Consider the following 55,950-nt stretch of genomic DNA (forward strand, 5'->3'; position numbering starts at 1 on the left):
CGAAGTCAGTTGCGCAAACATCATGCACAGCAACTGATCCCAATGCGAGAACTTCAGCGGCGCGTGCGAGCCCGAGTAACGCGCCACGCACCGATCAAAAACGGACCGCGGCAGATGCTCCTTCAATTGAGCAAATACCAGCTTGCCTTTGTGCATGGCCGCACCCCCGCAAATCCATACGAGTGTGCGGCTTCGGGAAGCTGAAATTCAAATCGACCCGGCCACGCCCGGCCGTTTAAATCAATCAAATCAACGACTTGCGATCCAAATGAGAACGCTTCTCCGGACAGTAGTGGGTCAGGCCCGCAATGACAGCCGCTTCACTGCTTGCGCAGCACGAACTGGAATTGCCGCGGATCGCCCTCGGCCTTCCAGCTGCCGCGGATTTCCCGGCCGCAGGAGCCCTCGACCACATCGCCTAGCCAGACGGCGCTGATGTTGGTGCCGTTCGCCGATTCTTCGAGGTTGAACTCGCCGCCGTCCACGTCGCCCGCGACCAACGCGCGCTCGCCGTCGCGGTTGATGGCGCCGCGCACGCTGTCGGTGAGCTCGGGGTGCCTCTCCAGCAGCAGGGTCGCGCCTTGCGCCAGGCCCTCGAACTCGGCGCGCCACAGGCCCAGCAGGTGCTGTAGGCCGACTTCGGCAGCTTTGGGGCAGATAGCGGCCTGCGCCCCGGCAGTGCCAGGCAAGGCGGAGATCGCCAATACCAACGCGAGCAGCAGCTTCATGGCGCGCTGGCGGCCGCTGCGGCCGCTGCCGTGTCGATGGCCTTCTTGGCGAACTCCGCGCGCAGGGCCTTGAGCTTTTCGCGCGGGTCTTCCTTGGTCGTTGCCGTTTCCAACGCCATCTCGGCGATGAAGCGGCTGGGTTGCGCGGCAATCATCTCGCGGCCCTTCTTGCGCCTCTTGGTCCAGCTCACGGCCAGCGAGCGCTGGGCCCGCGTGATGCCCACGTACATCAGGCGCCGCTCTTCCTGCAGGCGCTGCAGGATGCCTTCGGACATGGGGCCATCGGCCCGGCCGGTGGGGTTGTCGTCGTCGCCCAGCTTGAACGGCAAGAGGCCTTCGGTCACGCCCACCAGCATCACATGCGGCCACTCCAGGCCCTTGGCGGCATGCAGCGTGGAGAGCGTCACCACGTTCTGGTCTTGTTCGCGCTCGCTGATGGTGGACAAGAGGGCGATGGTCTGCGCCACTTCGAGCAGGCTTTTCTTCTCGCCGGCGATGCTCACGCCTGCGGCATCGTCGATCTCGCCGCCGCAGCGCTGCGACATCCAGTCGCAGAACTCCAGCACGTTGGTCCAGCGGCTGGCCGCGAGCTTCTCGCTGTCCTCGCCGTCGTACAGATGCTTCTCGTAGTCGATCTCCTTGAGCCACTCCAGCATGAAGGCGCGCGCGTCCTGGGCGCCAAGGGTGTGGCGGGCGCGGAATTCCAGGTCGTTCACGTAGCGGCCGAATTCGTGCAGGCTGCCGACGGCCTTGGCCGGCAGCACGGAAGCCAGCGAGGAGGAGAACAGCGCCTCGAACAGGCTCAGCTTGTACTTGCTGGCGAACGTGCCGAGGTTTTGCAGCGTGGTGTGGCCGATGCCGCGCTTGGGCGTGGTGATGGCGCGCAGGAAGGCCGGATCGTCGTCGTTGTTGATCCACAGCCGAAACCAGGCGCACAGGTCCTTGATCTCGGCGCGATCGAAAAAGCTCTGGCCGCCCGACACCTTGTACGGGATCTGGGCCTTGCGCAGCGCCTGCTCGAAGATCCGGGCCTGGTGGTTGGCGCGGTACAGCACCGCGAACTCCCTCCACTCCTGGCCCAGGCCGTTGGCCCGGGTGGACTGGATGCGGGCCACCACGCGCTCGGCCTCGTGTTCCTCGTTGTCCGCATCGACGACGCGCACCGGCTCGCCTTCGCCCAGTTCGGAGAACAGGGTCTTGGGAAAGAGCTTGGGATTGGGCCCGATCACGTTATTGGCCGCGCGCAGGATGGCGCTGGTGGAGCGGTAGTTCTGCTCCAGCTTCACCACTTTCAGCTGCGGGAAGTCCAGCGGCAGACGCTTCAGGTTGTCCAGTGTGGCGCCGCGCCAGCCGTAGATCGACTGGTCGTCGTCGCCCACGGCGGTAAAGCGGCCGCGCTCGCCCACCAGCAGCTTGAGCACCTCGTACTGCGTGGCGTTGGTGTCCTGGTATTCATCCACCAGCACGTGGCCCAGCTGCTGCTGCCATTTCTCGCGCACTTCGGCGTGCTGCTGCAGCAGCTTGAGCGGCAGGCCGATCAGGTCGTCGAAGTCCACGCTCTGGTAGGCCGCCAGGCGCTCTTCGTAGCGCGCCATGACGCGGGCCGTGACTTTCTCGTTGTCGTCCTTAGCCTGGGCCTCGGCCTGCGCCGCGTTCAGGCCCATGTTCTTCCACAGGCTGATGGCCCATTGCCACTGGCGCGCCGTCGCGGCGTCGGTGCTGCCGCCGGCGTCCTTCAGGATGCTGGTGACGTCGTCGCTGTCCAGGATGGAGAACTGGGGCTTGAGGCCCAGCGCGGCGCCGTCTTGCCGCAGCATCCGCACGCCCAGGGCGTGAAAAGTGCACACCAGCACGTTTTTCGCTTCGCGCCCGATCAGGCTCTTGGCCCGCTCGCGCATCTCGGCCGCCGCCTTGTTGGTGAAGGTGATGGCGGCGATGCGCTTGGCTTCCAGGCCGGTCTGTATCAGCCGCGCGATCTTGTGCGTGATCACGCGGGTCTTGCCCGAGCCGGCGCCGGCCAGCACGAGGCAGGGGCCGTGCATGTAGTTGACAGCTTCTTGCTGGGCGGAATTCAGGCCGGAGGACATCGGGAGGGAAGAAGCTGGGGGGGCGTACTGCGAAGGAAGCGGGGAATCATACCGGCGTGTGCAGTCAGCGCCCTGACACCCTGTCCTTGCAAGTTGCGCGGAAAATACGCCGGTGCTTGACATCCTCCTGGTCACCTTTCCCTTCTTCGCGCTGGTACTGTGTGGCTATGTGGCCGCCCGGCGCCGCATGCTGCCGCTGGACGCCATCCCCGGGCTCAACACCTTCGTGCTTTATTTCGCGCTGCCGTGCATGCTGTGGCGGTTCGGCGCCAGCACGCCGATCGCGCAGCTGCTGGATGCCGTCGCCGCTTCGGTCTATCTCCTGTGCGCGCTCGCCATGGTGATCTTCGTGGTCTGGTCCAGCCGCAACTCGCGCATCGGCTGGAACGACGCGTCGTTCGGGGCGCTGGTCGCCGCGTTTCCCAACACGGGCTTCATGGGCGTGCCGCTGCTGGTGGCCCTGCTCGGCGCGCAAGCAGCGGGGCCGGCCATCCTCACCATCATGATCGACCTGCTGATCACCAGTTCGCTGTGCATTGCGCTGTCGCGGCTGGACGGGGCGGATGAACATGGTGCGCGTAGGGCGGCGAAGAACGCGCTGCGAGGCGTTGCCATCAACCCCATGCCCTGGGCCATCGTGCTGGGCGGAGCTGCGTCGGCCTTGCAGTGGGTACCGATCAAGCCGGTGGCGCAGACCGTAGGCCTGCTTGCGGATTCAGCCTCGCCGGTGGCGCTGTTCACGATCGGCGCCGTGCTGGCGCGCTCGCAATACGTCGCCGCGCTGGGGGAACACGAACCCATGCCGTGGCGCGACTTCGTGCCCGTGGCCTTGTTCAAACTGCTGCTTCATCCGGGGCTGGTGTGGGTCGCAGGCAGCGCGGCGATCGCGCTGGGCTTGCCGCTCGACCGATTCGCGCTGACGGTGATGGTGCTGGTGGCGGCGCTGCCGTCTGCCAGCAACGTGGCATTGCTGGCAGAGCGGTTCGGCGCGGATACCGGGCGCATTGCCCGGATCATCCTGCTGACCACGGCAGCGGCGTTCCTCACTTTCTCGGCGGCGGTGGCGTTGGTGCGCTGAGTCGCGGATGAACAGGTCCGAAAACGGCCAGACGCGGACGGCGCCCGGGGCGACCATGGCGTTTCAACTTTCACTGGAGCAGCCATGGACTCATCCGACACCAAACAGATCGTCAAGAACGCATGGAAGGCGTTCGCCTCGCACGACGCCGAGCAGATAGCGGCGGTGTTCACCGAAGACGCGCAATGGCTGGCGCCCCCGGGCAATGCCACGGCCAAGGCCCTGGGCCACACCGGGCACGTGCTGGACCGCAAGACCATCGTGCACTTCATGGCCCATGAGTTCCCTACGCTTTTCGTGAGCAACGTGGAATTGACCTTTACCGGCCTGGTCGCCGAAGGATCGACGGCGGTGCTCGAGCATCGCCTGCAGGCGACGCTGGCCAACGGCAGGCATTACGACAACGACTACTGCTTCGTCATCGAGACCCGCGACGGCCGCATCCGCCGCATGCGCGAATACATGGACACGCAGCGCGGCTTCAAGTGCATCTTCGGGGACGCCGAACTCAGTCGAGCCGCTTGATCACGGCCAGCGTGCCGTCCTTGAAGTCGGCGACCGTGAGCGTCGGCTTGAGCGAGTTGCAGTTGCCGGGTATGTACTGGATCGGCGGCTGCCCGAAGCGTTCGTAGAGGCGCCGATGGCAGCCTTCGCGGGTGGCGACCAGATAGAGCGGCTTGCGCTTGAGCTCGTCGTCGGCAACCGATACCCCGATCGAGAAGGGGATGCGCGAGCTGTGGGCGAAGTCGTTCCTGAAGTCCGCCTGGGTGCCCAGGAAAGAGCCGTAGTCCCGCCATCGGATAAAGCGGTAGCGCACCTTGCCCACATGGGTCAGGGTTGCGCCATTCGCGACATAGGCGCCGATGCCAAAGAGCAGCGGGTCCTTGCTCTTGGAACTGACCGTCACGGTGGCGGTGACGAACTTCCTTCCCTTCTCGGCATCGAGGAATTTCCAGCCGTCGCCGTGCCAGTCGAAGATCCATCGCCGCACGACGCCGGTGGCGGTGAGGCCCATGCTGGTATCGCCATGGCTGAAATAGGGGCTGGTCCGCAGGGCCTTGAAGCCCAGTGCGGCGACCCGCTTTGCCTCTTCCTCGGCGGCGCGCTGTCTGGCAACGAGCATGTCGACCTGCCTTCCGGCAAGAGCTGCTTCCGCGCTGAGGGGGTACCTGTCGATCAGGCGCTTCAACGCCGCCTTGGCCTTCTCCGCATCCTGGGCCTTGACCGCAGCATCCACCTCGGCGGCAAGCACCGCGGGGGAAATGCGCAGCTGGGCGTTCTCGGCCCGCAGCCGCATCACCTCGGCCCGGAGCACCTCGAGCTCGCCCGGGTAATCGGTGGCGGCCACCGATGCGCACGCGCCGAATGCCACCAGCAACCCGAGCCACAGCGAAACCTTCCTGCGAGAACCAACGTGGGTTGTTTCACCTGTCACGAGGCTGGCTCCTTTCGCCTGCAAATGTTCTATGTGCATCAGAATGTTGCTTGATTGAACGCTGGGGCTTGTCGGACAAGAGCGACGACCCGCGTCAGTCGGCGCCACAGCAGGCGCTCCAGGCCATAAGCTCAACAGTAAGGCGCTTCGAAAGTAGACCTATGGCTTAGGCAATAATCCGGGCTCCAGTCTTAGCCAGCTTTTCAAGTGGAGCGACGTCGTGCCGGTCAAAGTATTCCTAGTGGAAGACATGAAGCATTTGCAGGAGGTCATCTCCGATCTGCTGGCCAGCATCGGCGACTTCCTGCTGATCGGCACGGCCACCACCGAGGCTGAAGCCAACCTGTGGCTGGCGGACAATCCCGACCGCTGGGACCTGGCGATCGTCGATCTCGTCCTGGAGCAGGGCAGCGGCATGAGCGTCGTCGCCAAGTGCAAGCGCCGCCCCAGCGCGAGCAAGGTCGTGGTCTTCAGCGACTACGTGACGCCGGGCATCCACAAGCACTGCCTGGGCCTGGGCGCGGACGCCGCCATCCCCAAGTCCGACATGCCCGCTTTCATCGAGTACTGCTCGGGCCTGACGCCGGCAACCGCTTAGGAACGCTTGGGGATCTCGATCCCGCGCGCCACCGCCGGGCGGGCAACGAAGGCGGCCAGCGCCCGCGTGACATGCGGGAAATCCGAGATACCCACCAGGTCGCCCGCTTCGTAGAACCCGATCAGGTTGCGCACCCAGGGGAAGGTCGCGATGTCGGCGAAGGTGTAGGCATCGCCCATGATCCATTTCCTGTTTGCGAGCCGCTGGTTCAGCACGCCCAGCAGCCGGCTGGATTCGGCCGTGTAGCGATCGCGCGGCCGCTTGTCCTCGAAGTCCTTGCCCGCGAACTTATGGAAGAAGCCCACCTGGCCGAACATCGGGCCGATGCCGCCCATCTGGAACATCAGCCACTGGACGGCTTCCCAGCGGCCGGCCGGATCCTGCGGCATGAACATCCCGGCCTTGTCGGCGAGGTAAAGCAGGATGGCGCCGGACTCGAAAAGGGCCAGCGGCTTGCCGCCCGGGCCGTGGGGATCGAGGATGGCCGGGATCTTGTTATTGGGGTTGAGCGACAGGAACTCCGGCGACATCTGGTCGCTGGTTTCGAAGCCCACCCGGTGTGGCTCGTAAGGCAGCCCGGTCTCCTCCAGCATCACTGAAACCTTGATGCCGTTGGGCGTCGGCAGCGAATAAAGCTGGATCCGGTCGGGGTGCTGGGCAGGCCACTTGCGGGTGATGGGGAAGGAGGAGATGTCGGTCATGGCCGTGAATCTAGCAGCAAGCCATCATCCCTGCAGCCGCGGAAAAAAGCCCGAATGGGGTATCGTCGCGCGCATGCAGCAAGCGATCATCTCCATCTCGGGCCTTTCCAAGACCTACGCCTCCGGGTTCAAGGCCCTCAGCAACGTGGACCTGGAAATCCGGCGCGGCGAGATCTTCGCCCTGCTGGGCCCCAATGGCGCCGGCAAGACCACGCTGATCAGCATCATCTGCGGCATCGTCAATCCGTCCGAGGGCCGCGTCAACGTGGATGGCTACGACATCGCCTCGCAGTACCGCGCGGCGCGTTCGCTGATCGGTCTGGTCCCCCAAGAGATCGCCACCGACTCCTTCGAGACCGTGTGGAACACGGTCTCGTTCAGCCGCGGCCTGTTCGGCAAGCCCGCCAATCCGGCGCACATCGAGAAGGTGCTCAAGGACCTGTCGCTGTGGGACAAGCGCAACAGCAAGATCATGACCTTGTCGGGCGGCATGAAGCGCCGCCTGATGATCGCCAAGGCCCTGTCGCACGAGCCGCAGGTGCTGTTCCTGGACGAACCCACGGCGGGCGTCGACGTGCAGCTGCGCCAGGGCATGTGGGAGCTGGTGCGCTCCTTGCGCGATACCGGCGTCACCATCATCCTGACGACGCACTACATCGACGAAGCCGAGGTGATGGCCGACCGCATCGGCGTCATCAGCAAGGGCGAGATCATCCTGGTGGAGAACAAGGACGAGCTGATGCGCAAGCTCGGCAAGAAGCAGCTGACGCTGCAATTGCAACATCCCATGCAAGGCATCCCGGACGCACTGTCGGCGCTGCCGCTGGAGTTGTCCGGCGCAGGCAACGAGCTGACCTATACCTACGACGCCCACAGCGAGCACTCGGGCATCGCCGGCCTGCTGGAAGACCTGGACCGCGCCGGCATCGCCTTCAAGGACCTGCAGACCAGCCAGAGTTCGCTGGAAGATATTTTCGTCAGCCTGGTGAGGGAAGAACAATGAACCTGCATGCCATCCGCGCGATTTACCGGTTCGAGATGGCGCGCACCTGGCGCACCATCCTGCAAAGCATCGTCTCGCCCGTAGTGTCCACTTCGCTGTATTTCGTGGTGTTCGGCGCGGCGATCGGTTCGCGCATTCCGGAGGCGGGCGGCGTGAGCTACGGCGCCTTCATCGTGCCCGGCCTGGTGATGCTCTCCATCCTGACTCAAAGCGTATCGAACGCCTCGTTCGGGATCTACTTTCCCAAGTTCACCGGCACCATCTATGAGCTGCTGTCGGCGCCGGTGTCCACCCTCGAGATCGTGGTGAGCTATGTGGGCGCGGCGGCGACCAAGTCCATCATCCTCGGCCTGATCATCCTGGCCACGGCCGCGCTGTTCGTGCCGCTGCGCATCCAGCATCCCGTCTGGATGCTGACGTTCCTGGTGCTCACCGCGCTGACTTTCAGCCTGCTGGGCTTCATCATCGGCATCTGGGCCGACGGCTTCGAGAAACTGCAGTTCGTCCCCACACTCATCATCACGCCGCTGGCCTTCCTCGGCGGCAGCTTCTACTCGATCGACATGCTGCCGCCGCTGTGGCAGAAGGTGACCTTGTTCAACCCCGTCGTGTACCTGATCAGCGGCTTTCGCTGGAGCTTCTATGGCACGGCCGACGTGGGCGTGGGCATCAGCCTGGCCATGACGCTGCTGTTCATGGCGATCTGCCTGGGCATCGTGGCCTGGATCTTCAAGACCGGCTATCGGCTGAAAATGTAAGACACTGCCTGCGGGAGCCAGGGCTCTTCGTCCGACAGGCCCAGCGCGAAGAAACGGCCAGCATGGGCCTTTTGGGCACATCGCCCGTTCTTCAAGAGGCATCCCATGAGCATTCTCGGAAAAATCTTCGGCCGTATCTTCCCGCAGGCCAAGGCCGCCCAGCCGCCGGCAACGCCTGCGCAGACTTCTCCTGGCGCTACCGGCACGGCACCTCAAGCCGGGCCCGGGCAAACAGCGCCCACCGCGGCGATGGACCGGGTCGATGTCGAGAAGGTGCTGGACCAGCTGGCGGCGACGAAGGGGCAGAAGCTGAACTGGCGCACCTCCATCGTCGACCTGATGAAGTTGGTGGATCTCGACAGCAGCCTGCAGGAGCGCAAGGAGCTGGCCGACGAGCTGAAGTACACCGGCGACAAGAACGACTCGGCGACCATGAACATCTGGCTGCACAAGCAGGTCATGAAGAAGCTGGAAGAGAACGGCGGCAAGGTGCCGGCCGATCTGAAGGACTAGGGCTGGACTGTCATCCCGGGCCTGACCCGGGATCCATGTCACAAGTGCGGGAACTTCGCGAACAGGTCCGCCGCCCAATCGACGAACGCCCTGACCTTGGCACTCAAGTGCCGGTTGGGCGGATACACCACATGGATGGGAAGGGGTGGCCGTGACCAATCCGGGAGCACCTTCACCAGCTCACCGCTGGCCAGGTAGGGCGCGGCCTGGAACATCGCCGTCTGGGAAACGCCCAGGCCCGCCAGCACGGCCGCCATGTGGGCGTTGCTGTCGTTGACGGACACCTTGTGGCGCCCGACCAGTTCGATGGTCTCACCATCCTTGACAAAGATGTCGGGGTAGGAGCGCCCGGTGACCGCCGAAAAGAAGTTCACCATGATGTGCCCGTCCTCCAGCTCGTTGGGGTGAGCCGGCTCGCCGTGGCGCTTCAGGTACTCAGGGGAGGCGACCGTCACCAGCGAAAGATTGGCGATGCGTCGCGCCACCAGCGACTGATCCAACAGATCGCCGCCGCGGATGACGCAATCGACGTTGTCGCTGATCAGGTTGACCGGCCGGTCGCCCACGCCCAGGTCGAGCTGGATGTCGGGATAGCGCTCGTAGAAACTGGGCAGCGCCGGAATGACGATGAGCCGGGCCACCGAGGCGCCCACATCGATGCGCAGGCGCCCGCTGGGATTGGCCTGGGCATTGGTCATGCTCGCTTCGATGTCGTCCAGGTCGTTCAAGAGGCGCGCCGTGCGCTCGTAGTAGGCGGCGCCATCGGGCGTCACCGTCACGCGGCGGGTGGTGCGATTGAGCAGTTTCACCTTGAGCCGGCCCTCCAGGTGCTGCACCAGCTTGGTGACTGTGCCTTTGGGCAAATCCAGCGAGGCCGCCGCCTTGGTGAAGGTGCCGGCCTCCACCACACGGGCAAATACGCGCATCGACTGAATCTGATCCATCTTGTTATCCCTCGAAAGTGTTCGCATTGTTCCCGGTTTGGAAACGCAGAACTGGCAGGAGGCCCCTTTATCCGCATCAGGTACATGCCTATAGTCCAACCATGCCCTCCAGCCGTACCGCGCCCGCTGCCCCAACGACCATCGTGGAGTCCGACACCACGATCGCCGTGACGGGGCACCCGCCTCTGCTTGCCCGCATCTACGGCCGGCGCGGGGCGCAGCCGGCAGCGCCCCTGGTGCTTCACTTCCATGGCGGCACCTTCGTCAGCGGCGACCTCGACAGCGGTGCCTGCATGGCGCGGATGCTGGCCGAGGTGGATGCGGTGGTGGTGTCGCTGGCGTACCCGCTGGCGCCGGCCCATCCTTTCCCCGAGGCCGTCGAGTCGGCCTATGCCGCGCTGGAGTGGACCTACAAGCAGCGCAACAAGCTGGCCGGCGCCGGCGCGCGCGTGTACCTGGCCGGCGATGAAGCGGGCGGCAATCTCGCAGCCGCCGTGGCACTGGTGGCGCGCGACCGGGCCCATCCGCCGTTGGCGGGGCAGATCCTGGTGGCGCCCATGCTCGATCCCTGCGTCGGTACCGCGTCGCTGCGCGAGTCGATGGACTGCGGCTCAGTGAGCTGCAAGTGGGCCGATGGCTGGCAACAATACCTGCGCAGCCCCATGGATGCCGAACACCCGTATGCGGTGCCGAGCCGCGCGCGGCGGCTGGTGGATTTGCCGCCGGCCCTGGTGTTGACCGGCGCCGACGATCCGATGCGTGACGAGGCCCTGGCCTACGCGCAGCGCTTGCGCGACGCCGGGATCGCGGTGACCAGCGGCTTGCTGCCCGTGGAAACCGGCTGGCCCGATTCGCTGAGCGAGCCACCGGCGCAGGAGTGCCCCTGTGCGACCAGCGTGAAGCAGCATCTGCGCGCGTTCTTCTACCCAGCGACGCCACCGCCGCCCTCGTAGCGCCGGCCAAGCCACCACCTCACCGATTGCCGCGAAACCTGGCGTACCCCGCCGGGCTGGACCGACTCACCCTCAAAAAGGAAGAAACCATGACCAACGACACCACCAAATCCACTCGTGACCGCCGGCTCTGGACCGCCATCGGCTCGCTCACCGCGCTGGCCGCCATCGTTTCCGCGCTGTTCGGGCTGGGCGGGCCCAAGGCGCAGGCCAGCGCCAATGCCTCCGCCGTGCAGGCCACGCCGGTGTCGGTCGCTGCCGTGAGCGAAAGCGAAGTCACGGCCTGGGACGAGTTTTCGGGGCGGCTCGAAGCCGTGGAGCGGGTGGACGTGCGCTCGCGTGTGGCAGGCGCCGTGCAGGCAGTGCATTTCCGTGAGGGCGCCCTGGTCAAGAAGGGCGACCTGCTCATCACCATCGATCCGGCGCCCTACGCCGCCGATGCCGAGCGCGCCGAAGCGCAGGTCGCCGCCGCCCAGGCCCGCCTGAGCCGTGCCCAGGGCGACCACGTCCGGGCGCAGCGGCTGTGGGAAGAGAAGGCTATCTCCCAGCGCGAATACGAAGAGCGGCTGAACGCCCAGCGCGAGGCCGATGCCAATCTGCGGGCGGCCCAGGCCCAGCGCGAGTCGGCTCGCCTGAGCCTGAGCTACACCCAGGTGCGCGCCCCCGTGTCGGGCCGCATCGGCCGCCTCGAAGTCACCGCCGGCAACCTGGTGGCGGCCGGCCCCGGCGCCCCGGTGCTCACCACGCTGGTCTCGGTCAGCCCCATCTATGCCAGCTTCGACACCGACGAGCAGATCATCGCCCGCGCGCTCCAGGACATGCCCGGCGGCTCCAGCGCCCGCGCCCTGATCGAACGCATCCCGGTGCAGATGGGCACGGCGGCGATGACCGACACGCCCTACCAGGGCCGCCTGCAACTGATCGACAACCAGGTCGATGCCAAGAGCGGCACCGTGCGCGTGCGTGCCGCCTTCGACAACAAGGACGGGGCACTGATGCCCGGGCAGTTCGCCCGCGTGCGCATGGGCCAGGCCCAGAGTACCCGCGCCTTGCTGGTCAATGAGCGGGCCGTCGGCACCGACCAGAACAAGAAGTTCGTGCTGGTGGTGGGCGAGGGCAACAAGGCCGAGTACCGCGAAGTCACGCTGGGCGGTTCGGTCAATGGCTTGCGCGTGGTCAAGGGCGGCCTCAAGGCCGGCGAGCGCATCGTGGTCAATGGCCTGCAGCGCGTGCGGCCCGGCTCGCTGGTGCAGCCGCAGCCCGTGAACATGGACGCCAAGCCCGAGGTGCAAGCCAAGTCCGAAGCCGGCGCCAAGTCCTGAGCCGCTCCCGAAAGACTCCCATGAATCTGTCGAAATTTTTCATCGACCGGCCGATCTTCGCCGGCGTGCTGTCGCTGCTGATCTTCCTGTCCGGCCTGATCGCGCTGCGCGGGTTGCCGATCTCCGAATACCCGGAGGTGGTGCCGCCTTCCGTCGTGGTGCGGGCCAACTATCCCGGCGCCAATCCCAAGGTGATCGCCGAAACCGTGGCGACGCCGCTGGAGGAAGCCATCAACGGCGTCGAAGGCATGCTCTATATGAGCAGCCAGGCGACCACCGACGGCCTGATGACGCTGAACGTCACCTTCAAGCTGGGTACCGATCCCGACAAGGCCCAGCAGCTGGTGCAAAACCGGGTGGCCCAGGCCGAGCCGCGCCTGCCCGAGGAAGTGCGGCGCCTGGGCATCACCACCATCAAGAGCTCGCCCGACCTCACGATGGTGGTGCACCTGCTGTCGCCCAACAACCGCTACGACATGACCTACCTGCGCAACTACGCGCTGCTCAACGTCAAGGACCGGCTGGCCCGGGTGCAGGGCGTGGGCGACGTGCAGCTGTTCGGCTCGGGCGACTATTCGATGCGGGTCTGGCTCGATCCGCAGAAAGTCGCGCAGCGCGGTCTTTCGGCCAGCGACGTGGTGCGAGCCATCCGCGAGCAGAACGTGCAGGCCGCCGCCGGCGTCGTGGGTGCCTCGCCCGGCCTCAAGGGCGTGGACCTGCAGCTGTCCATCAACGCCCAGGGCCGGCTGCAAAGCGAAGAGGAATTCGGCGACATCATCGTCAAGAGCAGCGCCGACGGCGCCGTGACCCGGCTGCGCGATATCGCCCGGCTGGAGCTGGGCGCATCGAGCTATTCGTTGCGCTCGCTCCTGGACAACAAGGACGCGGTGGCGGTGCCGGTGTTCGCCGCGCCGGGCTCCAACGCCATCCAGATCTCCGATGGCGTGCGCGCCACCATGGCCGAGCTCAAGAAGACCATGCCCGAAGGCGTGGAGTACGAGATCGTCTACGACCCCACGCAGTTCGTCCGCGCCTCCATCGAATCGGTGGTCCACACGCTGCTGGAAGCCATCCTGCTGGTGGTGCTGGTCGTCATCCTGTTCCTGCAGACCTGGCGCGCCTCCATCATCCCGCTGCTGGCCGTCCCCATCTCCGTGGTGGGCACCTTCGCCGTGATGCACCTGTTCGGCTTCTCGATCAACGCGCTCAGCCTGTTCGGCCTGGTGCTGGCGATCGGCATCGTGGTGGACGACGCCATCGTGGTGGTGGAGAACGTGGAGCGCAACATCGAAGCGGGCCTGACGCCACGGGAAGCAACGTACCGGGCCATGCGCGAGGTGTCGGGGCCCATCATCGCCATTGCGCTGGTGCTGATCGCCGTGTTCGTGCCGCTGGCCTTCATCAGCGGCCTGACGGGCCAGTTCTATAAACAGTTCGCCTTGACCATCGCCATCTCCACGGTGATCTCCGCGGTCAATTCGCTGACGCTGTCGCCGGCCCTGGCCGCGCTGCTGCTTAAGAGCCATGACGCGCCCAAGGATGCGCTCACCCGCGGCATGGACCGTGTCTTCGGCCGCTTCTTCGCCGCCTTCAATCGTGCCTTTGGCCGCGGCGCCGGTGCCTACACCCAGGGTGTGAAGACGGTGATCTCGCGCAAGGCGCTGATGCTGAGCATCTACCTGGCGCTGGCAGCGGCGACCGTCGGGCTGTTCAAGCTGGTGCCGAACGGCTTCGTGCCGGCGCAGGACAAGCAGTACCTGATCGGCTTCGCGCAACTGCCCGATGGCGCCACGCTGGACCGCACCGAGGACGTCATCCGCCGCATGAGCGAGATCACGCTCAAGCAGCCCGGCGTGGAACATGCGGTGTCGTTTCCCGGCCTGTCGATCAACGGCTTCACCAACAGCTCCAACTCCGGCATCGTGTTCGCCACGCTCAAGCCTTTCTCCGAGCGGCGCGGCGCCGACCAGAGCGCCGGCGCCATCGCCGGCCAGCTCAACGCCCAGTTCGGCCAGCTGCAGGATGCCTTCGTCATGATGTTCCCGCCGCCGCCGGTGCAGGGCCTGGGCACGACGGGCGGATTCAAGCTGCAACTGGAAGACCGCGGCTCGCTCGGCTACGAGGCGCTGGACGGCGCGCTCAAGGCCTTCATGGCCAAGGCCTACCAGGCGCCGGAACTGGCCGGCATGTTCTCCAGTTTCCAGCTCAACGTGCCGCAGCTGTGGGCCGACATCGACCGCACCAAGGCGCGCCAGCTCGGCGTGCCGGTGACCGACGTGTTCGACACCATGCAGATCTACCTGGGCAGCCTGTACGCCAACGACTTCAACAAGTTCGGCCGCACCTACTCGGTCCGCGTCCAGGCCGATGCGCCTTATCGTGCCCGGGCCGAGGACATCGGCTTGCTGAAGGTGCGCTCGGCCACCGGCGAGATGGTGCCGCTGTCGGCTCTGATGAACATCAAGCCGAGCTTCGGCCCGGAACGCGCGATGCGCTACAACGGCTACCTCTCGGCCGACATCAACGGCGGCCCGGCTCCCGGCTATTCGTCGGGCCAGGCGCAGGACGCCGTCAAGCGCATCGCCGCCGAGACCCTGCCGGCCGGCATCAGCTTCGAATGGACCGAGTTGACCTACCAGGAAATCCTGGCCGGCAATTCAGCAGCCTGGGTGTTCCCGCTGGCCATCCTGCTGGTGTTCCTGGTGCTGGCCGCGCAGTACGAGAGCCTGACGCTGCCGCTGTCGATCATCATGATCGTGCCCATGGGCCTGCTGGCGGCGATGACCGGCGTGTGGCTGTCCGATGGCGACAACAACGTCTTCACCCAGATCGGCCTGATGGTGCTGGTCGGGCTGTCGGCCAAGAACGCCATCCTGATCGTGGAGTTCGCGCGCGAGTTGGAGTTCGCCGGGCGAACGCCGGTGCAGGCCGCCATCGAAGCCAGCCGGCTGCGGCTGCGTCCCATCCTGATGACCTCGCTGGCCTTCGTCATGGGCGTGCTGCCACTGGTACTGACCACGGGCGCCGGCGCCGAGATGCGCCAGGCCATGGGCATCGCGGTGTTCGCCGGGATGATCGGTGTCACCGCCTTCGGCCTGTTCCTCACCCCAGTGTTCTACGTGACGCTGCGTGCGCTGGCCGGCAATCGGCCGCTGAAACTGCACGGCGAGGTCCCGCACCTGGAAGCGTTTGCCGCCCCGGCGGCATTTGGCGGCGGCGCGTCGGCACGGCCCGTCCCCGCTGCCCCATTGAAAGCCCATGAATCATGAACCTGTCCTTTTCGTTTCCGCGCCACGCCATGGCGCCCTTGCTGGCCGCGCTGGTGCTTGCCGGTTGCGCCACTGCACCGGCGAAGCTTCCCGTTCAGCCCGAGCCGCCCGCGAGCTTCAAGGAAACCCGCGAGCGCTGGACCATCGCGGCCCCGGCCGAGACGCAGGACCGCGGCGCCTGGTGGAAGGTGTTCGCCGATCCGGTGCTCGACGGTCTGGTCGAGCGTGCCGGCATCAACAACACCAGCATCCATCAAGCCGCAGCCCGGCTGGCCCAGGCGCGCGCCCTGGCGCGCGACGCCGAGGCCGATCGCTCGCCGCAAATCGGCATCGGCGCCGGAGCGAGCCGCCAGGCCGGAGCAGGGAGCCCCGGCGGACCGGCGCCAGCCACCTTGACGTCGGCCGGCGCCAGCCTGTCCTACGAGCTCGACCTGTTCGGCCGGCTGGCGCGCGCCCGCGATGCCGCCTCGCTCGACGCCCAGTCACGCGAAGCGCTGCTGCAGAGCACCCGCTTGCTGGTGCAAGCCGAAGTCGCGCAGACCTACCTGGCGGTGCGGGCTATGGACAGCGAACGGCAGCTGGTGCGCGAGACCGTTGCGGCCTACCAGGACACCTTGCGCCTGACGCAGCGGCGGCACCAGGCCGGCGACATTGCCGAGCTGGACGTCGTGCGGGTAGAGAGCGAGCTGGCCGCCACCGAGTCGCAAGCATTGGCCTTGGACCGGCAGAGAGCCCAGCTCGAGCATGCATTGGCCGTGCTCATAGGCGACGCGGCATCCAGCTTCACCCTGGGCGTGGAAGAGTGGCGCACAGCGCTCCCGCAAATTCCCGCAGGCGTTCCGGCCACGGTGCTGGCCCGCCGGCCCGATGTCTCGGCGGCGCAGAGCAGCATCCTGGCAGCGCAGGCGCTCCTGGGGGTGGCCCGCGCGGCCTGGTTCCCCAATGTTTCGCTCACCGCAGCGGGGGGCTTCGCCTCGCCGGAACTGGGCGACTTGTTCAAGTGGTCGGCGCGCGCCTGGGGCGTGGGCGCCTTGCTGTCCTTGCCGCTGTTCGACGGCGGTCGCCGTGAAGCCGGCGTGCAGGGTGCGCAGGCCCAACTTGACGAGGCGTTGGCCGGCTACCGCGGCCAGGTGCTGGTCGCGTTCAAGGAGGTGGAAGACCAGCTGTCGTCGCTGCGGTTGCTGCATGAGCAAGCACAGGCACAGGCTCGCGCCGTGACATCGGCAAGCCGCGCCACCGTCCTGTCCGAGTCTCGCTATCGCCATGGGCTGGACAGCCAGCTGGAGCTGCTCGACGCGCGCCGCAGCGAATTGGGCAATCGCCGGCAGGCTCTGCAGGTGCGCTCCGGCCAATACCAGGCAACGGTGGCGCTGATCCGGGCATTGGGTGGCGGCTGGGAAACGCCGACTGCTGCGCGCGAGCTTGCGGCTGCAAGTCCAACCTTGGCGCATTGATTTTCACAATCACTACACAACGTTGCGTACTCGGCAATTTTTGGAATTCGGGTCCGGGGGCGCAGAATTTGCGCAAGACTTCACGGACGAACTTCACGATCGAAGTTCCCTGGAGCCAGAACGGAGCCATTCAGTCATGCGCGAATACGGCAGCCGGGGGGGCACCCGCGGCGTTAGCCATTACGAGATAGGGCCGAATTTCATTCGCCTGCGTTTTCGCCACGATCCGCGGGTGTTCGTTTACACCGACAAGCGGCCCGGGCTGGCGAAGGTGATGCTCATGCAGCACCTCGCCGTCGAGGGCGAGGGCCTCACCTCGTTCGTCCATCAGCAGGCAGCGGGAGATTACGAGTTCTGGTTCGTGCCGCCGCGCCCGGATGCGCGCAGCCCCGCCGCCAAGTCGAGGAAGGCAACGGCGCGATAGGGGCCTGATCCACTTGGCGGATTGACAGGGTTCCAACGATCCCGGGTTGCGCGCTGCTGCCGCACGGCGGCTTGTGCGCGACCACCTATTTCTATCGATTGCTCGGCAACTGAGCGCCAGCCCGGTGTCGATGTGCATAGAATGTGCGCTGACACTACCGGGCCCCTATGGCGAATTCCGTGGACAAGGCAGCTCAGGACTGGCGCGAGGCCACCGCAGCGCTTGTCGCGGCACAGCTTGCTTTCAGCGAGAGGAAGGGGCCGGCACCCGAACCCGCGCTCATCACCGAGGCCAAGTTGCTGCGCAAGATCGCCGACCAGAGCCTTTCCAAGCTGATCGCCTCCATCAAGAAGTGACGGCCGGCTACCAGGTATCGACGTAGCGCGTTCCGGGCGGCTCCTTGTGCGTCGCCGAAGCCAGCCCGTTCACCAGCCAATCGCGGGTTTGCGCCGGGTCGATCACGGCGTCGATCTCCAGCGTGGCCGCCATGTTCATCGCCTGGCCGTTCTCGTACTGCTGGGCCACCAGCTTCTGGTACAGCGCATCGCGCTCGGCGCCCGGCGTGGCGGCCTCCAACTCCTTGCGAAAGCCCAGCTTCACCGCGCCCTCCAAGCCCATGGCGCCGAACTCGCCGGTGGGCCATGACACCGTGAACACGGGGGCATCGAATCCGCCCGCCGTCATGGCCTGGGCACCGAGCCCGTAGCCCTTGCGCAGCACCACGGCGAAGAAAGGCACCGACAGATGGGCCGCCATCACGAACATCCGGGACACATGCCGCACCTGGGCCTGGGCTTCGATCTCGGGCCCGACCATGAAGCCCGGCGTGTCGGTGAGCGAGACGATGGGCAGGCCATGGGCGTTGCACAGCTGCATGAAGCGGGCCGCCTTGTCCGCGGCTTCCACGTCGATCGCGCCGCCCAGATGCTGCGGATTGTTGGCGATCAGCCCCAGGGGCCGGCCCTCGATGCGCGCCAGCGCCGTGATCATGCCGGCGCCGAATCCGGCGCGCAGCTCCAACAGCGAGCCGGTGTCCACCAATACTTCCATCAAGGCCCGGACGTCATACACGCGCAGGCGGTTCTCGGGAATGGCCTGGCGCAGCGCGTTCTGGTCGGCGCAGACCCACTGGGCCGTCGGTCCCTGGAAGTACGACAGGTATTGCTGCGCCTTGCGCACCGCTTCTTCCTCGTCCTTGACCAGCACGTCGATCACGCCATTGCGCGACTGGACTTCGCTGGGGCCGATCTGCTCTGGCTTGAAGCTGCCCAGGCCGCCGCCTTCGATCATGGCGGGGCCGCTCATGCCGATGTTGCTGGCCCGGGTGGCGATGATGACGTCGCAGCAGCCCAGCAGCGCGGCGTTGCCGGCGAAGCAGCGGCCATGCACGATGCCGACCACCGGCACCTTGCCCGAGAGCGCGGCAAACTGGCTGAAGGTGTGGTTGTTCAGGCCGGCAACGATGGGCATGTCCACGTCGCCCGGACGGCCGCCGCCCCCTTCCGCGAACAGCACGACCGGCAACTTGAGCTGGTGCGCCAAGCCCAGCATGCGGTCCTTCTTGTGGTGGTTGCGCATGCCCTGGGTGCCGGCCAGCACCGTGTAGTCGTAGGCCATCACCACGCAGCGCGATTTCTCCGGGCCGAACGCCTGGGCGTTGACGGTGCCTATGCCGGCGATCATTCCGTCGGCCGGTGTGTTGGCGATCAGGTCCTCCATGCTCCGGCGCCGGGTCTGCGCGGCCACGGCCAGCGCGCCGTACTCGATGAAGCTGCCGTCGTCGCACAGGTGCGCCACGTTCTCGCGCGCGGTGCGCCCGCCGGCGGCGTGGCGCCGGGCCACGGCCTCGGGCCGGCTGGCATCGAGCGTGAAGGCGTGACGGTCGACCACGCGCTGCAGGTCGGGCCGCAGGCCGCTCGCACTGGCGGCCGCAGGCTGCGCGGTTTCGGGCGCCGGACTCGGGCCCTGCGGCGCGGTGCTGGACACCGGCTGCGTCGCCATCAGCACGTCGCCCTCGCCGACCGACTCGCCCGCGGCGAAAAACAGTGCCCGCACCTGACCGGCCTTGTCTGCGCGAATCTCATGCTCCATCTTCATGGCTTCGAGGATGACGACCACGTCGCCTGCCTGAACGGTATCGCCGGGCGCGACGAGCCATTGCACGAGTTGGGCTTGAAGGGGGGAGCGGAGTTCGGCCATGCAGCCATTGTCGAACAAGGGGCAAGCGCGCTGCGGTCAACCCGGCGACATGGCGGCTATAGTGCAGATACCGAGCGCATTGGCACGTGAGCCTGCAAGCCACTCGGGGAGGAGGGCAATGAGCAGAATAGCCGGCAAAAGCCAGCTTATCGCGCAGCAATATCCCGCGTCGTTTACCCACGGGCGATCGCGGCATTGCAGGTCCGGATTTATCGGACCACGGCCACATGCCTTCCAGCAAAATATAGAAGTGCGACAAGCACTTGAACCCGTCCACCGAACCAACTTATCCCGCAACTGCGCGATAAGAGGTTTGAGGGCGCGGGAGATATTACGTTAGACCGCACGGCAAACATCATGGCCTTCCCTACAACCGTAATCCACGTTGCGGCAGCGGAGCGAGAACTCGGCGTCAAACTGCCACGGGAATACCGCGAGCGGCTCATGGCCCGGAACGGTGGCGAACTCTCAACGGCAGGCGACGACTGGCAGGTGTTTCCGGTGTTCGACGCAACCAACCGGAAGACCGCAGGACGCTCCGCCGGCCATATCGTCTTGGAAACGCGCAGCGCGAGAGCCTGGGAGGGCTTTCCGCAAGGCGCTGTCGCGATTGCTTCGAACGGCGCTGGCGATCTCCTCGTCCTACTACCCATGGGAACTCCCGGTCAGCTGGATCCTCAAGTGCAGGTTTGGAATCATGAAACTCGTAAGTGCAAGCCGTCCGCCCTTCGTTATGACCACTAGTTTCCAAGTGCTGTCTAACTTGTCAATCGACACGGACCCACAACAGCAGGAGGCGGCTTCGCCGCTTGCGTTGGTGGTCCGGTCATTTTTACGTCATCCCTCGTTCGAAACCACCGCGCTTGACCGGACGTACGAATAAGCGTACGATTGCTGCCATCGGAGAACACCCATGGCTAATCCTGTCACTGCTAGCGAAGCGCGCGCCAACCTGTACCGGCTGATCGACGAGACGAACGAGTCTCATCGACCCGTGGTGATTGCGGGTAGGCGCAGTAGTGCAGTCCTCGTATCGGCCGAGGATTGGGATGCGATTCAGGAGACCCTTTATCTCCTCTCCGTGCCTGGCATGCGTGAATCGATCAAGAAGGGCATGGCCGAGCCTCTTGAGAAGAGCGCCAGAGAAGTCAAGTGGTGAAGTGGCAAGTTGTCTATGCGAAGCATGCGCTCAAGGACGCGAAGAAGCTCTCAGCAGCAGGTCTGAAGGAAAAGGCGCAGGAACTACTGGAGGTGTTGGCGCACGACCCGTTTCAGAACCCCCCTCCGTTCGAGAAGCTTGTTGGCGACCTTGAGGGCGCATATTCCCGCCGTATCAACATCCAGCACCGCTTGGTATACGAGGTATTCAAGAAGGAGCGGATGGTTCGAATACTGCGGATGTGGACTCACTATGAGTGACGCGAGGGATAACATGGCAATCGACACGGACGTCCTGTCGGCGGGCATTCGCCTGCCTGCTGTCCGCCGGTCGTTTCTACGTTAGCTATCATGAAACAACCGTATCGTTGGCGCTGCTTCGCTTGTGACGAGCCGAACGAGCCGTTGGCGATCTCCTGCTCGTCGTGTGGTTTTCCTGCCAGGGCCTCTGGTGCCGAGATTGCCAACGCTCGAGCTGCCTGGCGCACTGCTCGCAGGCCATACAGCTCCCCCTCAGAGTCGATCGCAGAGTCGCAGGCGAAATGGAGCGGCTGGCGAAAGGGCTGCGCAATCGCCGGCGCCGCATTGCTAGCGATCAGTGGATACGCTTGGATGGGGTCGCTCTCTTGGCCTCGCTTCGCACTTGCCCTTTTCGCCTGTATGTTTGGCGCGCTCCTACTTCTGGTGGCATGCGTCGCCAGAGACAGGAGCGATGGCTAACAGGTCAAGTGCGCCGAGGAATAATGTGGGCATGGGCTCATTCGTCCCCCTCATCGAGCTGCTGCGCGGCGGCACGCTGGAGTCCGTGCATTTCGGCGCCGTGGCCGTCGCCGACGTCAAAGGCAAGGTGCTGGCGCGCGCCGGCGATCCGCAATGGATCAGCTTCACGCGGTCCACGCTCAAAGCCTTGCAGTCGCTGCCGTTCATGCAGGCGGGTGGTCCCAAGGCCATGGGTTTCTCGCGCGAAAACATCGCGATGATGTGTGCCAGCCACAGCGGCGAGCCCATGCATGTGGAGCAGGTGCAGGGCATGCTGGACAAGGCGGGCCTGACGTACAAGGCCTTGCAGTGCGGCTGCCACGTGCCCATCTTCGCCGACCTCGGGGTCGCGCCCAGGCCCGCGCCCGGCGAGTACGACGAACGCCACCACAACTGCAGCGGCAAGCACGCCGGCTTCCTGGCCCATTGCGTGCAGCAAGGCTGGCCGGTGGGCCACTACCTCGCGCCGGGCCATCCGCTGCAGCAAGCGATCCGACGCGATATGGCGCGGGCCGTAGGCTTGGCGCCCGAAGACCTGAAGATGGGCATAGACGGTTGCTCGGCGCCGAACTACGCGATGCCGCTGGCCAGTCTGGCGCGCGGTTATGCGCGGCTTGCCAGCGGTTTGTCCGATCCCGAGTTCGGCGATAGTTTCGTGCAGCTGGCCGATGCGATGACCTCGCATCCCGAACTGGTGTCCGGCACGGCCCGCAGCGACCTGGCCTTCATGCGCGCAGGGCGCGGCGACTGGGTGACCAAGGCCGGCGCGGATGGCGTGCAGGTCGTCGCCAGCCGCAGCCGCCGCCAGGGTTTTGCGCTGAAGATCGCCGACGGCAATTCGACGGCGCTGAACGCCGCCACGGCGGCCGTGCTGGACCAACTGGGCTGGCTGGATGCGCGCCAGCGGGAGGAACTGCGGCCCTGGCGCGCCGAGGCGATCGCCAATGCGCGGGGCACGCAGGTGGGTGAACGCCGGCCCGCGTTCAAATTGCAGTCATCGCACTGAAATCCGGCATCGCCGCGCTCGCATAGCCGGCGCAAGCCAGCGACCCGATCGCGATCCGCCCGCCCTGGATCTTCAGCCGCACCGCGCCATGGCTGCGCTCATACACGTCGGGATGGGCCGTGCGGAACGCCTGCTGTTCCGCGTCGCCCTGGGCCGCCATGCCGTTGACGTAGTGATGGCCGTTGCGCTCCACATGGCGGATGCCCAGCAGATTGACCAGCGCCAGGTCTTGCTGCACCGACAGGCCGGCCTGCGTCGTCAGGTCTTCGGCCGACATGAAATAGCGCGCCGCGCCCTCCTGCGCATTCCATTGCGCGCAGCGCGCGGCATTGAGGAGCGCCTTGTACAGGCCCTTGCAGGTCTTGGACGAGACGCCCAGGTAGCCGCGCTCGCGCGCCAGCGCGAAGGTGTCGAGCTCGCCATCCGATTCGTCGATGATCACCGGCTTGCCCAGGTCCGCCGCGCGCAGGTCGGTGTCCAGCGCCAGTTTGCGGGCGATCGGCTGTTCGATGAAAAGGGTGGATTCCCACAGCCGCGCCAGGGCGGGTCGGGCGCGGATGCCCGCCACCAGTTCGGTCAGCCCCTGCGCATCGGAATACTGCTCGTTGCCGTCCAGCGAAACGAAGTAGGGCTGGGGCAGGCGATCGAGCACGGCCGCGATGGCTTCGAGCCGGGCCAGGTCGGCGGCGGTCTGCCCCCCAACCTTGAGCTTGAAATAGCGGTGGCCATGCGCCTGTATCACTTCTTCCAGCGTTTCCGGCAGGCCGTCGCCAACCCGCTCGTGGAGGTCAGCCGCCGTGATCGCGTCCAGCATGCCGACGGTGTGGCGCGCCTCGATGGTGCCGGAAGGCCGCAGTGCGGGCAGGAAGCGCTCGAAGTCGAAGCCCGAAAACTCGCGCTGCTGCCCACCGATGCCGGGCAAATTGCCCTGCATCGCCTTATAGAAGGAAACCCCGAGATGGCGGCAGAGCGCATCGAGGATCGCGCGGTCGATCAGCGCCGGGCCGTAACTCGCCAGCAGCGGGTTATGGCCCTTCGAGGCGGCCGCGTGCAGGTGGCTGTCGTGATGCCGTGCGAAGTGGCCGAAGGCCGTCGCCGGCACTGCATCGCCCAGGTAAGCCTGGCGCGCCATGCGCAGCACGTCGCGCAGCTGCTCGAAGTTGTCCTCGTTGGACAGCTGCAGGTTCTTGTCGAACCATTTGGGCGCCATCATCTCGGCCGCGGCGCCCCATTGGCTCTTGCCGCCCTCCAGTTCGATGCGGGCCCGTGCGAACGCCTGCGGGCATTGGGTGAGTGTGACCACGCCAAAACGGAACGGCAGGCGCAGCACGACGGGCCGCTCAGACAGCTCGATCTCGCGCACGGCGAAGCGCAGTTGCTCAGTCATGCGCCGCCAAGCCTTCCACGATGCCTTTGAGGTAACCGATGGAGTGCGCCGCGCAACCCAATCCGTCCGGCACATAGTCGAATGGCTCGACGGCCACGATGCCTTCGTAGCGGCCCATGGCCTGCATCTGCGCGATGGTCTCAATGATGGGCGCGAAGCGCATCGCGCCCTGGCCCGGTCCGCGGCGATTGGGATCGTTCAGCTGCACATGGGCGATATGGCCCGACGGCATCCAGCGGGCCATCAGCACTTCGATGGTCTCGGTTTCCACCTGGCCGGCCGCGCTGCAATCGATCATGGTCTTCAGGCCCGGGGAATCGATGGCATCGACGATGCGCACCGCCTCCGCCACCGAGTTGATGAGATCCGTTTCTCGCGTCGATAGCGGCTCTATGCAGTAGATGACGCCGCAGTCCCGTGCCGTCAGCGCCACCTGCGCGAAGCATTCGGTCGCGCGCGCCAGGGCCTGCTCATGGCTGGAGCCCGGCGGCACCGAGCGCTGCTTGGGCGAGCCGTGCACCAGGTAGCTGCCGCCCATCAGGGCGCACAGTTCGATCAACCGCCGCATCACGGCGACGGTGCGGGCGCGCGCGGCCGGGTCGGGGCTCACGATGGACAGGCCCACCGGCGCGACCAGCAGCCAGTGCAGGCCGGAGATCCGCAAACCGTGATCCTGCGCGATCCCGCGAAACTGCGTGGCCTGCGCATCGCTCATCCGCATCGGGTCTTCGGCCAGGGTGAAGGGCGCCACCTCCAGCCCGTCGTAGCCGAGGGCGGCCGCGGTCTTGCATTGCTTCTCGAACGGCATCGGCTGCAGGACCTCGTTGCACAGCGCGAACTTGAGCAAGCTCATCGTCCCACCAATCCCTTGAAGGAAGCCCAGACTCGGGCGTTGGCCGCCTTGACCGCGCGATTGACGCCGGGCACATACATCAGCATGGTGAACACCGTAATGGCGGCCAGCAGGGCGCAGATGGGGCGAGTGATGAAAGGCGTGAGGTCGCCGTTGCTGAGGGTCAAGCCGCGGCGCAGGCTCTTGTCCAGGATGTCTCCCAGCACGATGCCTAGAACGAAAGGCGGTATGGGGTAGTTCTGCCGGCGCAGGATGAAGCCGCAGACGCCGATGAACAGCATGATGTAGACGTCGAACAGGCGCGAGGCGATCGCGAAGGCGCCCACGGTGCACAGCACCATGATCACCGGCATGATGATGCTGCGCGGGATGCGGATGATCGCCAGCAGCGGCTTGACCAGGAACAGCCCGAAGAACAGCATGCCCAGCGTGGCCAGCAGCGTCATGGCGACCACGTCGTAGACGAATTGCGGCTGGTTCACCATCAGCATGGGGCCGGGCTGTACGCCGTGGATGATCATCGCCGCCATCAATACCGCCGATGGCGCCGAGCCGGGAATCGCCAGCGCCAGCGCAGGGATGATCCCGCCGGGGATGGAAGCGTTGTCGCCCGTTTCCGCGGCCATCAGGCCTTCGATGGAGCCCTTGCCGAACAGCTCCTTCTCCTTGCTGGCCCGGCGTGCCGCCGCGTACGAGGACCAGGCTGCCATGTCCTCGCCGACGCCGGGCAGGATGCCGATGTACACGCCGATCACGCCCGAGCGAAGAATGGTTCGCCAGTACTGGACCACGTCCTTGATGCGCGGCAGGACCGAGTCGACGCTGTTGAGCATTGCCTTGCGGACGGGCTCGGACAGCACCGTGAGGATCTCGGCCAGGCCGAAGGCGCCGATCAGCGCCGGGATCAGCGACAGCCCGCCGGACAATTCGCCGTAGCCGAAGGTGAAGCGGTCGTGCGCGTTGATGCCGTCCTGGCCGATCAGCGTGAGGAACAGGCCGGCGAAGCCCATCAGCCAGCCCTTGACCGGGTCGCTGCCGGCAATGGTGCCCGACATCATCACGCCGAATAGCGCCAGCCAGAAGAACTCGAAAGCACCGAATGACAGCGCGACCTCGCCCAGGGCTGGGGTCAAGAGTGCCAGGCAGAGGATCCCGAAAAGCGAGCCCGCCACCGAGCCGCAGGTGGCGATGCCCATGGCTCGGCCGGCCTGGCCTTTCAGCGCCAGTTGGTAGCCGTCGAGGCAAGCTGCCGCGTTGGCGGCAGTTCCGGGAATGTTCAGCAGGATGGCGGTGCGGCTGCCGCCGTAGATCGCGCCCACGTAGGCGCAGATCAGGATCAGGATGGCGTCGTTGGGCGGCATCTTGATGGTGAGTGTGGTCAGCAGCGCAATCGCCAGCGTCGCCGACAAGCCCGGCATGCAGCCGACCAGAATGCCCACCAGGGTCGCCCCCAGCGCGTAAGTGAGCGGCCAGAAAGTGAAGAAAGTGCCGAGCGACCGGCCCAGCGCGTAGAGGCCTTCGAGCATCAGTGAAAGTTCTTCATGGCAGCCGCACCAGGAACGCGTACTGGAACAGCATGGAGATGGTCACGCTCGCACCCAGCGCGACGGCCGCGGCTACCGCGATGCCGCGCCGCACCTGTCCGGCGGCGCGCCGCTCGGGCAGCTGCAAGAGGAAGATGTGAAGAAACAGGTATGTGCCGGCCGCTGCCCAGAACGGCAGGCCATGACCCACCAGGCCGCCGGCAAAGCCCAGGCACAAGAAAAGCGTCAGGGCGGTGCGGCCGAGCGTGGCGCGTCCGGGCTCGCCCCGGCCGGCCGGAGTCAGCGCGCCGCGGGCGACCGAGCGCATGACGATCACGAGCGCCGTGAGCAGGATCAGCACGCCCAGGATGCCGGGGACCAACCCGGGTGCCGCGAAGCCCGGCACGCCCTGGTTGGCAAGCCGGTCCATGTTCCACGACCCGATGGTGATGGCAGCGCCAATCACCACCCACACGCCGCCGGAGATGAGGTCGGAGCGCGGTGAGGGGACGCCCTCTTCCGCTTGCGTTTCCATCGCGCGCGATCAGGGTCGCGCGATGCCGACCTTGTCGGGCGAGACCTTGGCCTTGCCGGTGTCCTGCATCAGCCAGGCGTTGGCGGCAATGGCGGGCATGGCCGCCGACAAGGCTGCGTCGCCGGCCACGGGGGCGAACAGGGCGCCGCGGCTGGTGGCGTATTTCTTCAGCGCCTCGCTCTTGGCGATCTGGTCGTTCCAGATCTGCTGTACTGTCGCCACGACTTCAGGCGGCACGCCCTTGGGAATGAAGATGCCGAAATAGTTGGTCGGCACGCGCAGGTTGGGCACGAATTTGGTGATGGGCTCGATCACGCCGTAGCCTTCCAACTCCAGCGGCTTGTCGCTGACCGCGGCCAATGGGCGGATGCGCTTGCCGCGAATGAAGTCGGCCTGCTCCACGGCCAGCTGCGTGGTGAGATCGGTTTCGCCGGCGACGGTGGCCACGGCCGCCGGATTGCCGCCGTCATACGTGACGTGCCGGTACTTGACGCCGGTCGCGCGCGAAATCAGTTCCATCGCGTTGTGACCGCCGGAGGTCACACCGGCGGTGGCCACCTTGATCTCCCCGGGCTTCGCCTTCATCGCGTCCAGCAACTGGTTCATGTTCTGCCAGGGGGTGGCGGCGTTGACGCCCACCACCGGCACGTTGGCCACGGTGAGGAACAGGTGCCACTCGCGTGCCGGCACGTCCAACATGCCCAAGGTCTGGTAGGCACCAAGGTCCTGGGCCGCGCCGGCGGCCCAGGTGTAGCCGTCCTTGGGCGCGTCCCACACGCTCTTGGTGCCGATGGAGCCGGAGGCGCCGGGCTGGTTGACCACCACGATCTTCTGGCCCAGCACTTTCTCCAGTTCTGCCGCCGTCACGCGAGTCACCTGGTCGGTTGAGCCGCCGGCCGCCCACGGCACGATCAGGTTGATCGGCTTGGTCGGCTTCCATTGCTGGGCTGCCGCGGGCGCGGCCAGGCCCAGGGCCATCACGGCCAGCGACAGGGACTTGATGAAGAAGCGCTTGTTCATGCCGGGCCTTTCGCGGGTTAATTCCCTAACTGGTTAATTGGCAAAACTGTACGGATTGGGTCTGGGGCTGTCAACGATGAATGCCCTAGCCTCATGCGAGCCAGCGCCCGCGGTGCTCGGCCACGAAATGGTCGTCGGTCAGGTGCGGATAGTCGGTGCGCACTCGGTCGAGTTCGGCGGCCTGGCCGGGGCTCAATCCTTCGCCCGGGTCCAGGCACCAGATGCCTTCCAGCAGTCCCTGGCGGCGCAGCACTTCGTGGCAACCCGCGATGCAGCCGTGGAAGTCATGCGCCACGTCGAACAGGGCGCTGTTGCAGTCGGTGACCTGGCCGTCGAGCGCCAGCAGCTCCGGCGTGATGTTGCCGGTCTCGACGGCGGAATGAATCCGGCCGAGCAACTCCACCGCCGGCTTGGTCCACACGCTCCAGTGCCCCAGCAAGCCGCCCTTGATCCGCACGGCAACCAGCCGGCCGTCGCGCATGAACGTGAAGGGCGCCAGCAGGTCCAGCACGATATGGTCGTCGTTGCCGGTGTAGAGCGTGACGCGTTCCTCGGCCCTCGCCGCGACGACGCCGCGGATCACGTCCAGCGTGCGATAGCGGTTGAAGGGCGCCATCTTGATGGCGACCACGTTGTCGATCTCGGCGAAGCGGCGCCAGAAGCCGATTGGCAGATGGATGCCGCCCACTGCGGGCTGAAGGTAGAAGCCCACCAGCGGCATGACTTCGGCGACGGCGCAGCAGTGCGCCACCAGTTCGTCCTCGTTCGCGCCCTTCATCGCCGCCAGGCTCAGCAGCCCGGCGTGGTAGCCGAGGCCGCGCGCAAGCTCCGCCTCGCGCACCGCCTGCTGCGTGCGGCCGGCCAGGCCGGCGATCATGAACAAGGGCCTGGCCCCGCCCAACGGCTCCCAGTCGCGCGCCGTCTGCATCGCCAGTTCCAGCACGGGCTGGTAAAGGCCCACTTCGCGGATCGCGAACTGCGTCGAATGCACGCCCACCGCCACGCCGCCGGCACCGGCATCCAGGTAGTAGCGCGTCATGGCGCGCTGGCGCCTTGCATCGAGCTGGCGCTTCGCATCCAGCGCCAGCAGGTGCGCCGGGATGACCGCTCCCCGGCGCAGCACGGCCAGCGAATCGGCGGGAATGTCGGACCAGTGCATAGGTGCTTGCCCTCAGTATTTGCCGTCGCGCGCTTCGTAGTGCGTCGGCTTGCCCAGCGTTTCGCCGCCGCGCCGGACCCAGTCGGCGGTCCAGTCCAGCATGCGGTCCAGGCCAACCTGCGGCGGGCCGAACAGCTCGAAAGCCCGCGTGCAATCCACCAGCCAGGCCGTCGGCGCTTCCTGGCCCGTGAGCACGGGGGCGATGCCAAGGCGTTGCCCCAGGGCCTGCGCCGCGTCGCGGATGCTGATCTTGGGCCCGCTGATGTTCAGCGGCGAAGTGGGCGTATCGCAAGCGCCAAGCGAGCGCAGCGCCCAGTCGTTGGCCTCGCCCTGCCAGATGATGTTGGCGTGGCCCATCGCCAGGTCGATAGGCTCGCGCCGCAATACCTTCTGCGCCACGTCGTGCAGCACGCCGTAGCGCATGTCGATGGCATACGACAGGCGCAGCAGCCGGCCCGGCGTCTGGAACTGGTGCGAGAAATGCTGGAACATGCGCTCGCGCGCCACGCAGGAATTCGCGTATTCGCCCGAAGGCGCGGTGGGCGGCATGTCCTCGGTCGCGCCGTTGCCCGCGGTGCCGACGAAGGGATAGACGCAGGCCGTCGAGAAGGCCACGATGCGCGAGCGAGGGAAGCGCTCGGCCACCAGCGCCGGCACATGGGCGTTCATCGCCCAGGTCAGCCATTCGCTGCCGGTCGAGCCGAACTTGCGGCCGGCCATGTAGACGATGTTGGGCACGTCGGGCAGGCTGGCCAGCGCCTCGCGCGACAGCAGGTCCGCCTCCAGGCATTCGACGCCCTGCGCTTCCAGCTCGCCGCGCAGGCCCGGCTGCGAGAAGCGCGCCACGCCGATCACCCGCCGCTGCGGCACCGCGCGCTTGGCCATGCGCGCCAGCGTGGGTCCCATCTTGCCGCCCACGCCCAGCACCATGATGTCGCCGGGCGCCCGCTCCAGGTCCGCCAGGAGGCCCGGCGAAGGGCGGCTCATCACCTCTTCCAGTTCGTGGACATCCGCGAATCGTTCGGGCAGGGTCATGAACTCTCCGGTGTGAGCGGATGACTTTAACCAGACGGTGAATTCGCCTCAATGCGGGCAACCCGTAAAACAAAACGGTTTCCTTTGCTGGCGCGGCTCCTACGATGAATGCGGTCGCGTCCGACCCGGCCGGGGCCCGCGCGGCCCTAAGGTCGGGTATGGCCCGTGACCGCGACCGACACCCACCCGACCTTCCTATCGGCCCCTCCGACGGTTTTGTCCATGTGCGGGGGGCACGCGAACACAATCTCAAGGACGTGGACGTCGACATCCCGCGCGATACGCTGGTGGTGTTCACCGGTGTCTCGGGCTCCGGCAAGTCGTCGCTCGCCTTCGGCACGCTGTATGCGGAGGCCCAGCGCCGCTACCTCGAATCGGTCTCGCCCTATGCGCGGCGGCTGATCGACCAGGCGGGCGTTCCCGACGTCGATTCGATCGAAGGCCTGCCGCCGGCAGTGGCACTGCAGCAGCAGCGCGGCACGCCCAGCGCGCGGTCCTCGGTCGGCAGCGTGACCACCATCTCCAGCCTGCTGCGCATGCTGTACTCGCGCGCCGGCAGCTACCCGGCCCGGCAGCCGATGCTGTACGCCGAGGACTTCTCGCCCAATACCCCGCAAGGCGCCTGCCCGCGCTGCCATGGCCTGGGGCGCGTCTACGAGGTCACCGAGAAAAACATGGTGCCCGACGATTCGCTGTCCGTCCGCGACCGCGCCATCGCGTCCTGGCCGCCCGCCTGGCATGGGCAGAACCTGCGCGACATCCTGGTGACCCTGGGCTATGACGTGGACAAGCCCTGGCGCGAATTGCCGAAGAAAGACCGCGACTGGATCCTCTTCACCGACGAGACACCGACGGTGCCGGTCTATGCCGGCTTCACACCCAAGGAGACGCGGGCGGCACTGCGCAGCAAGATGGAGCCCAGCTACATGGGTACCTTCACCGGTGCGCGCAACTACGTGATGAACACCTTCGCCACCACCCAGAGCGCCTTGATGAAAAAGCGGGTCTCGCGTTTCATGTCGGCCAGCATCTGCCCGCAGTGCCAGGGCAAGCGCTTGAAGCGCGAGGCGCTGGCCGTCACCTTCGCCGGCCTGGACATCGGCGAGATGTCGCAGCTGCCGCTGTCGCAGCTGGCCGGCGTGCTGCGGCCTGCCGCGCAGGGCAAGCTCGCCGCCGACAGCCACGACCACGCCGTACTCAGCCGCGAGGCGGCGCGCAAGGCCGTGCAGGAGCGCGTGGCGCACGGAGGCGCGGCGCACCAGGGCGCGCCGGACGTGCGGCGCACACCCAATCTCTCCGAAGAAAAACTCATCGCCGCCCAGCGCCTGGCGCGCGACCTGCTGGCGCGCGTCGCCACGCTGGAGCAACTGGGCCTGGGCTACCTGTCGCTGGAGCGCAGCACGCCGACGCTGTCGCCCGGCGAGTTGCAGCGGCTGCGGCTGGCGACCCAGTTGGGCTCGCACCTGTTCGGGGTGGTGTACGTGCTGGACGAACCATCGGCCGGCCTGCACCCGGCCGACGGCGAGGCGTTGCTCTCGGCGCTGCATCGCCTCAAGGCTTCGGGCAACACCCTGTTCGTGGTCGAGCACGATCTGTCGATCATGCGCAGCGCGGACTGGCTGGTGGACGTGGGCCCCGATGCGGGCGAGAAGGGCGGCCGCGTCCTCTTCAGCGGGCCACCGCATGGATTGGCCGAGGTGGAGGAATCGAGGACGCGCGCCCATTTGTTCGGCCACGCCCGGACTGAAGCGCGCGCCCTGCGCACGCCGGGAAAATGGCTGCGGCTGCAGGGCGTGGCCCGCAACAACCTGCGCGGGGTCGATGTTGCCTTTCCCTTGGGCTGCTTCACCGTGGTCACCGGTGTCTCGGGCTCGGGCAAGTCCAGCTTGGTGAGCCAGGCCTTGCTGGACCTGGTGTCGGAACACCTCGGCACGCCGCTCGCGGCCGCGCAGGACGACGAGCCCGAAAGCCTGGACAGCGCGGACCGTGGCGCACCCACCGGCGGGCGCATCGCCGGGGGCGCGCAGGCCATCCGCCGGCTGGTCCAGGTCGACCAGAAACCGATCGGCCGCACGCCGCGTTCCAACCTCGCCACCTACACCGGCCTGTTCGATGCCGTGCGCAAACTGTTCGCGGCCACGCCGGCGGCCCGGCGCCGCCGCTATGACGCGGGCCGCTTCTCCTTCAACGTGGCCAAGGGCCGCTGCGGCACCTGCGAGGGCGAAGGCTTCGTCTCGGTCGAGTTGCTCTTCATGCCCAGCGTCTACGCGCCTTGTCCCGAATGCCACGGCGCGCGCTACAACGCCCAGACGCTGGAGGTCCTCTGGCAAGGCAAGAACATCGCCCAGGTGCTGGGCATGACGGTGGACGAGGCCGCCGCTTTCTTCGCAGAGGAGGCGCAGGTCGGGCGGCCCCTGAGCGTGCTGCAGGACATCGGCCTGGGTTACCTGCGGCTCGGGCAGCCGGCCACCGAGCTGTCCGGCGGCGAAGCCCAGCGCATCAAGCTCGCCACCGAATTGCAGCGGGCCCAGCGCGGCGACGCGCTCTACGTGCTGGACGAACCGACCACCGGCCTGCATGCCTGCGACGTGGACCGGCTGATGCTGCAACTGGATGGCCTGGTCGCTGCGGGCAACACCCTGATCGTGGTCGAGCACGAGATGCGTGTCGCCGCGCAGGCGGACTGGGTGATCGACATCGGGCCCGGAGCCGGCGACGAGGGTGGTCGCGTTGTCGCCGAGGGCACGCCGCAACAGGTCGCGGCCGTGAAGGCCAGCCGCACGGCACCGTATCTGGCCGCGTGCCTGGCCGGCTCGCGCTAGTCCCGCTCCAGCGGTTCCGCGCGGCGCCGCCGCATCAGGTAAACGGCCGCAGCGGCCACGGCCGACACCACCAGCGCCTTCCTCACGAATCCCGCCCGGTTGTGGCGCCACTCGGCGCGCCCGCCCATCTCGGCAAAGAGGTTGGGGATGTGCCCATGCGCCAGGTCCGACAGCAGGCCTTCGCCCACGTTGACGCGATCGGCGGCCAGCAGGATCAGCCAATGCCGCATGTCGTTCTCGCTGAACCTGAAGGCCAGCTCGCGCATCTTGCCCGACACGCCCGAAGGCGGCGTGCTGGTGCCGAAAATTGGCGTGATGCCGGGCCGCTCGTTGGAATGCAGCACCCTGACATGCTGCGGCTGCGCGGAGGGCTTGTCCCAATGCACGTTCGCCAGCCGGGGCGGTGTGCGTTCCTTGGGTATGGCCGGCCGGTTCACCGGGTCCAGATCGGCGCCCCAGCCGTGCACGTCCGGGTGGTGAGAGAACTGCCGGCTCAGCGGGTCGGTGTTCTCGGTGTAGATCGGCGTCTTGTCGATGGCGGTGCTAGACATGGCGATTCCTTGATTGCTGGGGCTAGTGCACGGATGGCGGGACCAGCACCGGCTTGATGCAGTTGTCCAGCTTGCTGGAGAAGATGTGATACGCGTCCGAGATGTCTTCCAGGCCGAAGCGGTGCGTGATCACTTCGCTGGGCTTGATGCGCCCCGCCTGGATGTGCTCTATCAATCTCGGCAGGTGGCGCTTGACGCTGGCCTGGTTCATGCGCAGCGTCAGGCCCTTGTTGATGGCGGTCCCGATAGGCACGGCATTGAAGGTCGGCCCATAGACGCCGACGATGGAAACGGTGCCACCCTTGCGCACCGAGTTGATGCACCAGTGCAGCGCCGTGGCCGCGCCGGCCTGCAACTTGAGCTTCAGGCCCGTCAGCGACTGGGCGAAACTGCCCGCCGCCTCGCAACCCACGGCATCGATGCAGACATCGGCGCCCAACCAATCCGTCATCTTCTTGATGTGCATGGCCATGTCCTGAACTTCCTTGAAATTGATGACTTCGCACTGGGCGAAACGCCTCACGAATTCCAGCCGGTACTCCAGGTGGTCCACCACGATGACGCGGCCGGCGCCCATCAGCCAGGCCGACTTTGCGGCAAAGATTCCCACCGGCCCGGCGCCGAACACCACGACCGTGTCGCCTTCCTCGATGCCGCCCATCTCAGCGGCCTGATAGCCCGTCGGGAACGCGTCGGTCAGCAGCACGGCGTCGTCCAGTTCGAGATCGCCGGGGATGACAGTTGGCCCGATGTCCGCCATCGGTACCCGCACGTACTCGGCCTGGCCTCCGTCGTAGCCGCCGGCAGTGTGGGAGTAACCGTAGATGCCGCCCACGGCTGTGGCACTCGGGTTGGTGTTGTGGCAGTTGCTGTACAGCTCTTTCTGGCAGAAGTAGCAGGAGCCGCAGAAGATGTTGAAGGGCACCAGCACCTGATCGCCGCGCTTCAGGTTCTGTACCGAGGAGCCCACCTCCTCAACGATCCCCGTGAACTCGTGGCCAAAGGTCATGCCAACCCGGGTGTCGGGCACCATGCCATGGTAGAGATGAAGGTCCGAGCCGCAGATGCATGAGCGCGTCACGCGCACGATGGCGTCGTTGGGATGCTCGATCTCCGGTTCTTCCTTGTACCCCGCGCGCACGCGATAGGGCCCGCGGTAATTCATTGCCAGCATCTGCCTGTCCTTTCTGATGGGTGATCCGGGCAACGGGGCAAGGCGCGTTCCCGGACGGCAGGGCTGCAAAAATTCCGGCATCTCCCTCACAATGCGCCGTATGAAAACCGTTTCGCTCATCGGCGCGCCCACCGACGTCGGCGCCAGCGTCCGGGGCGCCGGCATGGGCCCGGATGCCCTGCGGGTGGCCGGGCTGTTCGAAGCCCTGCGGGCGCACAAGCTCAACGTGATCGATCACGGCAACCTGGCGGGCCCGCCCACGCCCTGGACCGAGCCCAAGGCTGGCGTGCGCCACCTGGACGAGGTGGTGGCCTGGAACCGCTCGGTCTTCGATCGCGTGGCGGCCGTGCTGGCCGCCGGCCAGACGCCGCTGGTGATGGGCGGCGACCATTGCCTGGCCATCGGCTCGATCAGCGCGGTGGCCCGCCATTGCCGCTATTCGCGCAAGCACCTGCGCGTGATCTGGCTGGATGCGCACACCGACGTGAACACCGACGCGATCAGCCCCTCGGGCAATGTGCATGGAATGCCGGTGTCCTGCCTGCTGGGCCACGGCCCCAAGGCGCTGGTGGGCTGGAGCGGCGAGCCCGCCGCGCTCGCGCCCGAGGACATCGACTTCATCGGCATCCGCAGCGTCGACGCCGACGAAAAAGAAATGATCCGCAAGCTAGGGCTGCAGGTCTTCGACATGCGCCATATCGACGAGCATGGGATGCGCAACACCATGATCGAGGCGCTGCACGACATCGACGAGAACACCCACCTGCATGTCAGCTTCGACCTGGATTGCCTGGACCCCGCGGATGCGCCGGGCGTGGGCACCGGCGTGCGCGGCGGCCCGACCTACCGCGAGATGCAGCTGTGCATGGAAATGATCGCCGACACGGGCCGGATGGCCTCGCTCGACGTGGTGGAGATCAACCCGGCGCTCGACGTGCGCAACCGCACGGCCGAACTGGCCGTGGAATTCATCCAGAGCCTGTTCGGCGCGTCAACGCTGGCCCGCTAGCCTTCCTCGTCGTCGCCCGGCTCGCTGGCATCCAGGTCGGTGAACTCCTGGGCGTCGGGATCGTCCTCGGAAAAACCTCCGCCGTCGCCCAGCCGCACTACGCGATCCGGCAGGATGTCGGCGCCTTCCCGGGCTTCCCCCGGGGTGACGGAGCCGCGCTCGCCGGTGCCGGATGCGTCGCTGTCGCCGTAGGCTTCGTTGGTTCCAAGGGCGTCGCTGCCGGTGTCTGAGCTGTCGCTCGGGCCCAGCAGTTCGGCATCGCGACCGCTGGGTTGTACCGGTGCTACGTCGGCGCCGTAAATGCTGCTGTAAGCCATATCGTTTCTCCTTGAGAAGATACGTTGCAGTGTGGTTGCACGACGGCAATCCGGAGGTCGGAGCACGCAATACTGTGCTGTCGGACTAGGGCTACGCCACTCGGCTTTGGCCGGGTCCGCCGTTTGCCCGCTGCCTGGAATGGCCCTACCCCATGCGATCGTGATCGGCGCCTCGGCCGGTGGTGTGGCGGCACTGCTGGAGCTCGCGGCGCAGCTGCCCGCCGACATCAATGCCGTGGTGGGGGTGGTGCTGCACGTGGGGACCCAGCACAGCATCCTGCCGGAGCTCCTGTCCGGGCGCAACGGCTGGCGCGCCGTGCACCCCGTCGATGGCGAGCGGCTGGCGCCCGGCGCCGTCTACGTGGCGCCGCCCGACCATCACATGCTGTTCACGGCCGATGCGGTGCGGCTGAGCCGCGGACCGCGCGAGAACCACGCGCGGCCCGCGGTCGATCCCCTGTTCCGTTCGGCCGCGCTGCAATGGCGGGAACGCAGCATCGGAGTCATCCTCACGGGCGACCTGGACGACGGCACTGCGGGCCTGGCCGCCGTCAAGGCCTGCGGCGGCACGACCATCGTCCAGGATCCGGCGACCGCGTTCGAGCCGGCCATGCCGGCCCATGCGCTGAGCAGCGTGTCGGTGGACCATTGCCTGCCTCTGGCCGAGATTGCGCCCGCCCTGGTGCTTCTGGCGGGCAGCGAACGCAAGGCCGCGCCGGTGCCGCCCGACCCGCATGTGCAGCGCGAGCACGCCATATTCGAAGGACACCATCGCATGGAGAATCTATCTGCGCTGGGGACGCCGTCCACGCTGACCTGCCCCGATTGCAGCGGCGGTTTGTGGGAGATGAAGGACGCCGGCCCGCTGCGTTACCGGTGCCGTAACGGCCATGCCTTCACGGCGCTCAGCCTGGGCGACGCGCAGGCCGGCGTGGCCGAGCATGCCTTGTGGGCCGGCATGCGCGCCTTGCACGAGCGCGAGCTGCTGTTGCGCAGGTTGGCGACGGTGGCGCAGGCCACCGGCGACAAGGCGCAGGCGGAAATAGGACGGCGCGAGGCCGACCGGGTGCGAGCCCAGGCCGAGCAACTGGGGCGCTTGGTGGGGCAGGGATGAACGGCGCATAATTGTTACCCACCTTCCGAGGGCAGGATGAGCGACCTCACCCCCGACCACGCCGAGGAGGCGGTGGCGGACTTCATCGACGACGTGGTGCCGAGCGCGGGCTACCAGCTGACACCCATGGTGGGCCTCGGGGGTTCGGCCGGGGCGATTCCTGCCTTGCAGGATTTCTTCCAGAGCATGCCCAAGGATCCGGGCATGGCCTTCGTCGTCATCCTGCATCTGGCGCCCGATCACGAGAGCAACCTGGCGGAAATCCTGCAACGCTGCACGTCGATGCCGGTGATCCAGGCTTGCGACAGCGTGGAGGTGCAGCCCAACGCGGTGTATGTGATCCCTCCGCGCAAGGCCATCAGGACCGTGGAGGGCCACCTTAGCCTGGCCGACGACGCCCTGACTCCGCGGGGCCGGCATGTCGCGGTGGACCTGTTCTTTCGCACCTTGGCGGACACCTACGGGCCGCATGCCGCCGCGGTGGTGCTCTCCGGCGCCGACGGCGACGGCGCCATCGGCATCAAACGGATCAAGGAGCGCGGCGGCCTGACCGTGGCGCAGGATCCGCAGGAAGCGGAGCAGGCCGGCATGCCGCGTTCGGCCATCGCCAGCGGCATGGTGGACTGGGTGCTTCCGGTGGGGGACATCGCGCAGCGGCTGCTCGCTTATTTCGGGCTGGAAAAAACCCTGAAGCTGCCGCCTGAAGACGGCCCGCATCCGGCCCTGCTCACGCGGCCCGCAGCGGGCACCGAAGAGGCGGCGCTGCGCGACGTGCTGGTCTTCCTGCGCACCCGCACCGGCCGCGATTTTTCGTACTACAAGCGCGCCACCGTCGTGCGCCGTATCGCCCGGCGCATGCAGGTCAACGGCGTCGAGGACCTCCTGGGCTACCTGGACTGCCTGCGCACCCGGCCGGGCGAAGCCGGTGCGTTGCTGCAGGACATGCTGATCAGCGTGACCAATTTCTTTCGCGACGCCGATTGCTTCCAGGCGCTGGAAGGCCACCTTGAGGAGTTGTGCCGGACCCGGGCGCCCAACGAAGCCGTCCGCGTCTGGGTCCCGGCCTGCGCCACGGGCGAAGAGGCCTATTCGCTGGCCATCCTGCTGTGCGAAAAAACCAGGCAGATGGAGGCGCCGCCGCTGATCCAGGTGTTCGCGACCGACCTGGACGAAGAAGCGATCAGGACAGGGCGGGAGGCGATCTATCCGACCACGATCGAGGCCGATGTGTCCGAGGAGCAGTTGCGGCGCTACTTCGTGCGCGACCACCGCGGCTACCGGGTGCGGCGCGAGGTGCGGGAGATGGTGCTGTTCGCCCAGCACGACCTGCTGAAGGATTCCCCGTTCTCCCGGCTCGACCTGATCTCCTGCCGCAACCTGCTGATCTACCTGAACCGCGAAGCGCAAAAGCGCGCCTTCGAAATATTCCACTTCGCCTTGCTGCCGGAGGGCAGGCTGTTCCTGGGGGCTTCCGAATCGGCGGAGGACGTGAGCGTGCTGTTCTCGGTGCTGGACAAGAAGAACCGCATCTTCGTCCAGCGCCCGACTCCGCGCATGCCCCTGCCGGTGCCGGCCGGACGCGGCTCGCTGGCGCTCGCCCTCGAAGCGCAACAGCACGCGCAGGCCAGCCCGGCGATCGCGGGCCGGGCTTTCCAGACCCCTGTGCCCACGGCGGGCATGCTGCGGCCGCTCGACGGCCGGACCAACTCCTGGGGCGAGCTGCACTTCAAGCTGCTGGAAGCGCTCGCCCCGCCTTCGGTCCTGGTGGACGCCGACCACGAGATCCTGCATCTGTCGCCCAGCGCCGGCACCTATCTTCAATTCACGGGCGGCGAGCCGACGCGCAACCTGCTGCGATCCGTGCATCCCAGCCTGCGGATCGAGCTGCGCGCCACGCTCTACCAGGCCGCGCAGACACGTTCCCACTCCGAAGTGACCGTGGGGCCGGTCGAGCTGTCGGGGCAGACCGTGGAGGTCGTGATGCGCGTGGCGCTGGTCCGGGGGCTGGGCGCGGACATGTTCGTGGTCATGTTCAACTCCCGGCAGCCGGGGTCGGGAACCCAGCCGGACGTGGAGCAGGCCGACAAGGCGGGCGCGGATCCGGTGGCGCACCACCTGGACCGCGAGCTGGAACGGCTGAAGGCCCATCTGCGCGACACGGTGGAGCAATACGAAGCCTCGAACGAGGAGCTCAAGGCCAGCAACGAGGAGTTGCAGGCCATGAACGAAGAGCTGCGCTCGGCCACCGAGGAACTGGAAACCAGCCGCGAGGAGCTTCAGTCCATCAACGAGGAGTTGACCACCGTCAACTACGAGCTCAAGAGCAAGGTCGACGAGCTGGGGCATTCCAACAGCGATATGCACAACCTGATGGACGCGACGGCGATTGCCACCGTGTTCCTGGACCGCGAGTTGCGCATCACGCGCTACACCCCGGAGGCGGTTGCCCTGTTCAACCTGATCACCACGGACCTGGGCCGTCCCCTGGCCGACCTCGCGACGCGGCTGGACTACCCGGAACTGAGCCGCGATGCCCTGCGTGTCCTCAAGCACCTGGTGCCGATCGAACGCGAAGTGGGCCTGCCCGACGGCCAGTGGTTCCTGGCGCGGTCGCTGCCCTACCGGACCATCGAGGACCATATCGCCGGCGTGGTGGTGTCGTTCATCGACATCACCGAGCGCAAGCAGGCCGAAGAGGTGCGCCTGTGGCTGTCGGCCGTGGTGGCCTCGTCCAGCGACGCCATCTTGAGCTTCGCGATGGACCAGACCATCCTGAGCTGGAACGCCGGCGCAGAGCGGGTGTTCGGCTACAGCGCGGCCGAAGCGATCGGCCAGCCCATGTCGATGCTCGGGCCCGACGAGGACGAGCGCCGGCGCGAGCACGTGCTGGGGCAGCTGCGCGAGGGCCATGCGATCAGCAACCTGGAAGTCACGCGGCGGCGCAAGGACGGCACCGACGTCATGGTGGCGCTCAGCATTTCGCCGATCCGGGACACCCATGACAAGGTGATAGGCGGAACGGCGATCGCCCGCGACATCACCCAGCAGAACCAGGCCGCCGAGGCGCTGCGCAGCAGCGAGGAGCGGTTGCGCCTGGTGGTGGAGAACGCCACCGAGTACGCCATCTTCTCGACCGACCTGCAGCGCCGCGTGACCATCTGGAACGCCGGGGCGCAAAGGCTGCTGGGTTACGCGGAGAGCGAAGTCCTGGGCGAGCCCGCCGACATCATCTTCACACCCGAGGACCGTGCCGCCGGCGCGCCTGAACACGAAATGCACAGCGCCTTGAAGGAGGGCCGGGCCAGCGATGACCGCCTGCACCAGCGCAAGGACGGCAGCCGATTCTGGGCCAGCGGCGCGATGATGCTGATGCGCGACGCCCTGGGCCAGGCGGTCGGCTTCGTGAAGATCCTGCGCGACCAGACGGCCGCCCGCGAAACCCAGCAGGCGCTGGAGCGCAGCCAGACCGAGTTGATGCGGGCGCTCGAGGAGAACGAGCGGGCGCGGACCGAACTGCAGACCGCGGACGCCGCCAAGGACCGGTTCCTGGCCGTGCTGTCGCACGAATTGCGCAACCCGCTGGCCTCGATCGACAGTGCGGCGGCGCTGATGCTGATGCAGGACCTGCCGTTGGCTGATCGCGAGGCCGCCGCCCATGTCGTCAAGCGCCAGGCAAGGGCCATGAAATCATTGCTGGACGACCTGCTGGACGTCTCGCGGCTGAAGCTCGGACGCCTGCAACTGCAGCGCGAGACCGTCAGGCTGTCCTCGGTGGTCGAAGCCGCGCTCGAAACGACCCGGCCCATGCTCGAAGCCGTCGGCCACCGGTTGAAGGTCGACATACCCTCCTATCCGATCGAGATGGATGCGGATCCGCTGCGGCTGGGGCAGGTCATATCGAACCTGCTGACCAATTCCATCAAGTACACGCAGGCCGGCGGCACCATCACGCTGAAGGCGCGGCTCGAGGGCAAGCGGGCGGTGATCAGCGTCTCCGACAACGGCATCGGCATGGATCCCATGCATATCGAGCGCATGTTCGAGATGTTCACCCAGGAACAGCCGGTGGCCGATCGCAGCCACGGCCTGGGCATCGGTCTGGCGCTGGTCAAGAGCATCGTGGAGATGCATGGCGGCCGGATCGAGGCTTTCTCGGCCGGGCCGGGCAAGGGCAGCGAGTTCCGGGTGACGCTGCCGGCCGTGCGGGGCAGTGCCGATGTAGCCGACACGCCGCCCGCACCCGTGACCGAGGAGTCGGCGGCCAAGCCTCGCGGCCTGATCCTGATCGCCGACGACAACGTGGATGCCGGCTGGGGCATCGCCAAGCTGCTCGAGCTTGCCGGCTTTTCCACCGTGCGGGTCAAGGGCGGGGTGGAAGCGGTCAAGGAAACGCGGCGCCACAAGCCCGATGTGGGGATCGTGGACATCGGCATGCCGGACCTGAGCGGCCACGAGGTGGCGCGCCAGATCCGCCAGACCGAATGGGGCAAGCACATGGTGCTGATCGCCGCGACCGGCTGGGGCCAGGAGTCGGACGAACGCGAGGCCATGGAAGCCGGCTTCGACGCCCACATGACCAAGCCGGTCGACTTGCGCAAGCTCAGCGCCGTGGTTGACGATCTCTTGACGCGCAAGCGCGACTAGCGTCATTCATGGCGTCCGCCGATCAGCAGATTCCCGCCGCCGCCCCCGTCAGCGAGCAGCAGTTCGAGGCCGCGTTCGAGTTCGCCCCGATCGGCATGGCGCTGCTGGATACGCAGTCTGCGGCCCTCCGAGTAAACCACGCGCTGTGCCAGATGCTCGGATACCAGCAGGCCGAACTGGTCGGCATCACGGCCCCTGAGATCGGCCATCCGGACGACTTGGCCGAGGACTTCGCGCTGCGCGCCAAGATGCTCGCCGGCGCTTTTCCCTCCTACCAGCGCGACAAGCGCTACCTGCATCGCGACGGGCACGTGATCTGGACGCATATCAGCTGCAGCCTGGTGCACGACACGCAGGGCCGGCCCGCGCACTTGCTGCTGCAGGTGCAGGACATCACCCAGCGCAAGGCCGCCGAGGATGCGCTGTGCGAGAGCGAGGAGCGTTTTCGCGTCACTTTCGAGCAGGCGGCGCTGGGCATCGTCCATGTGGCCCTGGACGGGCGGCTGCTGCGTGTGAACAGCAGCCTGTGCCGCATGCACGGCTACTCGCGCGAGGAACTGCTGGGGTTCAATGCCGGCGATCTGATGGCCGACAACTGGCAGCAGGGGCAGAGCGACCTGCAGACGCTGCTGGATGGCAGCGCCATTTCGTACACGGCGAAGCGGCGTTTCATCCGCAAGAGCGGCGAGGTCTATCCCGCGCGCGTTTCGGTCACGCTGGCGCGCTCCGAAACGTCGGAGCCCTACCTCATTTCCATCATCGAGGACCTGACCGAGTACGAACGCGACCAGGAGCGCATCCGCAAACAGGCGCAGATGCTCAAGGAGAGCAACGAGATACTGGAGCAGCGCATCCACCAGCGCACCCGGCAGCTCGAGCAGAGCAACCAGGAACTGCGGACCTTCGCCTACTCGATTGCTCACGACCTGCGCGCGCCACTGGCAACCACCGATGGTTTCAGCCGCCAACTCGAGCTGTCGCTGGGCGACAGGCTCAGCGAGAAGGAGCGGCACTACCTGAACCGGATGCGCCACGGGGTCCGGCTGATGTCGGACCTCACCGATGCCTTGCTGTCGCTGGCCAACCTGTCGCAGGAGCCGCTGCAGTCCGAACGCGTGGACTTGTCGGCGATAGCGCGCGACTGGCTGGCGCGGGCCCGCGAGCGCCATCCCGAGCGCCAGGCCGTCGTTGCGATCGCCGATACGCCGCCGGTGCAGGGCGACGAGCGCCTGCTCAAGGTGCTGCTGGAAAACCTGCTGGACAACGCCTGGAAGTTCACCTCGAACCGCGAAGAAGCCAGCATCGAATTCGGCGCGGTGCCCGGGGCGGCGGGTGAGCCGGTATTCCTGGTGCGCGACAACGGCGCGGGATTCGACAGCGCCTACGCCGACAAGCTTTTCACGCCGTTCCAGCGGCTGCACGCGGCGCACGAGTTCGCGGGCACGGGCATCGGCCTGGCGATCGTTCGCAAGATAGCGCAGCGCCATGGCGGCTGGGTCTGGGGCGAGTCCCAGCCCGGAGCGGGGGCGGTCTTCCGCTTCACGCTGGACGGCGCGTGAGCTCGCTTTTAGCGGAGATTGCCCGTGTGCCCGAATGAATACCTGCCCGGCTGCGGCCAGACGGTCAGGCCGTGCGGCTCATGGCCGACCTTGACCTGGTCCACCACGCCTGTGGCCGTGTCGAAGCGGTACACCACATCGTCATAGCGGCCCGACAGCCACAGGTATTTGCCGTCGGCGTTGACGTTGCCCATGTCCGGGCTGCCGCCGCCCGGTATCGGCCAGTTGGCCGTCACCTTGCGCGTCGCGAAGTCGATCACCGAGACGCTGCCGGGGCCGTGGGGTCTGCCGCGGATCTTGTTGCTGCCGCGGTTGGCCACGTACAGGCTCTTGCCATCGCGGCTGGGGTACAACCCGTGCGTGCCCACGCCCGTGGGAATGAAGCCGATCTGCCGGAACGGGTCCAGTTCGACCAGATGGACGCCATCGCTGATCATGTCGGCCACGTAGAAGATCTTGCCGTCGGGCGAAGCGCGCACATCCTGCGGCATGGTTTGCGTGGTGACGATGGTGGCCCTGGGTTTCGTGGGGTCGAGCATGCGCCGGGGTTTGCGTCCCGGCTTGGCAAGCAGTTCGAGAACCTCCGGGCGATCGAAATAGGGGCTGAGATTGATGGTCTCCATCACCCGGCGGTTGACCATGTCGATCTTGGTGATGGCACCGCCGAACTCGCAGGTAAAGACGGCGTAGCGGCCGTCGATGGAGAAGTCGGCGTGGTTGATCCCCGGGCAGGCCGGCGTCTCGATCGAGTAATCGAGTTTCATGGTCTTCGGATCGCGGAAGTCCAGCCGCTTGAATGCTTCCGCAACCACGATGGTATGGCGTCCGTCCGGCGTCCAGTACACGTTGTACGGGTCGTCCACGGGAATCGACGCACCCGGCTTTCCGGTCTTGGGATCGATCGGCGTCATGCTGCCGTCGGTTCGCCCCTCGGCGTTGTTCGCGACCCAGAGAATCTTCAGGTCCCAGGACGGCACGACATGTTGGGGATGGACGCCGACCTTGAAGGTGTCGACGACCTTGAGCGTTGCCGGATCGATGACGCTGACGCTGTTGGCCGCCCGATTGGGCACATAGACCCGCTCGAGCGCCCCAGCGACGGCCGGGGACAGCTTGCCGGCGGCGGTTTCGCTGTAAAGGTTGTTGGGGTCTGGCACCGGCGGCATGCCGGGCACCGTGGCCACGGCGGCGGCCTTGGCCGGCGCTGGCGTCTGGCCCTGCGCCGGGCCGCCCAGCACGGCGAGTGCCGCGGCCAGCCACGTGATCTTCAGCGATTGGATGGGCTGCATCGATCGATTCCTTTGTGCGGTGAAATGAAATCCCTAGCGCCGGTTTGCGGTCGCCGCGCGAATCGCTTGCACGGTCCGGTCCACGATCAGGTCCGTGCCGATGCCGCCCAATGCGGCACTCGACTGCGACGGCTCGCCCGAAACCCCCGACGATGCCTCGGGCCCGGGCGCTGTGCGCATGAGCTCAGTCCTGATTCGCGCCGGATCCACGGCCAGCATGAGCGACGTGTCCGCCAGGCCCGCATGCCTTCCGATCTGCGCTTCGCTCAGGCCGCGTGATCGCAGGGCCTGCGCAAACTCGTCGGTTGCGGCGCGATAGTAGGCCGCGACATAGTGGGCGCGCGTTGTCGAGCCGGCCCACTCGCGGTTCAGGCGCAGGGCTACGTCCTTCAGGATGTCCTGGTAGTTGCCGGAGTCGCCGATAAGCACGATGTCCAGGAAGCCATGCTGCTTCAGGCTGCGCGACGCCCCGGCGAGGATCGCGGCGAAAGCATCTTCGGGAACCGACAGCGTGCCGGGAAAACGCATATGCCCCGATGGCGGGGAAATGCGGCCTTCCGGCACATAAGCCACCACCGGCGCCACCAGTGTGTTGCCGAGCTTGGCCGCAATCCGCGCGGCCAGCGCGCCGGCTCGAAAGTTGTGCTTGCCCAGGGCCATGTGCGGGCCGTTTTGCTCACTGCCGCCCACCGGAATGATCACGGTGGTCGCGCCGGAACGCAGCGCGTCGCGCACTTCAGTCCAGGTCAGTTCATCCAGCTGCACGCTGTCGGTCGCGGCCTGCACCGGCAGACTGCCAAGCAGGCAGGCAATCAGCACCACCGCACAGCTGCGAAAAAGGACGGTGAAACCCGCCAAGGCGGTGTCTTCGGAAAGCATGACCGCGATCATAGGCGGATCAAGCGGCACGCAAGACGATGTCGAGCTGCGCGCCGCCCAACGCGCCGCGCGAGAGCTTCAACTCGCCCTGATGGCTGGCCACCAGATCGCTGACCACCGTCAGGCCGATGCCGTGGCCCGGCACCCGTTCGTCCAGCCGCACGCGGCGCTGCGGCACGGCCTGGGGATCGCTGAACCCGGGGCCATCGTCCTGGACGCGGATGAACAAGCGCCCGGCATCACGCCAGATTCTTGCCTCGACGCGGTGCTTCGCCCACTTGGCCGCGTTGTCCAGGATGTTGCCGAGGATCTCGAAAGCATCTCCTTCGTCGATCCGCCAACTCAGATCGGGCGGGCAATCGACGGTGAACGCGAGGTTCTTTTCGGCATAGACCTTGGCCAGCGAATCGCGGATGCGATGCAGGATCGGCGCCAGCACCAGGTGCGGCGCAAAGCGCGCAGCGCCGCTGGCCGCGGCGCGGCCCAACTGGTGCTGCACGATGCCATCCATGCGGGCGACCTGCTGCGTCACCATCGCCGGCAATTGCGCCGGCTCGTTGAGCGCGGTGCGCAGCACGGCAAGCGGCGTCTTGAGGCTGTGCGCCAAGTCGTCCAGCGCGTCCTTGTAGCGGGTTTGCCGGGCTCGCTCCTGCTCGATCAGGGTGTTGAGGTTTTCGGTCAAGCCCGCAATCTCGGTCGGGTAGCGCCCTTCGATCTCTGTCTGCTCGCCGTTCTCGATGCGCCGGATCTCTCGCGCCACGCGGTCCAGCGGCGCCAGGCCCCAGCGCAGCAGAAGGGTCTGGGCCAGCAGCAGCAGCAGCCCGGCCCCTCCCAGCCACGCCCACAGCGTGCGCTGGAAAATGTCCATCTCCCGCTCGAACTCCGCCTTGTCCTCCAGCACGGTAAAGACCAGGGAGACGGGTTGGGCCCGATCCGACCATTTGACGCCGTAAGTCACGGCGAGAAAGGCGCCGGCGGCGCCCTCCAGGGTGTCATAGCGCCATTGGCCGGTTACCGAGCTGCGTGGAAACGGCAGGCTGAGCCCCAAGGTGGAGGGCGAATGCCACTCTTCGCCCCGGTCGATGTTCGCGATCCTGGCGTACAGGCCGGATGCCGGCAGCGACAGGCGGGGCTCGGCCAAGGACGGCGGCATGACCAGCGCGCCGCCGGCATCGAGTTCAGCGCGAGCCAGCAGGAGGTAGACCGTGCCTTGCAGGCGGGCAAAACGGGCCGCCAGGACGCTGTCGGCATGCGCGCGTTCCACCGCCAGGCCGGCCCCGGCCAGGAAGGCCAGCAGCACCAGCATTGCGCCCATCACCACGCGAGCGTGGATAGAGCCCAGCAACCTCATGTGAGGGTGAAGCGGTAGCCTCGCCCGCGCAGTGTTTCGATCGGGGCCAGCGTGCCCTCGGGGTCCAGCTTGCGGCGCAGGCGGCCGATCAGCACTTCCAGCACATTGCTGTCGCGGTCTTCGTCGTGGGGATACAGGTAGTCGGCCAGCTCCTGCTTGCTGACCACCCGCGCGCGTTCGCGCACCAGGAATTCCAGCACCCGGTACTCGAAGGTCGTCAGGTCCAGCACCTCGCCGTTCAGGCGTGCGGCCTGGGCCGAAAAATCGAGGGCGATGGGCCCCAGCGTCAGCACGTCCGAGGTGGCCTTGAGCGAACGCCGCAGCAATGCCTTGACGCGCGCCGCCAGCTCGGGGTACTCAAAGGGCTTGACCAGGTAATCGTCGGCGCCGGCTTCCAGGCCTTGCACCTTGTCTTGCCAGCTGCCGCGGGCGGTGAGGATCAGGATAGGGAGCGTGCGCCCGTCGGCGCGCAGCGCCTTCACCACCGCCAACCCGTTCATCTTGGGCAGTCCCAGATCGACGATGGCGAGGTCCACCGGATACTCGCGGGCCTGGAACAGGCCGTCCTCGCCGTCGGTGGCCTGGTCCACGCGATAGCCCTCGGCTTCGAGCTGCCGGGCCAAGCCGAGCCGCAAGACAGCGTCGTCCTCGATCAACAGCAAGCGCATACCGCGAGCTTAATGCGTCTTGCCGCTGGCGACGTCAACGAGGATCACCCTGACCTCACCCTGCGCGGTCACGACTTTCACCCGCCAGGCGGGGCGTCCCGCCGCTTGGGCCGTTTCCACCGACAAGACGCGCCCGCCGCTGGCGCGCTGGGCCAATGCCGCGGCATCGTCCCGGCTGACATCGGCCCAGGCAGGGGAGGCCAGCGCCATCAAGGCGCCGCAGAGCAGGGGAAGAATCAGCTTCATGGTGTAAGGAGGATGTTACTACCGCTCGACGGGGACGACCGACACGCGGACCGGCAGGCTGTGGCCGGGGTTCTCGCGCATGAAGGTGGAGTAGACCTGGCCGCGGTACTCGTAGTTGACGCGGTAGCCCGTGAGCTGGGTCTGCACGTCGTTGACCGTGCGGCATTGCCTGACCTCGCGCGGCGCTTGCTCATACTGGGCGTACTGCGGCGCCCGATCCCGGTTGGCGACGTGGTCACCGGCCAAGGCGCCAACGACCGCGCCCACGGCGGTGGCAACGTCCTTGCCGCTGCCCTTGCCGACCTGATGCCCCAGGATGCCGCCCGCCACGCCGCCGATCACTGCGCCGCCGTAGTTGCGCTCGCCGCCGCTCACCACGGGGCGCGGCTCGCTCACCCACTGGCTGGTGCACTCGTTGCGGGGAGTCGTCACGTTTTCGTATTGCGGGTCGACGCTCTGGACGCGGGCGTGGTCGATGAAGCTCTCTGCCTGGGCGCCGATGGCGCCCGCCGCGAGCAAACCGACAATGGCAAGACGTTTCATGAAAAAGGCTCCTTGGGTAGTTGAGGCCTGCAGTTTGCGCGGGCCTACATGAATGCAACCTGAACGGACCGCAGGCGCCCCGGCCGAATTACTTTGGGTCTGTTCAGCTTGCGTTCAGGCATGGCCGCGCAAGATGCGATCCATGCCAACCCAAGGAGCATCCATGAAACGCATCACTTCCTCCAAGTTCTTCGCGGCAACCGCTGTCGTACTGGGCACGTTCGTGGCGGCTTCGGCGGCCCACGCCCGCAGCGACGTGTATTTCTCCATCGGCGTGCCTGCACCCGTGTACGTGGAGCCGGCGCCGGTCTATGTGCAGCCGCGGCCCGTGTATGTACAGCCCCAGCCGGTCTACGTGCAGCCGCGTCCGGTGTACGTGCAGCCCCAGCCGGTGTACACGCCGGCACCCGTTTACTACGGTCAAGGCTACGGGCACCGCTACTATGGGGAGCGCCGCCATGGCCACCGCTACGGCCCCTACGGTGATTTCGACCGCGACGGCATTCGCAACCAGGACGACCGCGACCGCGACGGCGACGGTGTCCGCAACCGCCACGACCGCCAGCCGAACAATCCGTACCGCTACTGACCGCCAACGCGGTCATGGATTGCGAAGGTCAGGTTCCCCCAGTAACTATCCCAGTCGTGGTCTGGCGAGTTCCTGGCGGGAACCATATGCACCGCGCTGACCATCCATGCACCCGGCAAAGGAAGCGCAAAAGTTACCTTACCTCGGGCATCGGTTTTTGACTTTATGGTCGATGTCTGGCCACCGCGCTTGTGCCAAGCCCGCATCAGCGCATTGGAAAGAGGCTTGCCGTCGAAGAAGACCTGAAAGGCAAGCTCATCGCCCTTGCGCTTGGTGAATGGATTGGCCAACGGAACGATCTCGAGTCGCTGGCCGGTCCGCACCGCGTAGGTCGCATCCAGCCGATCACCCACCTGGATCAGTGTCTTGGTGTTTCGGCGAAAACGCTCGCGGCCGTCAGAATCCGCGGCGCCTGATCGTTCGCGCTTCGTGACGATGGCATCAAGACCTTCCTCCCGCAGGTATGCATGAAATTTATCCCCGGGAAGAACGATGCTGCTTGGATGGGTGTCAAAAGCGATCAGGTGCGTCCCAGCCTCTTGCAAGACCACAGGCAGCTCGCGCAGTTCCCCGCTCGCCGGTACGCGGCCACGCAGATCAGTAATCTGCCTCGGTGAGTAGTGGCGCAAGCCTGCAACCACCGAGAGCGAGAAAGCAATCTTGTCGCCGCGAAAATCCTCACCGGAGGCCAGTGTGAGGGATGTCGTGCCGCCAGGCGCCACGACGAAACTCCGCGGAAGCATCCAGAACTCATGCGATTCCGCGATGACTGGGACCAGCAGAGCCAGCAGGGCCAGTAGTGGGTGTAGCCACTTTTTCATTTGCGCCTCGCAGTGTCGGTGCCTGATGAACCCATCCGCATTGACAGCTTATGCGGGCTATTGCACACGTCGGGCAAGGGAATAGAACGAAAGCGCGCAGGACCGTTCTTACAGCCCGTCCCTGGTCCACCCACCGGGCTGGCTTTCGCACGTTGACCTGATGCGCTGTCATGAAGGGCGTCGACGATCGGGCAGGAAACCCTACCCCGCGACCGGGCACATTGCCGGACCAGGCCGTCGAGCACGGTCTCGATCCGCCGGAGGTCGGCCAGCTTCGCCCGGACGCCGGCGAGCTTGTGTTCGGCCAGCGCCTGTGCCTGCTTGCAGTGCATCCCGTCGTCGAGTGCCAACAGGGCGGCCACCTCATCCAGGCTGAACCCCAGACGCTGCGCGGACTTGATAAATTTCACCCGGGCTACGTCCGGGTCACCATATCGCCGAATACCGCCGTTGGGCTTGTCCGGCTCGCTCAGCAAGCCTTTTCGCTGGTAGTAGCGCACCGTTTCCACGTTGACGCCGGCCGCGGCGGCGAACGCGCCGATCGTGAGGCGCGCCGAAGCTTGTTCCATGGCTTGACTCCGTACCAACCTACGGAAGTATCGTGCTGCCTAACGCGACATGCAAGGAAAGCTTCATGGAATGGATAACGCGCAAAGCAGAGAAACTGGGCTCGCTGGGCAGCCTGGTGTCCGCCGCCTCGCGTTCGTTGTGGGACCTGCTCTTGCCGGCGCATCGGCCTCGCGCGAAACCGTTGGTACTGGATTCGGTGCTGACCTGTCCCGCCTGCGGACACGCCAAGGCAGAACGCATGCCGCTCGATGCCTGCCAATGGTTCTATGAATGCGAGGCCTGCGCAACCCTGCTGCGGCCCAAGCCGGGCGACTGCTGCGTGTTCTGCTCGTATGGCACGCAGCGCTGCCCGTCGGCGCAGGCGGGCGGCGCTGCGGCGTGCTGCCGGCCTGTCAGCTCGCCGTCTTGAGGTTCTCTTACGGCCTTTCGAGACCTTCCAGGGCAGCTTTGAGTTTCAGCTTCGAGGTCTTGCGCAGTGCATGGGCGACGTCCAGTTGAATATCGCTGGGGGGCCGCCCAATGCCATGCGTGGACGCGGTGAACGCATCGCAAACAATTCGCTCGGCAGAGTTGGCAAGTTCGTCAGCCAACTGCCAAAGTTCGAATGCATCGGATGAACTGACCGATGTGCGGGGCGGATTCTTGGTCAATTGCAGCTTCAGTGGTTGTGCCGATGTCCCTGCAACAGGCGCTGGCGCATTGAAGCCATCTCGAGGGACGAAACAATCTAGGCTGGTTCATCCGCAACGCAGCACGGCGCGGTGGCTGCGTCTACCTCAATTGTCAGGCCGCTTGCACGGCGTATCAGACTGTTACTACAGTGCGACGTCCGTGTGGTTAATGCCTGGAGCCGACTACCTCGGCCGTCCCAGCTGCTGCACCCAGTAGATGCCTGCATCGCTGTTCGCATTGACCGCGTAGGCCAGGCCCATCTCCACAAAGCTGGGGCTCATCAGGTTGGCGCAATGGTCCGGGCTGCGCAGCCACTGCTGCACCACCTGTTCGGCGGTGGTTTGGCCCGAAGCGATGTTCTCTCCCACGCTGCGCCAGCGGTAGCCGGTGCGAGTCACGCGGTCGGCGGGGCCGGAGCCGTCGCGCCCCTTGTGCTCCATGTAACTGTGCTGCGCCATCTCCCGGGCATGGGCGGCAGCCGCCCGGTCAAGCAGGGGGTTCGGCCTGAGCGGAGGGCTGGTGCCGAAGAACCGGTTGCCGCAGTTGCGGGACTGGCCCCGCGCGTCGTTCGTCAGCATCAGCACCTGCCCGGCGACGCTGGCTGCAGCCGATTGCGGCGGCGGCGTAAAAGGCGAGGCGAGAACGAGCCAATACGACTCGCCTTCCCGATGGGAGCCCATGTCGGTCAAGCCCGGGTCGGTCAATGCCTTGCAATATTTGTCGGCCATTGTCCGGGCCACGCCCGCCGGCGTCACGTGACCGCTCATGCTCATCACGAAGATGCGCGTCGATCGGTAGCCGGCCCTTTTTGCGGCTTCGGCGGGCGACGCGCGGCGGGCCATGTGCTGAGCCACCTCATCCAGTTGCGCCACTGGCCGCAGGCGCGCTTGCGCACCTGGTTGAGCGGCGCAGCCACGAGAACGCGCAGCGGTCAATGCGGCCAGCAGTTCGTCGGAGCGCTGCGGCGCCGCCAGGCAGGCGCCCGCCAGCATCAACAACGCGGGGCCTAGCGAGAAACGGAGGGCACACATCGGGCCTTTGCCGCGCTGAGCTGGGTTCACAATCATGGCGGCCATCGCTGGATGATAGCGGGGCACATCATGACGCAGCCGCATGCTTCCTCACTGTTGGGCTTTAGCGACGGCCAGATCGAAGCGCTCAAATGGATCGCGCTGGCCTCCATGTTCCTCGACCATTTCGGACGGCACCTGCTCGGCTGGGGCCAGGAGACCTGGGTGTTCGCGCTCGGCCGCATCGCTTTCCCGTTGTTTGCCCTGGTGCTGGCCCTGAACCTGTCGCGCGAAGGCGACCGCGCCGCGCGCGCGGCGCGAACCGCCAGAAGACTCGCCCTGTGGTGCGCGGTGTCGGTGCTGCCGTCCATCTGGGCGCGGGGTGATCCGGCGGTGGTCAACGTGCTGGCCACCTTGGGACTGGGCGCGGCCATGTGCTGGGTCCTCGCCAGCCCGGCGCCCATGGTCTTGCGGCTGGCTGTCTGCATGGCCGTCGCAGCCGCGTCGCGCTGGGTCGAGTTCGGGCTGCCCGGCGCCTTTCTCATTCCGGCCATCTACCTGTGGTGCACACAGCGGCAACGCGAAGCAGCGCTGCTGGCGCTGGTGTCGTTCTCGTTGACCGTGTGGCTCAATGCCTCGTTCGGCGGCTGGCTGGGCGGACTGGGCACCGTCGCAGCGCTGCCGGTCGCCTGGAGCATGAGCCGGTTGCCGGTTTCGGTTCCCCGCCTGCAACTGGCGTTCTATCTTGTCTATCCGCTCCACCTTTCGCTGATCGGGGCGCTCAAGGCGTCGGCGTGAACCGCTGCGTGACGACATCCATATCCCCGGCGGAACCGGCGGCCGACCAGGCCAGGGCCAAGGCTGCGCCTTGCAGCGAAGCGAATTCGGGCATGGCGCCATCGGTATCGATTGCGAACGCCTCGCCCATGACGGCGCCCGCGCTGTCATGGCGCTGGGCGACGAGACGTTCCGCGCCAGCCGCGCCCCAGAAAACCACGTAGCCGCCGTCGCTGAGGGCGCTGGCAGAGGAGGGCAGGGACGAGAGCGAGGTGGACTTGCCCATGGGGCTGCCGTTGCGGTCGAACATCTGGCTGTAGGCCGAACTGCCTGCAACCGACAAGAGCACGTAACCGCCCTGCTTCAAGGGCAGCAGGACCGACTTGGCCGGCAGGCCGTTCTCTGCGTACGGCAACGCGACCGTGTGGCCCAGGTCGACTTGCGTGTATCTCACGTACAGCTCGCCGGCCGCACGCCGGAAAGTGGAGACCAGGTAGCCGCCGCCAAGGGCCGGCGTCAACTCGAAGGAGGTGCCGATGTCGCCGCTGCCCACATTGAGCCGCCCGCCCGCCGGTTGCCCCTGGCTGTCATAGCGCTGCGTCTGGAAGCTCGGCACCTTGCCTGTGTAGTCTTCGCTGATGCTCGCCCAGCCCACCAGGAAGCTGCCGTCGTCCCAAGACAGGATGGCCGGGTCGGCGACGTAGTTAAGAGTCCTGGCGCCGATCTGGTTCTGCACGACAGCCACCACCTCGGTTTCGCCGCCGACCGGAGCGCCGCCGGCATCGAACAGGCGCGCATAAATTCCCGAGCTCACGATCCACGGTTCCACGGGAGACGGCGTGCGAGTCGAGCCGTAGGCCACCGCGATGCCGCCGTCGCTGCGCACCGCGATCGCAAGGCTGGACGGCTCGAAACTGAAGGGGATCAGCGTCTGCGGGCCCACCTTCACCCCGGCCGCGTCGTAGCGCTGGGTGTAGAGCTCGTCTTCGGACAACCAGGCCACCGTGTAACCGCCGTCGGCGAGGGCGCCCACCGCGCGAACCTTCTGGTCGCCCGCGGTCGTCGTGTTGACAACGCTGGCGTCCTGCGCGATGAGGCCGGCCGTCTTCATGGGTTTCTGGCTGAGAGCCTGCTCGGTAGTTGCTGCTGAGCTCGAGCTGGACGTCGAGGCGCCGCCGCCGGATCCACCGCCGCATGCGCCGAGCGCCGCGATTGTCATGGCCAGGAAAATCCGGGGGATCACGTAAGCCGACGTGAGGCGGGTACTGCTGTTTGCCATGGTGACCCGTATTGATGAGATTTCATCTTAGGGTCCACCCCGCTGAGCTTTTGTAGGACGACTGCGCCACCTACGCGGGAAGTTCAAGAAGGCGAGCGGCGCTCCAGTTCACGCTCCAGGCGATGCCTCTGGGCAATCTCCTCTTCCAGCAATTCCTTGACGTCGTGCAATTCCTCCGCGGCGCCCAACACCTTTTCCTCGATCACCGCGTTCTGTTCCAAGGCCTTGCGCACATCGCCCTTCTTCTGGTCCTCCGGCAGGTTCTGCCCCAGCGCCGTACTGGACAGATGCAACTCCGCCCCCGCAATCGCGAGTTCGTCCTTGATCTGCTCGGTCTTGGTTTTGGCCTGAATGAGTGGCTCGATGGGGCCCGGCCTGCCGGTCGCTTGATCAGTTGACTTCATGGGATGTCCTTTGAGCGCGGGGACGTTTGGCTCCCGCGCTCAAAGATAGGTCCGTAGAGCCGTTGCGGCTGTAGGCGCAGGCCGCTTGTTCAGATGCCGGCCCGAAGAATCAGGCGATGGCTTGCAGGCTGATGTTGTCCACCACGGCGATCGCGCTGTTCGCGTTCTTCCAGACGAACGCGTAGCCGCTGGTCGCGCCTTGCGGAGCGGTGAAAGTGATCGACACGCCGGCCGGGGTCAGGGAGCTGACCAACTGCTGCTGTTCCACCAGAATCGCACCGGCGCTGTTCATGAGCTTGATACCCACGAACACGCCTTCGGCAGCCGCCGTGATGTTGGCACTGGCCGTGAGCTGGTACCGGGTGCCGGCAGTGAGCTTGGCGTAAACGTCCTGGCCCACGCCGCCTGCTGCGGTGCCGACCTGCAGCGCGCTACCGACAACCTGCGAGTTGCCCCAGTTGTTCCAGCCTGTCAGGCCATTCGAGAAATCGCCGTTGGCCAGCACGTTCGCCGGGTTCACGGGTGCGGCCGGCTCGGTCGCAGGTGGCTGCTGCACCGGCGCGCTGGCGGAAACGGTGGGCGACCACCAGTTTCCGGAAGCCACCACCATGCTCAGGAGCTGGATCTCGCCGTCGTAGTAGCCCGTGGTGGGATGGGCGGCGTTCCAGTTCCACAGCGAGTCCAGGAACGGCTGGTACTTGGCGTCGATACAGGCGCCGGCGCAGATGGGGCCATGATAGGCACCGCTGTCGCCGCCGGTCAGCTGCGTGCCGCTCAACGTGTAGCCGGTGCCGATGGCCGTGACATCGCCACCGACCTTGGCGGCTTCCGCCTGGAAGAAATCGATCATGCGCGCGGTGATCGTCTTCCAGCGCGTATCTCCGGACAGCAGGTAGTCCGAGGCGTAGCGCCACGGATTGCGGCAGGCGTTCCACCAGTACTTGTCCTCGTTCATGTTGAAGTCGCCCATCATCCCGGGCGACGGACGCGGAGTGGCGGTGTGCGTGTCGACGATGAAGTCGGGCATCAGGCCGACGCCGGCCGAGTACACGGTTTGCATCCGGTTGGACAGCTCGTACGCGCGGTCGATCGCCGTGTTCCAGAACGAGTCGCCGGTGGCAGCCTGGAAGGCCCGGAAGTGTCCGATCATGTAGTCGGAGGTGCGGCTGACGTTCGGCGTGGACAGGCCCTTGGTGGTGCCGTCCGGCTTCATGTTCCAGGACTTCAGGGCGCCAATGGTGTTCTTGGCTTCCTGCAGGTAGTTCCACCTGCCGCTGGAGCCCCACTGCTTGTGGGCCATGAGCAGCGCCATGGCGATGTCTTCGTCGCCGTCCATGGCGTTCCAGCCTTCGCCGGCCGAGGTGCCGTTGGCGAACAGGCGCCAGTCCATCAGGTACTTGCCGTTGGGGTCGTACGGGACGACGGCGTAGGCGGGGCGGGCCCGCACGACGGCCATCAACCCGTCGAACAGCGTCCGGGCCTGCGGATCGTGTCCGGCAAACAGCACGGCGAGCAACATGCCGTAGCCCATGCCCTCGGACACTGCCAGGTAGTTGGTCTGGGAGAACTGCACCGCGTAGCCGCCGGCGACGATCGAATCCGCCGGCTTGATGGCGTGGGCCCTCCAGGCGTCGTAGTGCCTGGTCAGCGCGGCGTCCATCGTCGCCCTGCTTTGCGACGGCAGGGTTCCGGCCGAATAAGCGGCCAGGCGGGCGCCGAACGGATAGGCGATGGCAGCTGTAGGTGCCGTGGGGGCGGGCG

General features: G+C 66.5%; 52 protein-coding genes and 2 pseudogenes (1 of these 54 only partly in view). 24 read left to right on the plus strand and 30 right to left on the minus strand.

The window, feature by feature from the left end:
• The 3 genes from HNE04_RS28620 to HNE04_RS23885 all read right to left on the minus strand — a co-directional run.
• Nucleotides 1–156, minus strand: a 156-nt coding sequence (locus HNE04_RS28620) for a DUF4372 domain-containing protein (RefSeq protein WP_172219104.1), incomplete at its 3' end; no start/stop codon positions are given.
• 164 nt (nt 157–320) lie between these two features.
• The gene (locus HNE04_RS23880; protein ID WP_172225099.1) at nt 321–728 is read right to left on the minus strand and encodes a hypothetical protein; all 408 of its coding nucleotides are present in this window, start codon (nt 726–728) and stop codon (nt 321–323) included.
• Nucleotides 725–2,815 (minus strand): ATP-dependent helicase, encoded by a 2,091-nt coding sequence (locus HNE04_RS23885; RefSeq protein WP_172225102.1) that lies wholly within the window; start codon nt 2,813–2,815, stop codon nt 725–727. Before HNE04_RS23885 ends, HNE04_RS23880 begins: the two co-directional genes overlap by 4 nt.
• Nucleotides 2,816–2,927: 112 nt before the next feature.
• Between HNE04_RS23885 and HNE04_RS23890 the strand changes: the two genes are divergently transcribed.
• Together HNE04_RS23890 and HNE04_RS23895 are read left to right on the plus strand one after the other, a co-directional pair.
• Nucleotides 2,928–3,893, plus strand: coding sequence for an AEC family transporter (locus HNE04_RS23890; protein ID WP_172225105.1), 966 nt, complete (start codon nt 2,928–2,930; stop codon nt 3,891–3,893).
• A gap of 84 nt (nt 3,894–3,977) precedes the next feature.
• Nucleotides 3,978–4,418 (plus strand): nuclear transport factor 2 family protein, encoded by a 441-nt coding sequence (locus HNE04_RS23895; protein ID WP_172225108.1) that lies wholly within the window; start codon nt 3,978–3,980, stop codon nt 4,416–4,418.
• Here the strand turns inward: HNE04_RS23895 and HNE04_RS23900 are convergent.
• Entirely contained in the window at nt 4,402–5,328 is a 927-nt protein-coding gene (locus tag HNE04_RS23900) for a hypothetical protein (RefSeq protein WP_172225111.1), read from the minus strand. The two genes, HNE04_RS23895 and HNE04_RS23900, sit on opposite strands and share 17 nt — an antisense overlap.
• Before the next feature lie 220 nt (nt 5,329–5,548).
• Here HNE04_RS23900 and HNE04_RS23905 point away from each other — a divergent pair, with 220 nt between their 5' ends.
• Nucleotides 5,549–5,926 (plus strand): response regulator, encoded by a 378-nt coding sequence (locus HNE04_RS23905; RefSeq protein WP_172225114.1) that lies wholly within the window; start codon nt 5,549–5,551, stop codon nt 5,924–5,926.
• On the opposite strand, the gene HNE04_RS23910 is transcribed toward HNE04_RS23905, so the two are convergent.
• Nucleotides 5,923–6,627, minus strand: coding sequence for a glutathione S-transferase N-terminal domain-containing protein (locus tag HNE04_RS23910; protein ID WP_172225117.1), 705 nt, complete (start codon nt 6,625–6,627; stop codon nt 5,923–5,925). The two genes, HNE04_RS23905 and HNE04_RS23910, sit on opposite strands and share 4 nt — an antisense overlap.
• A 73-nt stretch (nt 6,628–6,700) precedes the next feature.
• Between HNE04_RS23910 and HNE04_RS23915 the strand changes: the two genes are divergently transcribed.
• From HNE04_RS23915 to HNE04_RS23925, 3 genes are all read left to right on the plus strand, one after another.
• Complete coding sequence (locus HNE04_RS23915) at nt 6,701–7,630, plus strand: ABC transporter ATP-binding protein (protein WP_172225357.1); 930 nt, start codon at nt 6,701–6,703, stop codon at nt 7,628–7,630.
• Nucleotides 7,627–8,388: an ABC transporter permease gene (locus HNE04_RS23920; RefSeq protein WP_172225120.1), complete on the plus strand. Its 762-nt coding sequence runs from the start codon at nt 7,627–7,629 to the stop codon at nt 8,386–8,388. Before HNE04_RS23915 ends, HNE04_RS23920 begins: the two co-directional genes overlap by 4 nt.
• A gap of 105 nt (nt 8,389–8,493) precedes the next feature.
• A complete protein-coding gene (locus HNE04_RS23925) occupies nt 8,494–8,901 on the plus strand; it encodes a DUF3597 domain-containing protein (protein WP_172225123.1) in 408 nt (135 codons plus the stop codon).
• Between the two features lie 38 nt (nt 8,902–8,939).
• Here HNE04_RS23925 and HNE04_RS23930 read toward each other — a convergent pair whose 3' ends face one another.
• Nucleotides 8,940–9,845, minus strand: coding sequence for a LysR family transcriptional regulator (locus HNE04_RS23930; protein WP_172225126.1), 906 nt, complete (start codon nt 9,843–9,845; stop codon nt 8,940–8,942).
• 101 nt (nt 9,846–9,946) lie between these two features.
• Here HNE04_RS23930 and HNE04_RS23935 point away from each other — a divergent pair, with 101 nt between their 5' ends.
• The 6 genes from HNE04_RS23935 to HNE04_RS23960 all read left to right on the plus strand — a co-directional run bounded on the left by HNE04_RS23935 (nt 9,947) and on the right by HNE04_RS23960 (nt 17,623).
• Nucleotides 9,947–10,798 (plus strand): alpha/beta hydrolase, encoded by an 852-nt coding sequence (locus HNE04_RS23935; RefSeq protein ID WP_172225129.1) that lies wholly within the window; start codon nt 9,947–9,949, stop codon nt 10,796–10,798.
• Nucleotides 10,799–10,887: 89 nt separating this feature from the next.
• Nucleotides 10,888–12,120 carry an efflux RND transporter periplasmic adaptor subunit gene (locus HNE04_RS23940; protein WP_172225132.1) on the plus strand — a complete coding sequence of 411 codons (1,233 nt, stop codon included), beginning with the start codon at nt 10,888–10,890 and terminating at the stop codon, nt 12,118–12,120.
• 20 nt (nt 12,121–12,140) lie between these two features.
• Nucleotides 12,141–15,389, plus strand: coding sequence for an efflux RND transporter permease subunit (locus HNE04_RS23945; RefSeq protein WP_172225135.1), 3,249 nt, complete (start codon nt 12,141–12,143; stop codon nt 15,387–15,389).
• Nucleotides 15,386–16,843: an efflux transporter outer membrane subunit gene (locus HNE04_RS23950; RefSeq protein WP_172225138.1), complete on the plus strand. Its 1,458-nt coding sequence runs from the start codon at nt 15,386–15,388 to the stop codon at nt 16,841–16,843. Before HNE04_RS23945 ends, HNE04_RS23950 begins: the two co-directional genes overlap by 4 nt.
• A 136-nt stretch (nt 16,844–16,979) precedes the next feature.
• A complete protein-coding gene (locus tag HNE04_RS23955) occupies nt 16,980–17,267 on the plus strand; it encodes a hypothetical protein (RefSeq protein ID WP_172225141.1) in 288 nt (95 codons plus the stop codon).
• A 167-nt stretch (nt 17,268–17,434) separates the two neighbouring features.
• Entirely contained in the window at nt 17,435–17,623 is a 189-nt protein-coding gene (locus tag HNE04_RS23960; RefSeq protein ID WP_172225144.1) for a hypothetical protein, read from the plus strand.
• 7 nt (nt 17,624–17,630) lie between these two features.
• Here the strand turns inward: HNE04_RS23960 and HNE04_RS23965 are convergent.
• Nucleotides 17,631–19,418, minus strand: a pseudogene (locus HNE04_RS23965) (carboxyl transferase domain-containing protein); the annotation flags it as partial.
• 405 nt (nt 19,419–19,823) lie between these two features.
• On the opposite strand from HNE04_RS23965, the gene HNE04_RS23970 reads away from it, so the two are divergent.
• The 4 genes from HNE04_RS23970 to HNE04_RS23985 all read left to right on the plus strand — a co-directional run bounded on the left by HNE04_RS23970 (nt 19,824) and on the right by HNE04_RS23985 (nt 22,389).
• Nucleotides 19,824–20,210: an SMI1/KNR4 family protein gene (locus tag HNE04_RS23970; protein WP_172225150.1), complete on the plus strand. Its 387-nt coding sequence runs from the start codon at nt 19,824–19,826 to the stop codon at nt 20,208–20,210.
• A 169-nt stretch (nt 20,211–20,379) separates the two neighbouring features.
• A complete protein-coding gene (locus HNE04_RS23975) occupies nt 20,380–20,625 on the plus strand; it encodes a type II toxin-antitoxin system Phd/YefM family antitoxin (protein ID WP_172225153.1) in 246 nt (81 codons plus the stop codon).
• A complete protein-coding gene (locus HNE04_RS23980) occupies nt 20,622–20,885 on the plus strand; it encodes a Txe/YoeB family addiction module toxin (RefSeq protein ID WP_172225156.1) in 264 nt (87 codons plus the stop codon). The genes HNE04_RS23975 and HNE04_RS23980 overlap by 4 nt, the downstream gene beginning before the upstream one ends.
• 490 nt (nt 20,886–21,375) lie before the next feature.
• Nucleotides 21,376–22,389, plus strand: a complete 1,014-nt coding sequence (locus tag HNE04_RS23985) for an asparaginase (protein ID WP_172225158.1) — start codon at nt 21,376–21,378, stop codon at nt 22,387–22,389.
• Here the strand turns inward: HNE04_RS23985 and HNE04_RS23990 are convergent.
• From HNE04_RS23990 to HNE04_RS24020, 7 genes are all read right to left on the minus strand, one after another.
• The gene (locus tag HNE04_RS23990; RefSeq protein ID WP_172225161.1) at nt 22,367–23,776 is read right to left on the minus strand and encodes an enolase C-terminal domain-like protein; all 1,410 of its coding nucleotides are present in this window, start codon (nt 23,774–23,776) and stop codon (nt 22,367–22,369) included. The genes HNE04_RS23985 and HNE04_RS23990 overlap by 23 nt on opposite strands.
• Nucleotides 23,769–24,629 (minus strand): sugar phosphate isomerase/epimerase family protein, encoded by an 861-nt coding sequence (locus tag HNE04_RS23995; protein ID WP_172225164.1) that lies wholly within the window; start codon nt 24,627–24,629, stop codon nt 23,769–23,771. The genes HNE04_RS23990 and HNE04_RS23995 overlap by 8 nt, the downstream gene beginning before the upstream one ends.
• Nucleotides 24,626–26,155, minus strand: coding sequence for a tripartite tricarboxylate transporter permease (locus HNE04_RS24000; protein ID WP_172225169.1), 1,530 nt, complete (start codon nt 26,153–26,155; stop codon nt 24,626–24,628). Before HNE04_RS24000 ends, HNE04_RS23995 begins: the two co-directional genes overlap by 4 nt.
• A 13-nt stretch (nt 26,156–26,168) precedes the next feature.
• Nucleotides 26,169–26,687: a tripartite tricarboxylate transporter TctB family protein gene (locus tag HNE04_RS24005; RefSeq protein ID WP_172225174.1), complete on the minus strand. Its 519-nt coding sequence runs from the start codon at nt 26,685–26,687 to the stop codon at nt 26,169–26,171.
• Between the two features lie 9 nt (nt 26,688–26,696).
• Nucleotides 26,697–27,707 (minus strand): tripartite tricarboxylate transporter substrate binding protein, encoded by a 1,011-nt coding sequence (locus HNE04_RS24010; RefSeq protein WP_172225179.1) that lies wholly within the window; start codon nt 27,705–27,707, stop codon nt 26,697–26,699.
• A gap of 91 nt (nt 27,708–27,798) precedes the next feature.
• Nucleotides 27,799–28,866, minus strand: coding sequence for a dihydrodipicolinate synthase family protein (locus HNE04_RS24015; protein WP_172225182.1), 1,068 nt, complete (start codon nt 28,864–28,866; stop codon nt 27,799–27,801).
• A 12-nt stretch (nt 28,867–28,878) separates the two neighbouring features.
• On the minus strand, nt 28,879–29,901 hold the full coding sequence (locus tag HNE04_RS24020) for an NAD-dependent epimerase/dehydratase family protein (RefSeq protein ID WP_172225185.1): 1,023 nt from the start codon (nt 29,899–29,901) through the stop codon (nt 28,879–28,881).
• Between the two features lie 158 nt (nt 29,902–30,059).
• Between HNE04_RS24020 and HNE04_RS24025 the strand changes: the two genes are divergently transcribed.
• Nucleotides 30,060–32,723, plus strand: a complete 2,664-nt coding sequence (locus HNE04_RS24025; RefSeq protein WP_172225187.1) for an excinuclease ABC subunit UvrA — start codon at nt 30,060–30,062, stop codon at nt 32,721–32,723.
• Here the strand turns inward: HNE04_RS24025 and HNE04_RS24030 are convergent.
• On the minus strand, nt 32,720–33,274 hold the full coding sequence (locus tag HNE04_RS24030; RefSeq protein WP_235965367.1) for a hypothetical protein: 555 nt from the start codon (nt 33,272–33,274) through the stop codon (nt 32,720–32,722). The two genes, HNE04_RS24025 and HNE04_RS24030, sit on opposite strands and share 4 nt — an antisense overlap.
• A 22-nt stretch (nt 33,275–33,296) precedes the next feature.
• Complete coding sequence (locus HNE04_RS24035) at nt 33,297–34,448, minus strand: zinc-dependent alcohol dehydrogenase (RefSeq protein ID WP_172225190.1); 1,152 nt, start codon at nt 34,446–34,448, stop codon at nt 33,297–33,299.
• Nucleotides 34,449–34,548: 100 nt separating this feature from the next.
• On the opposite strand from HNE04_RS24035, the gene rocF reads away from it, so the two are divergent.
• Nucleotides 34,549–35,457 carry an arginase gene (gene rocF, locus HNE04_RS24040; protein WP_172225192.1) on the plus strand — a complete coding sequence of 303 codons (909 nt, stop codon included), beginning with the start codon at nt 34,549–34,551 and terminating at the stop codon, nt 35,455–35,457.
• Here the strand turns inward: rocF and HNE04_RS24045 are convergent.
• Nucleotides 35,454–35,774 (minus strand): hypothetical protein, encoded by a 321-nt coding sequence (locus HNE04_RS24045; protein ID WP_172225195.1) that lies wholly within the window; start codon nt 35,772–35,774, stop codon nt 35,454–35,456. The two genes, rocF and HNE04_RS24045, sit on opposite strands and share 4 nt — an antisense overlap.
• A gap of 139 nt (nt 35,775–35,913) precedes the next feature.
• Here HNE04_RS24045 and HNE04_RS24050 point away from each other — a divergent pair, with 139 nt between their 5' ends.
• The 3 genes from HNE04_RS24050 to HNE04_RS24060 are packed head-to-tail and all read left to right on the plus strand — an operon-like array spanning nt 35,914 to nt 43,091.
• Nucleotides 35,914–36,888 carry a chemotaxis protein CheB gene (locus HNE04_RS24050; RefSeq protein WP_172225198.1) on the plus strand — a complete coding sequence of 325 codons (975 nt, stop codon included), beginning with the start codon at nt 35,914–35,916 and terminating at the stop codon, nt 36,886–36,888.
• Between the two features lie 36 nt (nt 36,889–36,924).
• Complete coding sequence (locus HNE04_RS24055) at nt 36,925–41,532, plus strand: chemotaxis protein CheB (protein ID WP_172225201.1); 4,608 nt, start codon at nt 36,925–36,927, stop codon at nt 41,530–41,532.
• Between the two features lie 8 nt (nt 41,533–41,540).
• Complete coding sequence (locus HNE04_RS24060; RefSeq protein ID WP_172225204.1) at nt 41,541–43,091, plus strand: sensor histidine kinase; 1,551 nt, start codon at nt 41,541–41,543, stop codon at nt 43,089–43,091.
• An 8-nt stretch (nt 43,092–43,099) separates the two neighbouring features.
• Here HNE04_RS24060 and HNE04_RS24065 read toward each other — a convergent pair whose 3' ends face one another.
• From HNE04_RS24065 to HNE04_RS24090, 6 genes are read right to left on the minus strand one after another with little or no spacing between them, the layout of a single operon-like run.
• Nucleotides 43,100–44,380: a YncE family protein gene (locus tag HNE04_RS24065; RefSeq protein ID WP_172225207.1), complete on the minus strand. Its 1,281-nt coding sequence runs from the start codon at nt 44,378–44,380 to the stop codon at nt 43,100–43,102.
• 33 nt (nt 44,381–44,413) lie between these two features.
• A complete protein-coding gene (locus HNE04_RS24070) occupies nt 44,414–45,259 on the minus strand; it encodes a creatininase family protein (RefSeq protein WP_172225210.1) in 846 nt (281 codons plus the stop codon).
• A 19-nt stretch (nt 45,260–45,278) separates the two neighbouring features.
• On the minus strand, nt 45,279–46,610 hold the full coding sequence (locus HNE04_RS24075; RefSeq protein ID WP_172225213.1) for an ATP-binding protein: 1,332 nt from the start codon (nt 46,608–46,610) through the stop codon (nt 45,279–45,281).
• Nucleotides 46,607–47,278 carry a response regulator transcription factor gene (locus HNE04_RS24080; RefSeq protein WP_172225216.1) on the minus strand — a complete coding sequence of 224 codons (672 nt, stop codon included), beginning with the start codon at nt 47,276–47,278 and terminating at the stop codon, nt 46,607–46,609. The genes HNE04_RS24075 and HNE04_RS24080 overlap by 4 nt, the downstream gene beginning before the upstream one ends.
• Nucleotides 47,279–47,287: 9 nt before the next feature.
• Complete coding sequence (locus HNE04_RS24085) at nt 47,288–47,524, minus strand: PepSY domain-containing protein (protein WP_172225218.1); 237 nt, start codon at nt 47,522–47,524, stop codon at nt 47,288–47,290.
• Between the two features lie 18 nt (nt 47,525–47,542).
• The gene (locus tag HNE04_RS24090) at nt 47,543–48,067 is read right to left on the minus strand and encodes a glycine zipper 2TM domain-containing protein (RefSeq protein ID WP_172225221.1); all 525 of its coding nucleotides are present in this window, start codon (nt 48,065–48,067) and stop codon (nt 47,543–47,545) included.
• A gap of 163 nt (nt 48,068–48,230) precedes the next feature.
• On the opposite strand from HNE04_RS24090, the gene HNE04_RS24095 reads away from it, so the two are divergent.
• Nucleotides 48,231–48,656 (plus strand): hypothetical protein, encoded by a 426-nt coding sequence (locus HNE04_RS24095; RefSeq protein ID WP_172225224.1) that lies wholly within the window; start codon nt 48,231–48,233, stop codon nt 48,654–48,656.
• On the opposite strand, the gene HNE04_RS24100 is transcribed toward HNE04_RS24095, so the two are convergent.
• Both HNE04_RS24100 and merR read right to left on the minus strand, forming a co-directional pair.
• Nucleotides 48,650–49,477 (minus strand): DUF4198 domain-containing protein, encoded by an 828-nt coding sequence (locus tag HNE04_RS24100; RefSeq protein WP_172225227.1) that lies wholly within the window; start codon nt 49,475–49,477, stop codon nt 48,650–48,652. The two genes, HNE04_RS24095 and HNE04_RS24100, sit on opposite strands and share 7 nt — an antisense overlap.
• A 170-nt stretch (nt 49,478–49,647) precedes the next feature.
• Nucleotides 49,648–50,046, minus strand: a pseudogene (merR, locus tag HNE04_RS24105) (Hg(II)-responsive transcriptional regulator); the annotation flags it as partial.
• A 182-nt stretch (nt 50,047–50,228) separates the two neighbouring features.
• On the opposite strand from merR, the gene HNE04_RS24110 reads away from it, so the two are divergent.
• Nucleotides 50,229–50,456, plus strand: coding sequence for a GDCCVxC domain-containing (seleno)protein (locus HNE04_RS24110; protein ID WP_172225363.1), 228 nt, complete (start codon nt 50,229–50,231; stop codon nt 50,454–50,456).
• A 7-nt stretch (nt 50,457–50,463) separates the two neighbouring features.
• Here the strand turns inward: HNE04_RS24110 and HNE04_RS24115 are convergent, their stop codons facing one another.
• Together HNE04_RS24115 and HNE04_RS24120 are read right to left on the minus strand one after the other, a co-directional pair.
• Nucleotides 50,464–50,697 (minus strand): hypothetical protein, encoded by a 234-nt coding sequence (locus HNE04_RS24115; protein WP_172225233.1) that lies wholly within the window; start codon nt 50,695–50,697, stop codon nt 50,464–50,466.
• A gap of 204 nt (nt 50,698–50,901) precedes the next feature.
• Entirely contained in the window at nt 50,902–51,795 is an 894-nt protein-coding gene (locus HNE04_RS24120; protein WP_172225235.1) for a CAP domain-containing protein, read from the minus strand.
• A 24-nt stretch (nt 51,796–51,819) separates the two neighbouring features.
• On the opposite strand from HNE04_RS24120, the gene HNE04_RS24125 reads away from it, so the two are divergent.
• On the plus strand, nt 51,820–52,527 hold the full coding sequence (locus tag HNE04_RS24125; protein ID WP_172225237.1) for a TraX family protein: 708 nt from the start codon (nt 51,820–51,822) through the stop codon (nt 52,525–52,527).
• Here the strand turns inward: HNE04_RS24125 and HNE04_RS24130 are convergent.
• The 3 genes from HNE04_RS24130 to HNE04_RS24140 form a co-directional block, all read right to left on the minus strand.
• Nucleotides 52,511–53,785 carry a hypothetical protein gene (locus tag HNE04_RS24130; RefSeq protein WP_172225239.1) on the minus strand — a complete coding sequence of 425 codons (1,275 nt, stop codon included), beginning with the start codon at nt 53,783–53,785 and terminating at the stop codon, nt 52,511–52,513. The genes HNE04_RS24125 and HNE04_RS24130 overlap by 17 nt on opposite strands.
• 83 nt (nt 53,786–53,868) lie before the next feature.
• On the minus strand, nt 53,869–54,189 hold the full coding sequence (locus tag HNE04_RS24135) for a hypothetical protein (RefSeq protein ID WP_172225241.1): 321 nt from the start codon (nt 54,187–54,189) through the stop codon (nt 53,869–53,871).
• Nucleotides 54,190–54,298: 109 nt separating this feature from the next.
• Nucleotides 54,299–55,950: the 3' portion of a glycosyl hydrolase family 8 gene (locus tag HNE04_RS24140; protein WP_172225243.1), read on the minus strand. 190 nt of this gene lie beyond the right edge of the window; only the last 1,652 of its 1,842 coding nucleotides appear in the window; the start codon falls outside the window, past its right edge; it ends in the stop codon at nt 54,299–54,301.

This window comes from Caenimonas soli, from assembly GCF_013155545.1.
Classification (GTDB): domain Bacteria; phylum Pseudomonadota; class Gammaproteobacteria; order Burkholderiales; family Burkholderiaceae_C; genus Ramlibacter; species Ramlibacter soli.

Coding starts and splice junctions, on each gene's coding strand:
- HNE04_RS23880 (WP_172225099.1), bottom strand. CDS start 728: ATGAAGCTGCTGCTCGCGTTGGTATTGGCGATCTCCGCCTTGCCTGGC.
- HNE04_RS23885 (WP_172225102.1), bottom strand. CDS start 2,815: ATGTCCTCCGGCCTGAATTCCGCCCAGCAAGAAGCTGTCAACTACATG.
- HNE04_RS23895 (WP_172225108.1), top strand. CDS start 3,978: ATGGACTCATCCGACACCAAACAGATCGTCAAGAACGCATGGAAGGCG.
- HNE04_RS23910 (WP_172225117.1), bottom strand. CDS start 6,627: ATGACCGACATCTCCTCCTTCCCCATCACCCGCAAGTGGCCTGCCCAG.
- HNE04_RS23915 (WP_172225357.1), top strand. CDS start 6,701: ATGCAGCAAGCGATCATCTCCATCTCGGGCCTTTCCAAGACCTACGCC.
- HNE04_RS23920 (WP_172225120.1), top strand. CDS start 7,627: ATGAACCTGCATGCCATCCGCGCGATTTACCGGTTCGAGATGGCGCGC.
- HNE04_RS23925 (WP_172225123.1), top strand. CDS start 8,494: ATGAGCATTCTCGGAAAAATCTTCGGCCGTATCTTCCCGCAGGCCAAG.
- HNE04_RS23930 (WP_172225126.1), bottom strand. CDS start 9,845: ATGGATCAGATTCAGTCGATGCGCGTATTTGCCCGTGTGGTGGAGGCC.
- HNE04_RS23935 (WP_172225129.1), top strand. CDS start 9,947: ATGCCCTCCAGCCGTACCGCGCCCGCTGCCCCAACGACCATCGTGGAG.
- HNE04_RS23940 (WP_172225132.1), top strand. CDS start 10,888: ATGACCAACGACACCACCAAATCCACTCGTGACCGCCGGCTCTGGACC.
- HNE04_RS23945 (WP_172225135.1), top strand. CDS start 12,141: ATGAATCTGTCGAAATTTTTCATCGACCGGCCGATCTTCGCCGGCGTG.
- HNE04_RS23950 (WP_172225138.1), top strand. CDS start 15,386: ATGAACCTGTCCTTTTCGTTTCCGCGCCACGCCATGGCGCCCTTGCTG.
- HNE04_RS23955 (WP_172225141.1), top strand. CDS start 16,980: ATGCGCGAATACGGCAGCCGGGGGGGCACCCGCGGCGTTAGCCATTAC.
- HNE04_RS23960 (WP_172225144.1), top strand. CDS start 17,435: ATGGCGAATTCCGTGGACAAGGCAGCTCAGGACTGGCGCGAGGCCACC.
- HNE04_RS23970 (WP_172225150.1), top strand. CDS start 19,824: ATGGCCTTCCCTACAACCGTAATCCACGTTGCGGCAGCGGAGCGAGAA.
- HNE04_RS23975 (WP_172225153.1), top strand. CDS start 20,380: ATGGCTAATCCTGTCACTGCTAGCGAAGCGCGCGCCAACCTGTACCGG.
- HNE04_RS23985 (WP_172225158.1), top strand. CDS start 21,376: ATGGGCTCATTCGTCCCCCTCATCGAGCTGCTGCGCGGCGGCACGCTG.
- HNE04_RS23990 (WP_172225161.1), bottom strand. CDS start 23,776: ATGACTGAGCAACTGCGCTTCGCCGTGCGCGAGATCGAGCTGTCTGAG.
- HNE04_RS23995 (WP_172225164.1), bottom strand. CDS start 24,629: ATGAGCTTGCTCAAGTTCGCGCTGTGCAACGAGGTCCTGCAGCCGATG.
- HNE04_RS24000 (WP_172225169.1), bottom strand. CDS start 26,155: ATGCTCGAAGGCCTCTACGCGCTGGGCCGGTCGCTCGGCACTTTCTTC.
- HNE04_RS24005 (WP_172225174.1), bottom strand. CDS start 26,687: ATGGAAACGCAAGCGGAAGAGGGCGTCCCCTCACCGCGCTCCGACCTC.
- HNE04_RS24010 (WP_172225179.1), bottom strand. CDS start 27,707: ATGAACAAGCGCTTCTTCATCAAGTCCCTGTCGCTGGCCGTGATGGCC.
- HNE04_RS24015 (WP_172225182.1), bottom strand. CDS start 28,866: ATGCACTGGTCCGACATTCCCGCCGATTCGCTGGCCGTGCTGCGCCGG.
- HNE04_RS24020 (WP_172225185.1), bottom strand. CDS start 29,901: ATGACCCTGCCCGAACGATTCGCGGATGTCCACGAACTGGAAGAGGTG.
- HNE04_RS24025 (WP_172225187.1), top strand. CDS start 30,060: ATGGCCCGTGACCGCGACCGACACCCACCCGACCTTCCTATCGGCCCC.
- HNE04_RS24030 (WP_235965367.1), bottom strand. CDS start 33,274: ATGTCTAGCACCGCCATCGACAAGACGCCGATCTACACCGAGAACACC.
- HNE04_RS24035 (WP_172225190.1), bottom strand. CDS start 34,448: ATGCTGGCAATGAATTACCGCGGGCCCTATCGCGTGCGCGCGGGGTAC.
- rocF (WP_172225192.1), top strand. CDS start 34,549: ATGAAAACCGTTTCGCTCATCGGCGCGCCCACCGACGTCGGCGCCAGC.
- HNE04_RS24045 (WP_172225195.1), bottom strand. CDS start 35,774: ATGGCTTACAGCAGCATTTACGGCGCCGACGTAGCACCGGTACAACCC.
- HNE04_RS24050 (WP_172225198.1), top strand. CDS start 35,914: ATGGCCCTACCCCATGCGATCGTGATCGGCGCCTCGGCCGGTGGTGTG.
- HNE04_RS24055 (WP_172225201.1), top strand. CDS start 36,925: ATGAGCGACCTCACCCCCGACCACGCCGAGGAGGCGGTGGCGGACTTC.
- HNE04_RS24060 (WP_172225204.1), top strand. CDS start 41,541: ATGGCGTCCGCCGATCAGCAGATTCCCGCCGCCGCCCCCGTCAGCGAG.
- HNE04_RS24065 (WP_172225207.1), bottom strand. CDS start 44,380: ATGCAGCCCATCCAATCGCTGAAGATCACGTGGCTGGCCGCGGCACTC.
- HNE04_RS24070 (WP_172225210.1), bottom strand. CDS start 45,259: ATGCTTTCCGAAGACACCGCCTTGGCGGGTTTCACCGTCCTTTTTCGC.
- HNE04_RS24075 (WP_172225213.1), bottom strand. CDS start 46,610: ATGAGGTTGCTGGGCTCTATCCACGCTCGCGTGGTGATGGGCGCAATG.
- HNE04_RS24080 (WP_172225216.1), bottom strand. CDS start 47,278: ATGCGCTTGCTGTTGATCGAGGACGACGCTGTCTTGCGGCTCGGCTTG.
- HNE04_RS24085 (WP_172225218.1), bottom strand. CDS start 47,524: ATGAAGCTGATTCTTCCCCTGCTCTGCGGCGCCTTGATGGCGCTGGCC.
- HNE04_RS24090 (WP_172225221.1), bottom strand. CDS start 48,067: ATGAAACGTCTTGCCATTGTCGGTTTGCTCGCGGCGGGCGCCATCGGC.
- HNE04_RS24095 (WP_172225224.1), top strand. CDS start 48,231: ATGAAACGCATCACTTCCTCCAAGTTCTTCGCGGCAACCGCTGTCGTA.
- HNE04_RS24100 (WP_172225227.1), bottom strand. CDS start 49,477: ATGAAAAAGTGGCTACACCCACTACTGGCCCTGCTGGCTCTGCTGGTC.
- HNE04_RS24120 (WP_172225235.1), bottom strand. CDS start 51,795: ATGGCCGCCATGATTGTGAACCCAGCTCAGCGCGGCAAAGGCCCGATG.
- HNE04_RS24125 (WP_172225237.1), top strand. CDS start 51,820: ATGACGCAGCCGCATGCTTCCTCACTGTTGGGCTTTAGCGACGGCCAG.
- HNE04_RS24130 (WP_172225239.1), bottom strand. CDS start 53,785: ATGGCAAACAGCAGTACCCGCCTCACGTCGGCTTACGTGATCCCCCGG.
- HNE04_RS24135 (WP_172225241.1), bottom strand. CDS start 54,189: ATGAAGTCAACTGATCAAGCGACCGGCAGGCCGGGCCCCATCGAGCCA.